This window comes from Micromonospora aridisoli (assembly GCF_056150025.1).
This window is the reverse complement of sequence record NZ_JAXCFK010000001.1, coordinates 403,701-461,371: the sequence shown is the minus strand read 5'-3', so window position 1 is coordinate 461,371 and position 57,671 is coordinate 403,701. Positions and strand designations below refer to the sequence as shown.

Annotated in this window: 48 protein-coding genes and 3 pseudogenes (2 of these 51 cut by a window edge); 17 read left to right on the top strand and 34 right to left on the bottom strand. The window is 72.1% G+C overall.

The genetic code is table 11. The annotated features are described in order from the left end of the window. The 3 genes from SM447_RS02080 to SM447_RS02070 form a co-directional block, all read left to right on the top strand. Positions 1 to 1,833: the 3' portion of an FtsX-like permease family protein gene (locus SM447_RS02080; protein WP_474570980.1), read on the top strand. Its footprint begins 894 nt before the window's first position; only the last 1,833 of its 2,727 coding nucleotides appear in the window; the start codon falls outside the window, past its left edge; it ends in the stop codon at positions 1,831 to 1,833. 28 nt (positions 1,834 to 1,861) lie between these two features. After that, positions 1,862 to 2,332: a nitroreductase/quinone reductase family protein gene (locus SM447_RS02075; protein ID WP_474570979.1), complete on the top strand. Its 471-nt coding sequence runs from the start codon at positions 1,862 to 1,864 to the stop codon at positions 2,330 to 2,332. Positions 2,333 to 2,456: 124 nt separating this feature from the next. Further along, positions 2,457 to 3,176 (top strand): nucleotidyltransferase domain-containing protein, encoded by a 720-nt coding sequence (locus tag SM447_RS02070; protein WP_474570978.1) that lies wholly within the window; start codon positions 2,457 to 2,459, stop codon positions 3,174 to 3,176. Between the two features lie 65 nt (positions 3,177 to 3,241). Here SM447_RS02070 and SM447_RS02065 read toward each other — a convergent pair whose 3' ends face one another. Further along, entirely contained in the window at positions 3,242 to 3,958 is a 717-nt protein-coding gene (locus SM447_RS02065; protein WP_474570977.1) for a VIT1/CCC1 transporter family protein, read from the bottom strand. Beyond that, positions 3,955 to 4,812, bottom strand: coding sequence for a type I methionyl aminopeptidase (gene map / locus SM447_RS02060; protein WP_474570976.1), 858 nt, complete (start codon positions 4,810 to 4,812; stop codon positions 3,955 to 3,957). The genes SM447_RS02065 and map overlap by 4 nt, the downstream gene beginning before the upstream one ends. 94 nt (positions 4,813 to 4,906) lie before the next feature. Here map and SM447_RS02055 point away from each other — a divergent pair, with 94 nt between their 5' ends. After that, complete coding sequence (locus SM447_RS02055) at positions 4,907 to 5,221, top strand: STAS domain-containing protein (protein ID WP_474570975.1); 315 nt, start codon at positions 4,907 to 4,909, stop codon at positions 5,219 to 5,221. On the opposite strand, the gene SM447_RS02050 is transcribed toward SM447_RS02055, so the two are convergent. The 4 genes from SM447_RS02050 to SM447_RS02035 form a co-directional block, all read right to left on the bottom strand. Then, entirely contained in the window at positions 5,197 to 8,967 is a 3,771-nt protein-coding gene (locus SM447_RS02050) for a SpoIIE family protein phosphatase (protein ID WP_474570974.1), read from the bottom strand. The genes SM447_RS02055 and SM447_RS02050 overlap by 25 nt on opposite strands. A 174-nt stretch (positions 8,968 to 9,141) precedes the next feature. Further along, a complete protein-coding gene (locus SM447_RS02045; RefSeq protein WP_474570973.1) occupies positions 9,142 to 9,909 on the bottom strand; it encodes a 3-oxoacyl-ACP reductase in 768 nt (255 codons plus the stop codon). Positions 9,910 to 9,911: 2 nt separating this feature from the next. Beyond that, positions 9,912 to 11,267 (bottom strand): aldehyde dehydrogenase family protein, encoded by a 1,356-nt coding sequence (locus SM447_RS02040; RefSeq protein WP_474570972.1) that lies wholly within the window; start codon positions 11,265 to 11,267, stop codon positions 9,912 to 9,914. A 117-nt stretch (positions 11,268 to 11,384) separates the two neighbouring features. Then, positions 11,385 to 12,749 carry a glutamine synthetase family protein gene (locus tag SM447_RS02035; RefSeq protein WP_474570971.1) on the bottom strand — a complete coding sequence of 455 codons (1,365 nt, stop codon included), beginning with the start codon at positions 12,747 to 12,749 and terminating at the stop codon, positions 11,385 to 11,387. Between the two features lie 407 nt (positions 12,750 to 13,156). Here SM447_RS02035 and rox point away from each other — a divergent pair, with 407 nt between their 5' ends. Beyond that, positions 13,157 to 14,584 (top strand): rifampin monooxygenase, encoded by a 1,428-nt coding sequence (gene rox, locus SM447_RS02030; RefSeq protein WP_474570970.1) that lies wholly within the window; start codon positions 13,157 to 13,159, stop codon positions 14,582 to 14,584. A gap of 239 nt (positions 14,585 to 14,823) precedes the next feature. On the opposite strand, the gene SM447_RS02025 is transcribed toward rox, so the two are convergent. The 4 genes from SM447_RS02025 to pcaF all read right to left on the bottom strand — a co-directional run bounded on the left by SM447_RS02025 (position 14,824) and on the right by pcaF (position 19,703). After that, a complete protein-coding gene (locus SM447_RS02025; protein WP_474570969.1) occupies positions 14,824 to 15,324 on the bottom strand; it encodes a DUF456 domain-containing protein in 501 nt (166 codons plus the stop codon). 72 nt (positions 15,325 to 15,396) lie between these two features. Beyond that, the gene (locus SM447_RS02020) at positions 15,397 to 17,559 is read right to left on the bottom strand and encodes a putative bifunctional diguanylate cyclase/phosphodiesterase (protein ID WP_474571238.1); all 2,163 of its coding nucleotides are present in this window, start codon (positions 17,557 to 17,559) and stop codon (positions 15,397 to 15,399) included. Positions 17,560 to 17,563: 4 nt separating this feature from the next. Beyond that, positions 17,564 to 18,382 carry an SAM-dependent methyltransferase gene (locus SM447_RS02015; protein ID WP_474570968.1) on the bottom strand — a complete coding sequence of 273 codons (819 nt, stop codon included), beginning with the start codon at positions 18,380 to 18,382 and terminating at the stop codon, positions 17,564 to 17,566. Positions 18,383 to 18,500: 118 nt separating this feature from the next. Next, a complete protein-coding gene (gene pcaF, locus SM447_RS02010) occupies positions 18,501 to 19,703 on the bottom strand; it encodes a 3-oxoadipyl-CoA thiolase (protein WP_474570967.1) in 1,203 nt (400 codons plus the stop codon). Positions 19,704 to 19,809: 106 nt separating this feature from the next. Here pcaF and SM447_RS02005 point away from each other — a divergent pair, with 106 nt between their 5' ends. Together SM447_RS02005 and SM447_RS02000 are read left to right on the top strand one after the other, a co-directional pair. Further along, positions 19,810 to 20,775 (top strand): glutathione S-transferase family protein, encoded by a 966-nt coding sequence (locus tag SM447_RS02005; protein ID WP_474570966.1) that lies wholly within the window; start codon positions 19,810 to 19,812, stop codon positions 20,773 to 20,775. Then, entirely contained in the window at positions 20,768 to 21,463 is a 696-nt protein-coding gene (locus SM447_RS02000) for a DUF998 domain-containing protein (RefSeq protein WP_474570965.1), read from the top strand. The genes SM447_RS02005 and SM447_RS02000 overlap by 8 nt, the downstream gene beginning before the upstream one ends. Positions 21,464 to 21,593: 130 nt before the next feature. On the opposite strand, the gene SM447_RS01995 is transcribed toward SM447_RS02000, so the two are convergent. The 7 genes from SM447_RS01995 to SM447_RS01965 all read right to left on the bottom strand — a co-directional run bounded on the left by SM447_RS01995 (position 21,594) and on the right by SM447_RS01965 (position 31,577). Then, positions 21,594 to 25,292, bottom strand: coding sequence for an ATP-binding cassette domain-containing protein (locus tag SM447_RS01995; RefSeq protein ID WP_474570964.1), 3,699 nt, complete (start codon positions 25,290 to 25,292; stop codon positions 21,594 to 21,596). A gap of 128 nt (positions 25,293 to 25,420) precedes the next feature. Then, entirely contained in the window at positions 25,421 to 26,260 is an 840-nt protein-coding gene (locus SM447_RS01990) for a GNAT family N-acetyltransferase (RefSeq protein ID WP_474570963.1), read from the bottom strand. A gap of 167 nt (positions 26,261 to 26,427) precedes the next feature. Continuing rightward, positions 26,428 to 27,600, bottom strand: coding sequence for a flavodoxin-dependent (E)-4-hydroxy-3-methylbut-2-enyl-diphosphate synthase (gene ispG, locus SM447_RS01985; protein ID WP_474570962.1), 1,173 nt, complete (start codon positions 27,598 to 27,600; stop codon positions 26,428 to 26,430). Positions 27,601 to 27,609: 9 nt separating this feature from the next. Further along, positions 27,610 to 28,860, bottom strand: coding sequence for a M50 family metallopeptidase (locus SM447_RS01980; RefSeq protein ID WP_474570961.1), 1,251 nt, complete (start codon positions 28,858 to 28,860; stop codon positions 27,610 to 27,612). Continuing rightward, a complete protein-coding gene (dxr, locus tag SM447_RS01975) occupies positions 28,860 to 30,071 on the bottom strand; it encodes a 1-deoxy-D-xylulose-5-phosphate reductoisomerase (protein WP_474570960.1) in 1,212 nt (403 codons plus the stop codon). The genes SM447_RS01980 and dxr overlap by 1 nt, the downstream gene beginning before the upstream one ends. A gap of 193 nt (positions 30,072 to 30,264) precedes the next feature. Next, positions 30,265 to 30,696: a hypothetical protein gene (locus tag SM447_RS01970; protein WP_474570959.1), complete on the bottom strand. Its 432-nt coding sequence runs from the start codon at positions 30,694 to 30,696 to the stop codon at positions 30,265 to 30,267. 152 nt (positions 30,697 to 30,848) lie between these two features. Continuing rightward, positions 30,849 to 31,577 (bottom strand): endonuclease V, encoded by a 729-nt coding sequence (locus tag SM447_RS01965; protein WP_474570958.1) that lies wholly within the window; start codon positions 31,575 to 31,577, stop codon positions 30,849 to 30,851. A 231-nt stretch (positions 31,578 to 31,808) separates the two neighbouring features. Between SM447_RS01965 and SM447_RS01960 the strand changes: the two genes are divergently transcribed. After that, positions 31,809 to 32,537 carry a tyrosine-protein phosphatase gene (locus tag SM447_RS01960; protein ID WP_474570957.1) on the top strand — a complete coding sequence of 243 codons (729 nt, stop codon included), beginning with the start codon at positions 31,809 to 31,811 and terminating at the stop codon, positions 32,535 to 32,537. Here the strand turns inward: SM447_RS01960 and SM447_RS01955 are convergent. Then, positions 32,459 to 33,015: pseudogene (locus tag SM447_RS01955) on the bottom strand (GNAT family N-acetyltransferase). The gene SM447_RS01960 and the pseudogene SM447_RS01955 overlap by 79 nt on opposite strands. Positions 33,016 to 33,125: 110 nt before the next feature. Between SM447_RS01955 and SM447_RS01950 the strand changes: the two are divergent. Then, positions 33,126 to 33,983 (top strand): YhjD/YihY/BrkB family envelope integrity protein, encoded by an 858-nt coding sequence (locus SM447_RS01950; RefSeq protein WP_474570956.1) that lies wholly within the window; start codon positions 33,126 to 33,128, stop codon positions 33,981 to 33,983. Here the strand turns inward: SM447_RS01950 and SM447_RS01945 are convergent. Further along, a complete protein-coding gene (locus tag SM447_RS01945; RefSeq protein ID WP_474570955.1) occupies positions 33,961 to 35,127 on the bottom strand; it encodes an alkaline phosphatase PhoX in 1,167 nt (388 codons plus the stop codon). The two genes, SM447_RS01950 and SM447_RS01945, sit on opposite strands and share 23 nt — an antisense overlap. A gap of 206 nt (positions 35,128 to 35,333) precedes the next feature. Between SM447_RS01945 and SM447_RS01940 the strand changes: the two genes are divergently transcribed. Next, positions 35,334 to 36,932 (top strand): phytoene desaturase family protein, encoded by a 1,599-nt coding sequence (locus tag SM447_RS01940; RefSeq protein ID WP_474570954.1) that lies wholly within the window; start codon positions 35,334 to 35,336, stop codon positions 36,930 to 36,932. 79 nt (positions 36,933 to 37,011) lie between these two features. Here the strand turns inward: SM447_RS01940 and SM447_RS01935 are convergent, their stop codons facing one another. Then, positions 37,012 to 38,589, bottom strand: a complete 1,578-nt coding sequence (locus SM447_RS01935) for a Rieske 2Fe-2S domain-containing protein (RefSeq protein ID WP_474570953.1) — start codon at positions 38,587 to 38,589, stop codon at positions 37,012 to 37,014. Positions 38,590 to 38,778: 189 nt separating this feature from the next. Here SM447_RS01935 and SM447_RS01930 point away from each other — a divergent pair, with 189 nt between their 5' ends. Continuing rightward, complete coding sequence (locus tag SM447_RS01930) at positions 38,779 to 39,000, top strand: DUF2631 domain-containing protein (RefSeq protein WP_474570952.1); 222 nt, start codon at positions 38,779 to 38,781, stop codon at positions 38,998 to 39,000. Positions 39,001 to 39,177: 177 nt separating this feature from the next. Here SM447_RS01930 and SM447_RS01925 read toward each other — a convergent pair whose 3' ends face one another. The 8 genes from SM447_RS01925 to SM447_RS01890 form a co-directional block, all read right to left on the bottom strand. Beyond that, a complete protein-coding gene (locus SM447_RS01925) occupies positions 39,178 to 40,284 on the bottom strand; it encodes a DivIVA domain-containing protein (protein ID WP_474570951.1) in 1,107 nt (368 codons plus the stop codon). Between the two features lie 31 nt (positions 40,285 to 40,315). Then, on the bottom strand, positions 40,316 to 41,467 hold the full coding sequence (rlmN, locus tag SM447_RS01920) for a dual-specificity RNA methyltransferase RlmN (protein ID WP_474570950.1): 1,152 nt from the start codon (positions 41,465 to 41,467) through the stop codon (positions 40,316 to 40,318). Positions 41,468 to 41,571: 104 nt separating this feature from the next. After that, entirely contained in the window at positions 41,572 to 42,849 is a 1,278-nt protein-coding gene (locus tag SM447_RS01915) for a phosphatidate cytidylyltransferase (protein WP_474571237.1), read from the bottom strand. A gap of 281 nt (positions 42,850 to 43,130) precedes the next feature. Beyond that, a complete protein-coding gene (gene frr / locus SM447_RS01910; protein WP_474570949.1) occupies positions 43,131 to 43,688 on the bottom strand; it encodes a ribosome recycling factor in 558 nt (185 codons plus the stop codon). A 79-nt stretch (positions 43,689 to 43,767) separates the two neighbouring features. After that, positions 43,768 to 44,535, bottom strand: coding sequence for a UMP kinase (pyrH, locus tag SM447_RS01905; protein WP_093401681.1), 768 nt, complete (start codon positions 44,533 to 44,535; stop codon positions 43,768 to 43,770). A 155-nt stretch (positions 44,536 to 44,690) separates the two neighbouring features. After that, positions 44,691 to 45,518, bottom strand: coding sequence for a translation elongation factor Ts (gene tsf / locus SM447_RS01900; protein ID WP_474570948.1), 828 nt, complete (start codon positions 45,516 to 45,518; stop codon positions 44,691 to 44,693). A gap of 135 nt (positions 45,519 to 45,653) precedes the next feature. Further along, positions 45,654 to 46,508, bottom strand: a complete 855-nt coding sequence (rpsB, locus tag SM447_RS01895; RefSeq protein ID WP_474570947.1) for a 30S ribosomal protein S2 — start codon at positions 46,506 to 46,508, stop codon at positions 45,654 to 45,656. 226 nt (positions 46,509 to 46,734) lie between these two features. Beyond that, a complete protein-coding gene (locus SM447_RS01890; RefSeq protein ID WP_474570946.1) occupies positions 46,735 to 47,676 on the bottom strand; it encodes a hypothetical protein in 942 nt (313 codons plus the stop codon). Between the two features lie 144 nt (positions 47,677 to 47,820). On the opposite strand from SM447_RS01890, the gene SM447_RS01885 reads away from it, so the two are divergent. The 5 genes from SM447_RS01885 to SM447_RS01865 all read left to right on the top strand — a co-directional run bounded on the left by SM447_RS01885 (position 47,821) and on the right by SM447_RS01865 (position 53,326). Beyond that, the gene (locus tag SM447_RS01885; protein WP_474570945.1) at positions 47,821 to 48,183 is read left to right on the top strand and encodes a YraN family protein; all 363 of its coding nucleotides are present in this window, start codon (positions 47,821 to 47,823) and stop codon (positions 48,181 to 48,183) included. Between the two features lie 76 nt (positions 48,184 to 48,259). Then, positions 48,260 to 49,777, top strand: coding sequence for a YifB family Mg chelatase-like AAA ATPase (locus SM447_RS01880; RefSeq protein WP_474570944.1), 1,518 nt, complete (start codon positions 48,260 to 48,262; stop codon positions 49,775 to 49,777). Continuing rightward, a complete protein-coding gene (locus SM447_RS01875) occupies positions 49,774 to 50,970 on the top strand; it encodes a DNA-processing protein DprA (RefSeq protein WP_474570943.1) in 1,197 nt (398 codons plus the stop codon). The genes SM447_RS01880 and SM447_RS01875 overlap by 4 nt, the downstream gene beginning before the upstream one ends. 97 nt (positions 50,971 to 51,067) lie before the next feature. Beyond that, positions 51,068 to 52,069, top strand: coding sequence for a tyrosine recombinase XerC (locus tag SM447_RS01870; protein WP_474571236.1), 1,002 nt, complete (start codon positions 51,068 to 51,070; stop codon positions 52,067 to 52,069). 78 nt (positions 52,070 to 52,147) lie between these two features. Further along, positions 52,148 to 53,326, top strand: a complete 1,179-nt coding sequence (locus SM447_RS01865) for an aminotransferase class V-fold PLP-dependent enzyme (RefSeq protein ID WP_474570942.1) — start codon at positions 52,148 to 52,150, stop codon at positions 53,324 to 53,326. A 143-nt stretch (positions 53,327 to 53,469) separates the two neighbouring features. Here the strand turns inward: SM447_RS01865 and SM447_RS01860 are convergent. Continuing rightward, positions 53,470 to 54,078, bottom strand: a pseudogene (locus SM447_RS01860) (murein hydrolase activator EnvC family protein); the annotation flags it as partial. A 147-nt stretch (positions 54,079 to 54,225) separates the two neighbouring features. Between SM447_RS01860 and SM447_RS01855 the strand changes: the two are divergent. Next, a complete protein-coding gene (locus SM447_RS01855) occupies positions 54,226 to 54,876 on the top strand; it encodes a class I SAM-dependent methyltransferase (protein ID WP_474570941.1) in 651 nt (216 codons plus the stop codon). 94 nt (positions 54,877 to 54,970) lie between these two features. Here SM447_RS01855 and SM447_RS01850 read toward each other — a convergent pair whose 3' ends face one another. The 5 genes and pseudogenes from SM447_RS01850 to lepB (SM447_RS01830) form a co-directional block, all read right to left on the bottom strand. Next, positions 54,971 to 55,294, bottom strand: coding sequence for a DUF2469 domain-containing protein (locus tag SM447_RS01850; protein ID WP_007075222.1), 324 nt, complete (start codon positions 55,292 to 55,294; stop codon positions 54,971 to 54,973). Continuing rightward, on the bottom strand, positions 55,291 to 56,103 hold the full coding sequence (locus SM447_RS01845; protein ID WP_474570940.1) for a ribonuclease HII: 813 nt from the start codon (positions 56,101 to 56,103) through the stop codon (positions 55,291 to 55,293). The genes SM447_RS01850 and SM447_RS01845 overlap by 4 nt, the downstream gene beginning before the upstream one ends. Continuing rightward, positions 56,097 to 56,585, bottom strand: a complete 489-nt coding sequence (locus SM447_RS01840) for an NUDIX hydrolase (protein ID WP_474570939.1) — start codon at positions 56,583 to 56,585, stop codon at positions 56,097 to 56,099. Before SM447_RS01840 ends, SM447_RS01845 begins: the two co-directional genes overlap by 7 nt. 103 nt (positions 56,586 to 56,688) lie before the next feature. Continuing rightward, positions 56,689 to 57,324, bottom strand: a complete 636-nt coding sequence (gene lepB, locus SM447_RS01835; RefSeq protein ID WP_474570938.1) for a signal peptidase I — start codon at positions 57,322 to 57,324, stop codon at positions 56,689 to 56,691. Between the two features lie 9 nt (positions 57,325 to 57,333). After that, positions 57,334 to 57,671 (bottom strand): annotated as a pseudogene (gene lepB / locus SM447_RS01830) (signal peptidase I) (it continues 534 nt past the right edge of the window).

Here is a 57,671-nt window from a genome sequence, read left to right as displayed (position 1 = left end):
CTGCTCGAGGTGGTGCTGCTGGTGGGGCCCGCGTTCGCCGTCGGGGTACGCCGCCGCCGTCGGGAACTCGCACTGGTCGCGGTGGCCGGCGGCGACGCGGCGCAACTGCGCCGGGTGGTACTCGCCGACGGGGTCGTGCTGGGCGTCGTCGGCGCCGCGACCGGTGTCGCCCTCGGGGTGGCCGCGGCGTTCGCCGGCCGGCCGCTGGTCGAGCAGTTCATTTTCCAGCACCGCTTCGGCGGTTACCGCGCCTGGCCCGAGGCGCTGGTCGTGATCGCGCTCGTCGCGGTGCTGGCCGGGGTGCTGGCCGCGCTGGCACCGGCGTGGACGGCCGCCCGACAGGACGTGGTGGCCGGACTGGCCGGACGCCGCACCCCGCCGGCAAACCGCCGCCGGTGGCTCACCATCGGCATCCTGCTGGCCGGCGGCGGCACCGTCGTGGCCGCGTTCGGTGCCGTCGTCACCTCCCAGGCGGTCATTCTCGCCGGGCTGGTCCTCGGCGAACTCGGCCTGGTCTTCGCCACCCCGACGCTGGTCGGGCTGCTGGCCCGACTCGGTCGGATCCTCCCGCTGGCCCCTCGGATCGCGGTCCGCGACGCCAGCCGCAACCGCGCGTCGGCGGCCCCGGCCATCTCCGCCGTGATGGCCGCGGTCGCCGGCAGCGTCGCCCTCGGTCTCTTCCTGGCCAGCGACGAGGCCCGCTCCGATCAGCGGAATCTCTCCATGCTTCCGGAACACACCGTCCTGGTCACCACCAACGGCGATCCCGCGTCGAGCGCCCCACCCAGCCTCGCCAAGATCGCCGGCCCCGCCCGGGAGCTGCTCGGCGCCGGCACGATCGCCCCGCTGGTGGAGGCGGGCTGCCCGCCGGACTTCTACACCTGCACCATCACCGCGACCATGCCCCGGGAGCGGGCCTGCCCCTGGCAGCCGTACGAACCGCTCAGTGCGGCCGACCAGCTCCGGGCCCGCGCCGACCACCGCTGTCAGGGCCCCGCCGACGACCACTACGGTCCGTACCTGCGCGTCGCCGTGGACGATGGGACGGCGTTGCCGCTGCTCACCGGGGTCGCCCCGCCCGACGCCGCAGCCGCCACCGCCACGCTGCGTTCCGGTGGCGCGGTGGTCACCGACGCCCGTTTCCTGCGCGAGAACCGACTGGATCTGCGGGTTGAGTACGGCGACGAGACGCGGACGGGACAGACCGCCACGGTGCCCGGGCACGTGCTGGACACCGCGCTCGGCGGGCACTGGCTGCTGCTCTCCCCCGCCGCCGCCGACAAGCTCGGGCTCGCCACCCGGCAGATCGGCTGGGCGTTGGACGCCCAGCAACCGCCGGAACAACAGCGGCAGGACGATTTCGCCGCCGCGCTCCGTCCACTCGGCTCGGCAGGAGTCGCCCTGGAGCAGGAGCGGGACCACGACGGCACCCGGCCGCTGCTGCTGTTGCTGGCGGCGGTCTCGGCGGCGGTCACCGTCGGCGCCGCCGGCATCGCCACCGGCCTGGCCGCCGCCGAGGGACGGACCGATCTGTCCACCCTCGCCGCGGTCGGCGCCGGCCCGGGCGTACGCCGTCTGCTGTCGCTCTGCCAGGCCGGCCTGATCGCGGTGCTCGGCTCCGCCCTGGGCATCGTCGCCGGCCTCGCCTCGGCCCTGATCGTGCTCGCCTTCACCAACCGACGCTACGCCGACGCCTGGCCGATCGAACCGCCGTACCCGCTGGTGATGCCGTGGCTGACCATTGCCGTGCTGGTCGCGGTACCGCTGGTGGCGATGGTCGGTGCGGCTCTGTTCACCCGCTCACGACTACCGGTGGAACGCCGCCTGGACTGACCGCCACCCCGCCCTCCAGACTGTGCCGGTGTCCGTGCTGAGAAACCTCACCCGCCGGCTCGGTCGCCACCGATGGTTCGGCGCCACCATCCGGCTGCTCGTGCCCGTCGACCGGGCCGTCGGGCGACTGACCCGGGGCCGGGTGGTCGCGCTGGGGCTCGTGCCGTCCCTGGTGATCACCACGACCGGTCGCAGGTCCGGTCGGCCCCGCAGCAACCCGTTGCTCTACGTGCCCGACGGTGACGCGTACGTCGTGGTCGGATCCAACTGGGGCCAGGCCCACCAGCCCGCGTGGTCGCTGAACCTGCTCGCCGAGCCACGCGCCGAGGTGGACGTCAAGGGCCGCCGGATCCCGGTCCGCGCCGAGGTCGCCGACGGTAGCGAACGCGAGCGACTGTGGCGGCTGCTGGTCGACGAGTGGCCGGCCTACGAGACGTACGTTCAGCGGGCCGGTGACCGGGAGATCCGGATCTTCCGCCTGGCGCCCGACGACCGGTAGCGCCCGGACCGACGCGACCGGCGCACGCCTGAGCATCGTGCGCCGACACACGCGCTACGGTGTGCGGTGACCGGGACGTCGCTGTCGGCGACGGTGTGGGTGGCGCGATCGCGGGGTGGTCGGCGTGGACGGTGTCCAAGAACACCGGGACGATCCGCGGTGGAACGTGGCCGAGCGGGTCGCCGCGGCCATCCGCCGACGGTTCCCGGCCGACGTGCTCGCGGTCGCGGTGCACGGCCCGTTGGCCCACGGCGACGACGACGGCGGCGGGGACAGCGAGGTCGGGCTGCTGGTGGTCACCTACCGGCCCGGCACCGGGCCGCCGGCGGCGACCCGCCGGGTGGACGGCGTGCTGGTCGACCTGACCGTCACCGCCGCCGAGGAACGCCTGCGTCAGGCCAGGCAGCTGACCTCCCGATGGCCGTTGACCGCGGACCGGTACGTGACCACGCGGGCCCTGCACGACCCGACCGGATGGCTGCCGACCCTCCGCGACGAGCACCTCGGCCGGCTGGCCCGGGCCCGCCCGGCCGAGTTCACCTCGGCCGCCCGCCGGGCCTGGTACCGGGGCAGCGCCGCGCACGCCCGCGCCGCCCGGTTGGCCGAGTGGTACGAGACGGACCAGGCCCTGCTGATGCTCGGCGAGGCCCGGCTCGCCGCGGCGACGGTCAGCGGGCTGCTCAGCCGCACCTACTTCCGGGATCCGGGCGACGCCGTGCGACGCACCGGGCTGGCCGGGGCGGACATGACCGAGGTCGGCGCCGTCCTGGCCGGCCAGTCGGCGGAACTCACCGCTCGGGGTCGCCCTGTCGACGGCACCATCGACGACCTGCTCGACGGCTGAGCCAGCGGCGGTCGGCGATCCGGGGCGAACGAGGCGGAGCCGACGGGGCGATCCGGCACCGCTTCTCAGCCGAGCCCGCCCTGCACCCCGATCAGCGTGCCGATCAGATAGGTCGCCGCCGCGGCGGCAGCACCGAGCAGCAGCTGGCGCAGGCCGCCGGACCACCACCGGCGGTTGGTGAACCGGGACACGACCGCGCCGGCGACGAAGAGCCCCAGCCCGCCGACCGCCAGGGCCAGCGCCAGGCTGGTCGCCCCGAACAGGTACGGCAGCAGCGGCACCAGCGCGCCGACGGAGAAGCAGAGGAACGACGAGAGCGCCGCCGCCCACGGGTCGGGCTGCTCGTCCGGGTTGACGCCCAGTTCCTCCTGCACGTGCATGCGCAACGCCTGCTCGGGGTTGTCGCGTACCGCCTCGGCGACCTGCACGGCGAGGTCCGCCGGGAGGCCCCGGGCGATCCAGATGTCGGCCAGCTCCCGGGCCTCGGCCTCCGGGTGGCGCTCCAGCTCCCGCCGCTCCTTCGCCACCTCCGCGGCGATCTGCTCGTTGGCCGACCGCACGCTGGTGTACTCGCCCAGCGCCATGGAGATGGCGCCGGCGACCAGGCCGGCGGTGCCGGTGAGCACGATGGTGTGCGGCGAGACCCCGCCGCCGCCGACACCGGCGATCAGAGCGATGTTGGTGACCAGGCCGTCCATCGCACCGAACACGGCAGGGCGCAGCCAGCCGCCGGACACGTCGGCGTGGTGGTGCTCGTGCAGCGCCGCCGGTGTCTCGGTCATGGCAGCGTCAGGATCTCGTGGCCGTCCTCGGTCACCAGCACGGTGTGCTCGAACTGGGCGGTCCACTTGCGGTCCTTGGTGACCACCGTCCAACCGTCGTCCCACAGGTCGTACTGGTAGGTGCCGAGTGTGATCATCGGCTCGATGGTGAAGGTCATCCCCGGCTCCATCACGTCGGTGGGGCGCGGGCTGTCGTAGTGCGGCACGTAGAGCCCGCTGTGGAAGGCCTCTCCGATGCCGTGGCCGGTGAAGTCACGGACCACGCCATAGCCGAAACGCTTCGCGTACGACTCGATGACCCGACCGATCACGTTGATCTGCCGGCCCGGGGCGACCGCCCGGATGCCCCGCATCATCGCCTCGTGGGTCCGCTCGACCAGCAGCCGGTTCTCCTCGCCGACCTCACCGACGCAGAACGTCGCGTCGGTGTCGCCGTGCACCCCGCCGATGTACGCGGTGACGTCGACGTTGATGATGTCGCCGTCCGCGAGCACCGTCGAGTCGGGGATGCCGTGGCAGATCACCTCGTTGAGGCTGGTGCAGCAGGACTTCGGGAAGCCCTTGTAACCCAGGGTCGACGGGTACGCCCCGTTGTCGATCAGGAAGTCGTGCACCACCCGGTCGATCTCGTCGGTGGTCACGCCGGGCTTGCAGTGCTCCCCCGCCAACTGCACCGCCTGCGCGGCGATCCGCCCCGCCACACGCATCTTCTCGATGGTCTCCGGGGTCTGCACGTGCGACCCCTGCCAGGGCCGGGGGGCCTTCTTACCGACGTACTCGGGCCGGGCGATGTGGGCGGGCACCGGCCGCCACGGGGAGAGCGTGCCGGGGGTCAGCGGCGCACGGACGGTCATGGGACAAGCGTATCGCCGCCCGGCCGGTGACCCCCACCACCATCCGTGCCGCGAGGTTGTTGCCCCACCACAGGCACTGTGTCAAGGTGTCTGCGTGGATCAAGGGGGCGCACCTCCCATCTTCTCCGCCAGCGCGGAGACCGATGGTGATCACCTGAACGTGGTGGTCACCGGCGAGGTCGACATGGCGACCGCCGACACCATGCTCCAGACCGTGCTACGCGAGCCGGCCACCCGGGTGACACTCGACCTGCGGGCGGTGACCTTCTTCGACTCGGCGGCCATCCACGCCGTGGTCCGACTCGCCAACCACTACCCGGACGCGTTGACGGTACTGCCGTCCCGGCAGGTCAGCCGAGTGCTGGAGATCGCCGGCCTGGGACGTCAGCCCTGGCTGCACCCGGCCTGACCCGCCGCATCGTCCAGCCGGCCCGACCCGCTCGACGACCCGCTCAGCTCCCGACGCAGGGTGACCCGCGTCCCTTCCGGGGTGCGCTCGACACTCAGCTCACCGAGCGCCCGGATCAGCGACAGCCCGCGACCCCGGAAACCCGATCCGGTCGATTCCCGCCACCGTCCGCTGTCACAGACGCTCGCCACCACCGTGCGGCCCTCGACCCGCACCTCGACCTCGATCACCGGCTCCACCGGGTCGACCGGGTGCTCGATGGCGTTCGCCGCCGCCTCGGAGACCGCCACCGTCAGGTCGAACAGGTCCGTCTCGCCCACCCGGTGCGCGACGAGGAAGTCCTCCAGCCGCTTGCGTAGCACGCTCAGGCGGGTGGGATCGGCGGGCAGCCGCAGCTCGAACCGGTTGAGTTCCACCGCCTCCAGGGCGAGTACCGCGACGTCGTCACGTCGGGGCCGACCGGCGACCCGCGCCACCACCGCGTCGATCAGGTCTGCCACGTGCTCCCCTGACCGGGCCGCGTCGGCGCGCAGCAGCCCCAGCGACTCGTCGATGCCGACCTGCCGGTCCTCGATCAGACCGTCGGTGTAGAGCAGCAGCCGGTCGCCCGCGCTCAGCTCACCGGAGACCGTCTCGTACTCGGTGCCGGCGATGGCCCCGACCGGCGGCCCGAGCGCCCGGTCGTGCAGGAACGCCACGTCGTCTCCCCGGATCACCAGGGGCGACGGGTGACCGGCGCTGGCATAGCGCAGCCGACCCGTCCGCGGGCTGAACCACAGGCAGAAGACCGTCGCGAACGAGCGCGACTCGGTGGAGCCCACCAACCGGTTGAGCCGGGTCAGCGACTCACCGGGGTCGAACCCCTCCAGGACGTACGCGCGCAGGGCGTTGCGGAGCTGACCCATGGCCGCCGCCGCCGGCACCCCCTTGCCCACCACGTCACCGATGACCAGCACGAGTTCGTCGTCGTCCCGGGCCACCACGTCGTACCAGTCGCCACCCACCTCGACGTCCGCGCTGCCGGGCAGGTACCGGCTGGCCACGACGGCTCCGGGCAGCTGGGGCAGGGTACGGGGCAACAGGCTGTGCTGAAGGGTGGTGGCGATCCGGTGCTCCGCCTCGTAGAGCTGGGCGTTCTCCATGCGTACGCCGACCAGTCGGGCGAGCTGGGTCAGCGCCGCCTCGTCGGCGTCGGCACTCTCGGCGGCCGGATGCCACACCCGCAGCTCGCCGAGCGGCTGGTCGGCCACCCCGGTCAACGGCAGCACGAAGGAGGGTTCGACGCTGCTGACCCCGCCCGCGTCCGCCTCGTAGCGCGCCCCACCGGCGGAGACCACCACCCGGACCGCCTCGGCGAGACTCAGGGCGTGTCGGGCGGCGACCTGGAGCACGTCCGCAGTGGAGCGGGCGGTGTTGACCGCGACCGCCGCGTCCGCGAGGGCACGCAACCGGCGGATGATCTGGTTCCGTAGCTGACCGAGGGCCATGTTGGCGCGGACCCGGGCGATCAACTCCTGCCCGGAGAAGGGCTTGGTCAGGTAGTCGTCGGCGCCCACCGACAGCCCGGCGACCTCCTCGGCCGACCCGGCACGGGCGGAGAGCAGCACGATCGGCACGTACCGGGTGCGGGGGTCCGCGCGCAGCGCGGCGACCAGTCCGAACCCGTCCAGGCGCGGCATCATCACGTCGGTCAGCACCAGGTCGAAGACCTCTTCGGTGGCGAGCCGGAGCGCCTCGACCCCGTCGGCCGCGGTGCTCACCTCCCAGGTGGGCACGAGCAGCCGGGTGACGTGTTCGCGCAGGTCGGGGTTGTCGTCGACGACCAGGACGCGACCAGCGGACGCGGCAACGAGGAGCCGGGGCGTCCGCTCCGTCAAGCCGGTGGCGTTCGGCGAGGTCGAGCCGGTGGCCGCCACCGGGCGGGACGGTGCCACGACGGTGCCGGCGGTCCACTGCGCGGTCTCGGCGACGAAGAGCGGGGCCTGCCGCGGTTCACGCTCGGCGCGGTCGGCGTCGGCCAGCCGTTCGGCCGGCAGGTGCCCGGCCCCGAACGGAATGGTGACCACGAAGGTGCTGCCGACATCCACCTGACTCGTGGCGCTGACCCGCCCGCTGTGCATCTCGACCAGTTCCCGTACCAGGGCCAGACCGATGCCGGTGCCCTCGTGGCTACGGGACCGCACCCCCGGCACCCGGTGGAACCGCTCGAACACGTGCGGCAGTTGCTGGGCGTCGATGCCCACGCCGGTGTCGGAGACCTCCATCCGGGCGGCGCCACCGACGGCACGCATCCGGATGGTGATCTCTCCGTCGAAGGTGAACTTCAAGGCGTTGGAGAGCAGATTGAGGACGATCTTCTCCCACATGTCCGGATCGACGAAGACCGGCTCCGGCAACGGCGGACAGTCCACCACCAGCCGCAGCCCGGCGCGCTCGCTGGCGGAGCGGAACGTGCTGGCCACCCGCGAGGTGTAGTCGGCCAGGTCAATCGGCTCGTAGTGGGCCACCAGCCGCCCGGACTCGAGCCGGGAGAAGTCGAGCACCGTGTTGACCAGCTTCAACAGCCGCAACGCGTTGCGATGCATCACGGTCAGCCGCTGCGTGTAGTCCTCGGGCAGCGCCGGGGCGGCGAGCAGGTCCTCCAACGGGCCCAGCACCAGGGTCAAGGGGGTGCGGAACTCGTGACTCACGTTGGCGAAGAAGTTGGTCTTGGCCAGGTCCAGGGCGGCCAGCTCCGCGGCGCGGGCCCGCTCCTGCTCGTACGCCCGCTGCTTGCCGACCGCCCGGGAGATCTGCGCGGCGACCAGCTCGAAGAACGTGCGGTAGTCGTCGGTGAGCGGCAGGCGCCGGGCCACACCCAGCACCAGCACTCCGGCCGGGTCGTTGGTGGCGCTGATCGGCAGCACCATCGCCTCATCCGCGGCGTCGGCCGGTACCTGCCCGAGCAGGTCGGCGGCGGCGATCACCCTGTCGACGCCGGTCTCAGCCACCTCGATGACCCGGGCGGACGGGTCGACGGTGGGAGTGTGCCCACCGCTGACCCCGGTCAGGCGCAGCTGCCCGTCGTCGTCGCGCAGGTAGAGCAGCGCGAATGGCACGTCGGCCCGATGCTGGTCGAGCACGGCCGCGGCGACCCGGCCGAGTTCCTCGCTGCTGGCCGAGTCGGCCAGCTCCGAACCGAGGCCGGCCAGGGCACGCAGTCGACGTTCGCCGAGCACCCGACCGGTGGTCTCGCTGCAGATACAGAGCACCCCGTTGATCGCCCCGCTCGCGTCGCGGATCGGGTCGTACGAGACGTCGAAGTAGACATCCTCCACGAAGCCGTGCCGGTTGAGCAGGAAGTGGTGGTCGCGGGCCTGGTACGCCTCACCATCACGCAGCACGCCGGCCAGCAGGGGCCCCAGCACGTCCCAGGTCTCCGCCCAGTGCTCCCGCGCGGGCTCGCCCAGCACGGCGGGATGCTTGTCGCCGATGGTCGGCCGGTAGGCGTCGTTGTAGAAGGCCCGCAGGTCCTCGCCCCAGAAGACGACGATCTGCGCCTTCGAGGCGAGCATCGTGCTGATGGCGTTGCCGAGGGAGGCGGACCAGCGCTCCGGAGGGCCCAGGGGGCTGGCCGACCAGTCCCGGTCGCGCAGCAACGCGCCCATCTCACCGCCACCCGCGAACGCCGCCGCGAGCAGCGGGGACGCCCCGACATCCGTCGCGGACGGTTGGCTCCCATCCACGCCCCCCTGGGCCGAGTTCATGCAGCCTCCCGGCCTTGTCCGCGCCGTACCCGATCATTCGTTGCCCTGTCCCGCCTTCTACCCAGGCGGATCAGCAACGTAACGCATACGAACGACCGGACGCTGTTCAGCGCAACCCGGGCACCGGTCGCCCCCTGACCGACCGCCCGCGACTCACGTTCCGTGTAACCGAGATCACAGCGGGGTGACGTACGCTCCGGTGATGCCGCCGTCGACCACGAACTGGGCGGCGGTCATGAAGGAAGCGTCGTCGCTGGCCAGGAAGGCCACCGCGGCGGCGATCTCGCTCGGCTCGCCGAACCGCCCCATCGGCACGTGCACCAGCCGGCGGGCGGCACGTTCCGGATCGGCCGCGAACAGCTCACGCAGCAGCGGCGTGGCCACCGGCCCCGGGCAGAGGGCGTTGATCCGGATGCCGTCCCGGGCGAACTGAACGCCCAGCTCCCGGGTGAGCGCCAGCACTCCGCCCTTGCTCGCCGTGTAGGCGATCTGGGAGGTCGCCGCGCCCATCAACGCCACGAAGGAGGCGGTGTTGATGATGGACCCCCGACCCTGGCGGCGCATGTGCGGGATGACGTGCTTGCAGCAGAGGTAGACGCTGGTGGTGTTGATCCGCAGCACCCGCTCCCAGACGTCCAGCCCGGTCTCCAGGATGGAGTCGTCGTCCGGCGGGGAGATGCCGGCGTTGTTGAACGCGACATCCACCCGTCCGTACCGCTCGACCACCCCGTCGAAGAGGTCGCGTACCGCCGCCTCGTCGGCCACGTCGGCCGCCACGAAGCTGCCGCCCACCTCGTCGGCGGCCCGCTGGCCGGCCTCGGAGTCGAGGTCGACGCAGACCACCCGGGCGCCCTCGGCGGCGAACCGCCGCACGGTGGCCAGCCCGATACCGCTGGCCGCCCCGGTCACCACGGCGACCCGGTCCCGCAACCGTCCCCGCATGCTCACTCCTCGGTGCTGACGAACACGTTCTTGACGTCGGTGAACGCGTGCAGGGCGTCCGGTCCCAGTTCACGACCCAGACCGGAGCGCTTCATCCCGCCGAACGGCGTCCAGTACCGCACCGAGGAGTGCGAGTTGACACTGAGGTTGCCGGACTCGACGGCCCGGGCCACCCGCAACGCCCGGCCGACGTCCCGGGTCCAGATCGAACCGGAGAGGCCGTACTCGGTGTCGTTGGCCAACCGCACCGCGTCGGCCTCGTCGTCGAACGGCAGCACCGAGACGACCGGACCGAAGATCTCCTCACGCCAGTGGCGGTCACCGGGCGAGTCGGCGAGCAGCACGGTCGGGGCGTACCAGTTGCCGGGGCCCTCGGGCCGCGAGCCGGTGAACGCCACCCGTGCGCCGGCCACGTACCCGGCGACCCGGTCGCGCTGCCCGGCCGAGATCAACGGCCCCATCTCGGTGCTCTCCTCGGCCGGGTCGCCCACCCGGAAGGCGCGTACCGCCGGTTCGAGCAGTTCGAGGAAGCGGTCGTAGACTCCGCGCTGCACCAGCAGCCGGGACCGGGCGCAGCAGTCCTGCCCGGCGTTGTCGAAGACACCGTACGGCGCACTGGCGGCGGCCCGCTCCAGGTCGGCGTCGGCGAAGACCAGGTTCGCCGACTTGCCACCCAGCTCCAGGGTCAGCCGTTTCACCTGGGCCGCGCAGCCGGCCATGATGCGGGTGCCGACCTCGGTGGAGCCGGTGAAGCAGATCTTGCGTACGGCCGGGTGGCTGACGAAGCGCTCGCCCACCACCGTGCCTCGCCCCGGCAGCACGGTGAACACCCCCTCGGGCAGGCCCGCCTGATCCGCCAGCTCGGCCAGCCGCAACGCGGTCAGCGGGGTCAACTCGGCGGGCTTGAGCACGACCGTGTTGCCGGCGGCGAGCGCGGGGGCGAAGCCCCAGGCCGCGATCGGCATGGGGAAGTTCCACGGCACGATCACCCCGACCACACCGAGCGGTTCGTGGAAGGTGACGTCCAGCCCACCCGGCACCGGAATCTGCCGCCCGGTCAGCCGCTCCGGGGCACCCGCGTAGTAGTCGAGCACGTCCCGGACGTTGCCGGCCTCCCACCGTGCGTTTCCGATGGTGTGCCCCGCGTTGCGGACCTCCAGCCGGGCCAACTCCTCCAGGTGCTCGTCCACCACCGTCGCGAACCGCCGCAGCAACCGCCCTCGCTCGGCCGGGCTCACCCACCGCCACCGCTCGTACGCGCGCCCCGCCCGCTCGATTGCCGCGTCCACGTCACCGACCGAGCTGTCCCGGACCTCCCGCAACACGTCGCCGCTGGCCGGATCCCGTACCTCACCCACCCACCATCACCCCACCCACTCCTCGCCGATCTTGCACCTTCTGCCGGGACGAAATACGCGTGTCACTCCATATCGGCGACCAGAAGTGCAAGATCGCGAAGAAGGGGTGGGTCGGGGTCAGAGGCGTTCGAAGCCACGCGTCAGTTCCCAGTCGGTGACGGCGGCGTCGAAGGCGGCCAGCTCGACGCGAGCCATGTTGGCGTAGTGGGCGACGACCTCGGCGCCGAAGGCGTCCCGGGCCACGTCCGACGCCTCCCAGAGGGTGAGGGCGTCGCGGAGGGTGCCGGGGACGCGTTCGGCCGTGGCGTCGTCGTACGCGTTGCCGCCGCACTCCTCGCCCAGTTCCAGCTCGTTCTCGATGCCGTGCACCGCACCCGCCACCAGGGCCGCGATCGCCAGGTACGGGTTGACGTCGGCGCCGGGCACCCGGTTCTCCACCCGCATCCCCTGGCCGTGTCCGACGACCCGCAGCGCGCAGGTGCGGTTGTCGGTGCCCCACCGCAGCGCGGTCGGGGCGAACGAGCCCGGCTGGTACCGCTTGTAGGAGTTGACGTTCGGCGCGAAGAGCAGGCTCAGCTCCCGCATCGTGGCGAGCAGCCCGGCGAGCACCCGTTGACCGGTCAGGCTGAGGTGCGCCGGGCCGTCACCCAGCATCGCCGAGCCGCCGGCGTCGTCACGCAGCGAGAAGTGGATGTGGCAGGAGTTGCCCTCCCGCTCGTTCGGTTTGGCCATGAAGGTGATCGACATGCCCTCCTGGGCGGCGATCTCCTTGGCCCCGTTCTTGTAGATGACGTGATGGTCGGCGCAGGCCACCGCCTCGTCGTACCGGAACGCGATCTCGTGCTGGCCGAGGTTGCACTCCCCCTTGGCGCTCTCCGGCACCAGTCCCGCGCCGGCCATCTCCGTACGGATCCGGCGCAGCAGCGGCTCCACCCGGGCGGTGCCGAGCAGCGAGTAGTCCACGTTGTACTGGTTGGCCGGGGTGAGGTCCCGGTAACCGCGTCGCCAGGCCTGCTCGTACGAGTCACGGAACAGCACGAACTCCAGCTCGGTGCCGGCGTACGCGGTGAGCCCGTGCCCGGCCAGGCGGTCCAGTTGGCGGCGCAGGATCTGCCGCGGCGAGGCGATCACCGGACCGGCGCCGTCCAGCCACTCCAGGTCGGCCAGGAGCATCGCGGTGCCGGGCTGCCACGGCACCCGGCGCAGGGTGTCGAAGTCCGGCTTCATCGCGAAGTCGCCGTAGCCGCGTTCCCAGCTGGACATCGCGTACCCGTCGACGGTGTTCATGTCCACGTCGACGGCGAGCAGGTAGTTGCATCCCTCGCTGCCGTGCGTCACGACGTGGTCGAGGAAGTACGGCGCGTGGAACCGCTTGCCCTGCAATCGACCCTGCATGTCCACCAGGGCCAGCACCACCGTGTCGATCTCGCCCTCGACGACGGCGACCCGCAGCTGCTCCAGCGTGAGCGGCGGTCTTCTCATCCGCGAGCCTCCATCACCAAGGTCTACCGGCCGAGCCGATCACCGTCAACAAGACGCTCCGCCCGTACCCTCTTCCACTCCCCCGGCAAACCGCCCGACCCGCAAGCGGTCGTACCGGTCCGGGACGTGCTCGGGGTTGGGTCGAGCGGCCGACAAAACGTAGAAATTGCGCCTTTGTGAGGGCGGCGGGAACTGAATCCGCCCACCGGATGACTGCGTCGCGCAAAACAATAGGCAAGGAGAAAGCTCTCCCTGCCACTCTCAACATATATCGCACCGGGGGCCTTGCGGCAAGACCCGGGTATTGCCGCAGAATCTGCGGCCGAGGCCAGGACCTGGGGAGATAGAGATCCGCAGTGCGGCTGCCAGAGCGTTTGGCAGCTGGCCGAACACCTATGGGGGTACGGATGCCCGACGTGATCATCGCCGGTGGTGGGCCGACCGGCCTGATGCTGGCCGGCGAGCTGCGGCTGCACGGCGTGAGCACGCTGGTGCTGGAGAAGGAGAACGAGCCGACCCCGTACGTCCGCGCACTCGGTCTGCACGTCCGCAGTATCGAGATCCTGGACCAGCGCGGCCTGTTGGATCGTTTCCTCGCGCTCGGCCAGCGGTACCCGGTCGGCGGTTTCTTCGCCGCCATGGACAAGCCCGCGCCCGACCGGTTGGACACCGCACACCCCTACGTCCTGGGCATTCCGCAGCCGGTCGCCGACCGGCTGCTGGCCGAGCGGGCCGCCGAGGTGGGCGCGGAGATCCGGCGCGGCTGCGAACTGGTCGGGCTCAGCCAGGACGAGCACGGGGTGACCGTCGAACTGGCCGACGGCAGCCGGTTGACCGGCCGGTACCTGGTCGGCTGCGACGGCGGGCGCAGCATCGTACGCAAGCTGCTCGGGGTCGGATTCCCCGGCGAGCCGAGCCGGGTCGACACGCTGCTCGGCGAGATGGAGGTGGGGGTACCGCCGGAGACGGTGGCCGCGGTGGTCACCGAGGTCCGCAAGACCCAGAAACGGTTCGGGCTCGGGCCGGTCCGCGACGGGGTGTACCGGGTCGTCGTGCCCGCCGAGGGGGTGGCCACCGACCGCTCGGTGCCGCCGACGCTGGAGGATTTCAAACAACAACTCCGGGCGTACGCGGACACGGACTTCGGCGTGCACTCACCGCGCTGGCTGTCCCGCTTCGGCGACGCCACCCGGCTGGCCGAGCGTTACCGCGTCGGGCGGGTGCTGCTGGCCGGCGACGCGGCACACATCCACCCGCCGACCGGCGGACAAGGCCTCAACCTCGGCCTCCAGGACGCGTTCAACCTCGGCTGGAAGCTGGCCGCCGAGGTGGCCGGCTGGGCGCCGGACGGGCTGCTGGACAGCTACCACACCGAACGGCACCCGGTCGCCGCCGACGTGCTGGACAACACCCGCGCACAGATGGAACTGCTCTCCACCGAGCCAGGCCCGCAGGCGCTGCGCCGGCTGGTGTCGGAGCTGATGGACTTCGAGGAGGTGAACCGGTACCTGATCGAGAAGATCACCGCGATCGGGGTCCGCTACGACTTCGGCGCGGGGCACGACCTGCTCGGCCGGCGGATGCGGGACGTCCGGTTGAAGCGGGGCCGCCTCTACGAGTTGACGCACGCCGGCCGCGGCCTGCTGCTCGACCAGACCGGCCGGCTCTCGGTCACCGGTTGGGCCGACCGGATCGACCACGTGGTCGACGTCAGCGAGGAACTGGACGTGCCGGCCGTGCTGCTGCGGCCGGACGGTCACGTGGCCTGGGTCGGCGACGACCGACAGGGCCTGCTCGACCAGTTGCTCCGATGGTTCGGCACCGCAGCCGACTGAGCGGCCGGACGAGCAGCGGGCAGCCCGTCGCGGCCGCACAATTGCCTTGCCGGACGGCTCGACGTGGCCCATCCTTGAGCCTGTGACCAGGCCCGATCGCGACGGGCCGACCCCGGGCCCTCGGAACGGCCCGGCAGCCGCGGCGGCGCGGGGAAGTGTCACCTCTCTCTCGGGTACGGCGTCGCGCCCTACCCGGACTCCGCTCCGCGCCGCCCGGTCAACACCAGCGCCGAGATCGGTCAGGCCAGCACCAGGCCGCCCACCCAGAGGGCACCGATCACCATCCCGGAGAGAAACTCGACGAGCATCGACAGCCCCGCGGCGGCGACCGCCCGTTTCGTCGCCGGCCAGGCCAGTCGGGTGTCGCCGAGCCGTAGCCGCTCCATGGCGAAGATGCCGCCGACGAAGCCGATGACCAGCCCGACCACCGGGATCACGAAGAAGCCGACCAGACCCAGCACCGCGCCCGCCAGCAACGAGGAGGTGGGCACCCCGGCCCGTTTCAGGTTCCGGCCGGGCCAGGCGTACTTCACGACCGTGCCGCCGACGGCGACCAGCGTCGCCGCCGCGAGCACCAGCCACCGTCCGGGCCCGGCGCCGCCGAACAGGGCCCACACCAGTACGCCGCCCCAGCACAACGGGAGCGCCGGCAGGCCGGGCACCACCACCCCGGCCAGCCCGGCCAGGATGGCCAGCGCGGCGACGACCGACACCACCGTCCCGGTCTCCGTCAGCCCCACGTCGACTCCCTGTCTGCTCGCCTCAGCACTGTTCCGCCCGGCACGTTCGTACCCAGGATCCGCACAGTCCGATCATGACGGTTCGTCGCCACGGAGCCGGGCGACCACCGCCTCCGCCGACCCCGGCGGGCCGAACAGCCGCCCCTGCGCGGTGTCGCAGCGCAGCGCCCGCAGCCGCTCCGCCTGCGTCTCGGTCTCCACCGCCTCGGCGGTGACCCAGAGTTCCAGGGCGTGGGCCAGGCGCACCAGGGCGTCGACGATGCGTTCGTCGCGGTGATCGGCGTCGGCCGGCTCGGTGCCCCGGATCCCCTCGACGAACGGCCCCGCCAGTTTCAGGCAGGTGATCGGCAGTCGGCGCAGGTACGCCAGGTTCGAGTACCCGGTGCCGAAGTCGTCCACGGCCAGCCGTACGCCCAGCGCGGCGAGCCGGTGCAGCGTCCGCAACGGCTCCCCCGCGGAGCCCATCACCGCGCTCTCGGTCAGCTCCAGTTGCAGCAGCTCCGCCGGAAGTCCGCTGCTGGCCAAGGCATCGGCCACGGTCTCCACGATCGCTGGCGTGTCGGCCTGGCGGGCGGCCAGGTTCACGCTCACCACCAGCCGGGCGTCGGGAAACTCGGTGTGCCACCGCTGGGCGTCGTGGCATGCCTGCCGCAGCACCCACTCACCGAGGCGGACGATCAGGCCGGTCTCCTCGGCCAACCCGATGAACCGGTCCGGGCCGATGAGCCCGAGCTGCGGGTGCTGCCAGCGGACGAGTGCCTCGACGGCCAGCATGCGCCCGTCGAGCAGGGAGACGATCGGCTGGTAGTGCAACACGAACTCGCCCCGGTCCAGGGCCACCGGCAGCCCGGCGGCCAGCGCCGACCGGGCGCTGTCCCGGGCGCTGCGCTCGGGGTCGTAGACCGCCCACCGGCCCCGACCCTCCGCCTTGGCCCAGTAGAGCGTGGCGTCGGCGGCCTTCATCAGATCGGCGACGCTGGTGCCGGCGAGTGCCGAGTCGACGATGCCGACGCTCGCCGAGACCGCGAGCTGCTGGTCGCCGACGCACACCGGCGCGGAGACGGCGGCCAGGGCGGACTCCGCCACGGCGACCACGTCCTCGATCGCGGCGACCCCGTCGACCAGGATCACGAACTCGTCGCCGCCCATCCGGGCGACCAGATAGCCCTGCTCGGCCACGCAGTCGGCAAGTCGCCGGGCGATCATCACGAGGAGCCGGTCGCCGAGAGCGTGCCCCAGGCTGTCGTTGATCGCCTTGAAGCCGTCCAGGTCCAGGAAACAGACACCGACCCGACCCGGCGCGCCGGGCTGCTCCACGAGGCTGGCCAACGCGTCGAAGAACAGCGTCCGGTTCGGTAGGCCGGTGAGCGGGTCGTGCAACGCCTGGAAACGCAACCGCTGCTGGAGTTCGTACCGTTCGGTGATGTCCTCGACCACGGCCACGGTGAACCGGGGCCGGCCGTCGTCGTGGCGGATCAGCGAGACGGCCAGGTCCGTCCAGACCGCGCTGCCGTCCTTGCGGTAGTAGCGCTTCTCCATTCGGACCGCGTCGTGCTTGCCCTCGATCAGTTCCTGGTACAGCTCCCACATGCCGGCCGCGTCGTCGGCGTGGAACAGCGACGCCACGTTGAGCTGCCGCAGCTCCTCCACCGAGTAGCCGAGCATGTCGGCGAAGGCATGGTTGACGTCGATGATCGTCCCGTCGACCCCGGCGATGCCGATGCCGATCGCCGCGCCGTCGAAGACCGCCCGGAACCGGGCCTCACTGTCGCGCAGCGCCTGCTCGGCGTCGTCGCGGGCCTGCCACATGGAGCGGGCGATGCGCTCCTGCTGGACGAAGGTCCGCTCGCGCAGCGCCCGGGCGAAGCCGGCCGCCAGCGCGCCCTGCACGGCCGCGATCCGCTCGTCGAGCGCGGGCCGTCCGGCAGCGCCGGCAAGCACGTCGGTGCGGAACCGCTCACCCAGGGTACGCACCGACCACTCGATGATCCCCGGTGCGGTGAGATGCGCGTCGACCAGGGACCGTCCGACATCCTCCGCCGCCGGTGCCGGCGGCTCGGCGGAGAGCAGCACCTCCGCCAACCGCACGGTGTGCGCGAGCAGCAGCTGTTCGGTCTCGGCCACGCTCAGCGGCACGAAACCGAGGCGGCGTACCGCCTGCGCCCATTCGGTGGCGTACCGCTGGGCGCCGGCCGGGTCGACGGTGTTCCCGCCGGAGGAACCGACGGCGGCCATCGGATCAGCCGGCGTGCCGGTCGTAGCGGGCGACACCACCGAAGGCACCGAAGCGCTGCGCGTCGGCGGCCACCTCGGACGGCGAATCGGGCCGCCACAGTTCCATGTGCACCACCCCCGGATCCAGGATGGTCCAGTCACCGAAGAAGCCGGTGATCTCGGCGCGTGAGCGGAGGGTGATCTCGGTGGCGGTACGCGCCGACAGCCGCTGTGCGTCCAGCATCTCCTGTGGCTGGTCCTCGAAGGTGGAGTGCGAGATGACCAGGTGGCTACCGGGCGCGGCGGCGGCGCGCAGGGTGGCCAGGATGTCACCGGGCCGGTCGGTGTCCGCGATGAAGTGCACCACCCCGGCGAGCAGGATTCCCAACGGCCGGTTGAAGTCGAGCAGGTCCAGCCCGCGGGCCTCGGACAGGATCCGCTCCGGGTCGCGCAGATCGGCGTGGATGACGCCGGTCAGTTCGTTGCCGGCGAGCAGTTCCCGGCTGTGTGCCACCGCGACCGGGTCGATGTCGACGTAGACCACCCGGGCCTTCGGGTTCGCGGCCTGGGCGACCTCGTGCACGTTGCCGACGGTCGGGATGCCGGAGCCGATGTCCAGGAACTGGTCGATGCCGGCGTCGAGCAACACCCGCACGGCCCGGCGAAGAAACTCCCGACCGGCCCGCATGGTGGCCGGCAGGTTCGGCGTCATGGCCGCGATCTGCTCGGCCAGTTTCCGGTCTATCTCGAAGTTGTGGGCGCCACCGAGGAAGTAGTCGTAGACCCGGGCCGCGCTCGGCCGGGACAGGTCGATCTCGGCGGGGAGTCCGTCCGGCTTCTGCACTGGTTGCACCTCACGTCGTCGCCGTGGATCGTGTGATGCTGCCCACTCTAGGCGCGTCGGTGGCACGGGGGGAGATCCACAACGCTCTTTTCCCGATCTCCCCGCCGGTGCCGGCGGCTCAGGCGGCCTCCAGCAGCATCGCGATGCCCTGCCCCACGCCGATGCACATGGTGGCCAACGCCCGTCGCGCGCCACGCCGCCGCAGCTCCAGCGCGGCGGTGAGCGCCAGCCGGGCACCACTGGCACCGAGGGGGTGCCCCAGGGCGATGGCGCCGCCGTTCGGGTTGACGTGCTCCGCGTCCTCGGGCAGGCCCAGTTCGCGCAGCACCGCGACGGACTGGGCGGCGAAGGCCTCGTTCAGCTCGATCACGTCGAGGTCGGCCAGCGCCAACCCCTGCCGGTCCAGCAGCCGTCGGGTCGCCGGAACCGGACCGATGCCCATGATCCGTGGTGGCACGCCCGCCGCCGCCGTGCCGGTGATCCGGGCCAGCGGCGTGAGACCGTACGCGCCGACCGCCGCCTCCGAGGCGACCAGCAGGGCCACCGCGCCGTCGTTGACGCCGGAGGAGTTGCCGGCGGTCACCGTGCCGCCGTCACGGAACGGGGTGGGCAGCGAAGCCAACTTCTCCAGGGAGGTCTGCCGGGGATGCTCGTCGACCTCGACCAGCCGGGTCTCGCGACGTCCCGCCGGCACGGTGACCGGCACGATCTCCTCGGCCAGCCGCCCGTCGGCCTGGGCCTTGGCGGCCCGCAGCTGGGAGCGGTACGCGAACTCGTCCTGCGCCGCCCGGTCGACGCCGTACTCGGCGGCCACGTTCTCCGCCGTCTCGGGCATCGAGTCGACGCCCCAGCCACGCTCCATCAGCGGGTTGACCAACCGCCAGCCGATGGTGGTGTCGAACACCTCGGCGGCTCGGGAGAACGCCGTGGTCGCCTTCGGCATGACGAACGGCGCCCGGCTCATGCTCTCCACCCCGCCCGCGACGACCAGGTCCGCCTCACCGGCGACGATCGCCCGGGCGGCGGAGGCCAGCGCGTCCAGGCCGGAGCCGCAGAGCCGGTTGACCGTGCTGCCGGGCACCCGCTCGGGCAGGCCACCGAGCAGCGCCGCCATCCGGGCCACGTTGCGGTTGTCCTCACCGGCCTGGTTGGCGCAGCCGAGCACCACGTCGTCGGTGCGCGCCCAGTCCACCGACGGATGCCGCGCGACCAGCTCGCGGATGGCGTGGGCGGCCAGGTCGTCGGGACGTACGCCGGCCAGCGCACCGCCGTAACGGCCGATCGGGGTACGGACACCGGCCACCAGGTATGCCACGGTCATCGCGAGTCCTTCGGGGGTGAGAAGGGATGAACGGGTGCGTCCACCGGGTCCGCGGGGACTCACCGACGGCCAGGATATCCCCGGCGGCTGCCGATAGGTTGTGGGCATGGCACGGGCCCAGTTCAGCGCGGAGACCAGTGGCGGCGGTGCGTTCGTCCGCCAGCCCAACCGGTTCACCGGGCGGGTGACCCCGCACTCGACCTCACCGCCGGGCGGCGGACCGGACGAGCAGGACCGCTGGCCGCTGGAGCCGGGGCGCTACCGGCTGATCTGGTGCCGGGCCTGCCCCTGGGCGCACCGCGCCCTGATCGTGCGTAACCTGCTCGGGCTGACCGAGGCCATCTCGCTGGGCACCGTCGACCCGATCCGGGACGACCAGGGCTGGCGGTTCACCCTCGACCAGGACGGCTTCGACCCGGTGCTCGGCATCGGTTTCCTCTCCGAGGCGTACCTGGCCACCGATCCGGACTACACCGGCCGGGTCACCGTGCCGGCGCTGGTGGACACCCGGACCGGCCGGGTCGTCACCAACGACTACCCGCAGCTCACGCTGGACCTGTCCACCGAGTGGCGACGGCTGCACGCCCCCGGCGCGCCGGACCTCTACCCGGTCGAGCTGCGGCCGGAGATGGACGCGCTGATGGCCGAGATCCACCGCGACGTCAACAACGGCGTCTACCGGTGCGGTTTCGCCACCTCGCAGCAGGCGTACGACGAGGCGTTCGAGGCACTGTTCGCGCGGCTGGACATGCTGTCGGAGCGGCTGGCCGGCCGGCGCTACCTGATGGGAGACTCGATCACCGAGGCGGACGTGCGACTGTTCACCACGCTGGTCCGGTTCGACGTGGCCTACCACGGGCACTTCAAGTGCAACCGGCAGAAGCTCACCGAGCTGCCGGTGCTGTGGGCGTACGCCCGCGATCTCTTCCAGACCCCCGGGTTCGGCGACACCGTCGACTTCGACCACATCAAGCGGCACTACTACGCCACCCACAACGAGATCAACCCGACTGGGATCGTCCCGCTCGGTCCGGACCTGCACGGCTGGACCACGCCGCACGGGCGTGACTGAACGACCCACGGTGCGCCGGGCCGCCGGTGCCGCGATGGTCTGCCTCGTGGTCGGCGTGGCGGCGGTGACGCTCGCCGTGGTCGCCGGTCCCGGCCCGGGCCTGACCGGGTACGTCAGCGAGGCCGGCGTCGCCGGCAGCGGCTACGCCTGGACGTACCGGATCGGAGTCTTCGCCCTGGCCACGGCGTTGCTGCTACTCGCCGGCGCGCTGCGGGCCAGCGGCGCGGCGCGAACCGGCACCCGGCGGGCCGCCGGAGCGACCGGCGAAGACAGGGCTTTGCGGCTCGCGGTGGTGCTGCTCGTCGCGGGCGGACTGGCCACGGTGCTGTCCGGAGCGGTGACGTGCAGTGCCGGCTGCCCGCTCCCGCCGTTCGAACGGGCCACCGTGGCGGACCTGGTGCACGGTGCGGCGAGCGTCGCCGCGACGGCGGCGGTGGTCTTCGCGATGATCGCGATCGCTCTCGCCCCGACGGCGGAACGCAGGCTGCGACAAATCGGCGCGCTCGCGACGACCGTGGCGTTGCCGCTGGCGGGCGCGGTCGGCCTGGCCATGCTGTTCGCCGGGCGGGGTTCGCTGGTCGGAGTGCTGGAGCGGCTGCTGTTGGCGGCGGCCGCACTCTGGGGCTTCGCCACCGCCCTCACCCTGGCCGACCCCACGCCCGGGAAGCGACGTCCCGTGAAGCGCTGACGTCAGGGAGAAGATGTCTCCCCGGCGTCAGCGTCCACCTCGACATCGCCCCGGCTCCCGTCGCGCCCGGGCGGCAAGCCGCCAGCGCCCAGCCGGGGTGCGAACCGCACGACGCGTGCGGCCGGCGGGCTCAGCCGGCCAGATGGCCCCAGCGTCGCTCCAGCTCGCGCCACGGACCCTGAGCAGCCACGGTGCCGGCGGTGAGCACCACCACGTGGTCGGCGCGGACCAGCGCGGCTCGCTTGGAGGTGGAGCCGACCACCGTCACGCCGCGCTCCCGCAACGCCTGCCAGAGGGCCAGCTCGGTGGTGACGTCCAACGCGGACGAGACGTCGTCGGCCACCAGCAGTTCGGTACGCGGTGCCAGTGCCCGGGCCAACGCGAGGCGCTGCAACTGCCCGCCGGAGAGCCGGGTGCCCTTGTGCCCGATGAGCAGCCCGAGCCCACTGCCGGTGGCGGCCAGGTCGTGCTCCAGCTGGGCGGTGCTCACCGCGTGCGCGGCGTCCACCTGGTGTCCGAGGGTGATGTTGTCGGCGACGGTGCCGGAGAGCACCCGGGGCAGTTGACCCACGTAACCGACCTGGTTGGGGCGCAGGAACAGCTCCGGTTCGGTCACCGGCTCCCCGTTCCAGCTCAGCAGCCCGGTGTGCGGGGCGATGCCCGCGAGGGCCCGCAGCAACGACGACTTGCCCGAGCCGACCGGTCCGACGACGAGCACCAGTTGTCCGCGCCTCACGGTCAGGTCCACGTCGCGTACGGCGATGGTGCCGTCGGTGTGCCGGACGCCGAAGCCGACCAGTTCCAACCGCCGCAGCGGGGTACGCGGCGGCGCGGTCGGCGCGGGGGCGGTACCGGCGGCCAGGTCGACCCCCGGCACCCGGGCCGAGTACGCCTCGATACCGGTCATCTCCGCCGTCCGCCGGGTCCACACCCGTGCCGACGGCACCTGGGAGATCAGCGACGCGGTGGTCCAGGCGAACCAGCGTGCCGCGCCCAGCGTGGCGACCGCGACCAGCGCCGCCCCGGCGGAGAGCCCGCCGGCCAGGAACAACGCCCACACGCCGATCGGGAACAGCCCGCTGGCCACCGCCGGGGTGGAGCGCGCCCAGACCTGCACGGCGATCTCCCGGCGCTGCCGTTCGCTGCGTACCGTGTCGAGCTTGGCCAGGTGGGTCAGCACCGGCCGGGTGGCCCCGGCCAGCTTCACCGTCCGGGCGGCCGACAACGTCGAAACCAGCGCGGTGGCGAAGGCCGCCCGCGCGGCCACGGTCTCCCGTGCCGCCCGCTCCAGCCGCGGGCCGAACGCCGTGGCGGCCAGCCCGGAGAGCACCATCGTGCCGAGGAAGAACAGGCCCGGCACCACACTGCCGGTGATCAGTGTCATGGCGACCAGCAGGATCAGACCGACGGTCTGATCGAGGATGTTGTCGGCGAGTTGGACGACCCGCTCGGTGTCGCCGCCCTGAGCCACCACCTCGGCCGGGGTGTGCCGGCCGACCCGACGCGGTCCGGTCTGGCCGTGCACCAGGCGCGCGCTGATCCGCAGCATCTGCCGGACCCACCAGGCCGGGAACCACAGATGGGTCCAGTAGTGCGCCGGGATCGCCAGGACCAGCCCGGCCGCGATGCCCAGGGCGGGCAGCCACGGGTCGCCGGTGCCGTCGACCACATCGGCCCAGAGCCAGGCCAGCACCGGCCCGTCCAGGCCGAGGATCGCCAGCACGGCGAAGATGCCCACCGCCGCCGCGCCGTACCGCGGGTCGTTCAGGCAGAGCCGGACGATCTCCCGCAGGGTGCGTGCCCGGGACGCCGGCCGCCGGTCGCCACCGTCAGCGGCCGGCGCCTCGGCCGCCGGCACGCCGCGTTCACGCCGACCGGTCTCCCGGCCCTCCGCCGGCTCGACCGGTTCGGGTCCGCTCACCGGTACGGAATCATCGGCGACGGGCGCGGCCCGGTCCGGCCGCTCGGCGCCGGTCAGCGGACCGCCGGACTCGATCGGGCCGGCCGGGCCGGTCGGTTCGCCCGCGGCGACTGTGCCGGTCGACTCCGCCGGTCGGGCGCCGACGAGCGCGGGTTCGGCGCGCACCCGGTCCGCGACCGCCCCGGCCAGCAGGTCGAGGGCGGCGTCGTCGGAGATCCCCGCCCCAGCGGCGGCACCCGCGCGGCTGGCGGCGAGGAGTTCCGCGAACCGGTGTGACTCGGCTCGCGGGGCCGCCTCGATCACCTCGCCGTCGGCCAGCACCACCACCTCGTCGCAGCGGCTCACCGATGAGAGCCGGTGCGCGATGACGATGCCGATCCGGTCGCGCAGCAGGCGCTCGGTGGCCTGCTGCACCCGGGCCTCGGTGACCGGGTCGAGCCGGGCGGTGGCCTCGTCGAGGATCACCACGTGCGGATCGCGGACCAGGATCCGGGCGAAGGCGACCAGCTGCTCCTGACCGGCCGAGAGCGCGTGCCCGCCCTCACCGAGGCGGGTGTCCAGGCCGGCGGGCAGTTCGGCGATCCAGCTGGCCAGACCCAGCTCGTGCAGGGCGCGGTCGGCCGCGTCCAGCAACTCGGGGTCGAACAGCGCCACGTTCTCCGCGAGCGTGCCGGCGAGGATCTCGGTGCGCTGCGGCACCACGGCGATCCACTGGCGCAGCTGCTCCACGTCGAGGTCGAGCACGTCGCGCCCGCCGAGCAGGACCGTCCCCGGTGGCACGTCGACCGCCCGGGTGAGCAACTTGGCCAGCGTGGACTTGCCCGACCCGGTCCGCCCGACCAGGGCGTACGAGCGGCCCCGGACGAAGGTCAGGTCGACGTCCCGTAGCGCCGGGCCACGATCGGCGTCCGGCCCGGTGCTCGGGTAGCGGTAGGTCAGGTCGCGGATGATCAGATCACCGTCGGTGGGGGCGGCGCCCCCGACGGGTTCCTGCGGGGCCGCCGACAGCAGTTGCACCCGTCCCCACGCGCCGAGGGCGTACTGCACCTCCGGCACCATCCGGCTGACGTGTTCGACGGTCATGCCCAGGGAGAGCGCGAGCAGCCAGATCGCGGTCATTCGGGCGGCGTCGACCCGGCCGGTGGTCAACGCCCACACCCCGCCGAGCACCACCAGCGCCACACCGAACCGGGTCACCCCGGCCGCGACGGTGTTGACCTGCGCCGACATCTGCCACACCCGGAGGCCACGACGCAGCACCTCGGCCGCCCGGCGGGCGTAGAGGCGCATCACGTACGGCCGGGCCAGGCTGGTGCGTACGTCGTCCTGGCCGTGGATCGACTCCTCCATCACCGCCGCCAGGTCCGACCAGGCCGCCTCCTCGTGCATCCGGGCGGGGGCGATCCGGGCGGCGGGACGGCGCAGCGTGATCGCGAGCAGTACGCAGAGCAGCAGCATGCCGATCCCGGCCGGCCACCAGACGGTGAGCGCGACGAGCGTGGAGAGCAGTCCGACGGCCAGCGCCTGCGCCAGTCGTACGCCGGGGCCGCGCACCCCCGAGGCGACGTCGTACACGTCACCGTCGATCCGGTCGAGCATCTCGCCGACCGGAGTCGTCTCCAGGGTGGGCACGGGCTGACCCATCGCCACCTGGCACAGCCGGCGACGCAGGTCCGCGGACCAGTCGGCGGTCACCCCGGCCATCACCAGGCTCACCACCAGGTCGCTGGCGACCGCGGCGACCAGCGCCGCCGACAGCAGCACGAAGAACCCGACGGAGCGGTGCAGCAGCACCGGTCCGGCGAGTGCGGCGGTGGCCGCCTGACCGATGCCGCCGAGCAGGATCAGAACGACCACCAGGGTCATCCGGCGCGACGAGGTGACCCACAGATCACGGAGCAGGCGCATGCGTCGGTTCCTCCGGTCTGGTGGCGGTGTTTCCAGCCTGCTTCGCCGGGCCGGATGGCTCAACAGAATTTCGCCCGGAACGGATCGGCCGGCGGAAACCGCCGGCCGGTCGTCGTCGACCTGCGGGATCAGAACAACACGGTCGCCAGGGTGCCGACCGGGCGGAAGCCGCAGCGCTCGTAGACGCGCCGGGCGGGCTGGTTGAAGTCGTTGACGTACAGGCTGACCGTCGGGGCAACCCGGGTCAGCGCGTCGCGGACCACCGCCGCCATCGCGGCGGTGGCGATTCCCCGCCCCCGCCACTCGGGTGCCACCCAGACCCCCTGGACCTGCGCGGTACGCCGGGTCACGACCGCCAGCTCGGCCTTGAAGACCACCCGACCGTCGACGAACCGGGCGTACGCCCGACCGGAGCGGATCATGTCGGTGACCCGGCGTCGGTACCCGCGTCCGCCGTCGTCGGCCAACGGCGAGACGCCGACCTCCTCGGTGTACATGGCCACCGCCGCCGGGAAGAGCCGGTCGAGTTCGCCGCTACGTACCCGGCGGACCTGCGGGTCGGCCGGGACCGGAGGCAGCGCGTCGGTGACCAGCAGGGGTTGGTTGGGCCGTACGTCCCGAGCCGGTCCCCAGGCGTCGGAGAGGCGGTCCCAGAGCTGCAGCACGGCGTCGGCCCGACCGACGATCGACGAGCAGAGCCGTTCCTCACCGGCGAGCAGGTCGGCGAAGGCGGCGATGGCCTGCGGGCCGGCCAGCACCGGGGTGAGGTTGCCACCGAGCCAGCAGACCGATTCGAGGTGACGGCGGGAGCCGTACCCGAGGACCCGGCCCTCGGCCCGCCACCACGCCAGCCCGCGCGCGGCGACCCGCTCCGCGACCTGCGCGCTCGCGAACGGGTCGAGGTCGAGCAACCGCTCGACCGCGCGCCGTTCCGATTCCCCGAGTTGCCGCACCGGCGCCGTCAGCACGGTTACCAGCCTGCCAGATCAGCTCACCGGGTGTTGGCGGACGGTGACGACCGTCCGACGACCGGACATCGCCCGGGTGAACAGAACCGGTGAACCCGGACAAAGAGCCACACGATTGTCCGTGAGCACCGTCCGGTACGGCTCCCGCCGTCGTGTCGCTCGCGCCGTCAGTGCACGGTGACGGTGGCCCCGGGCAGCAGGCCGCGCAGTTCCTCCGGCAGCTCCGCACCCATCTCGTCGGCGAGCCGCAGCGCCTCCTCGATCAGGGTCTCCACGATCTGCCCCTCGGGCACGGTCTTGATGACCTGACCCTTGACGAAGATCTGTCCCTTGCCGTTGCCGGAGGCCACTCCCAGGTCGGCCTCGCGGGCCTCGCCGGGACCGTTGACCACGCAGCCCATCACGGCGACCCGCAGCGGCACCGGCAGCCCTTCCAGGCCGGCGGTGACCTCCTCGGCCAGCTTGTAGACGTCCACCTGGGCCCGACCGCAGGACGGGCAGGAGACGATCTCCAGGCCGCGCTCGCGCAGCCCCAGCGACTCCAGGATCTGGGCACCGACCTTGATCTCCTCGACCGGTGGCGCGGACAACGACACCCTGATGGTGTCACCGATCCCCTCGGCCAGCAGCGCTCCGAAGGCCACGGCCGACTTGATGGTGCCCTGGAACGCCGGCCCGGCCTCGGTCACACCCAGGTGCAGCGGGTAGTCGCACTGCTCGGCGAGCTGACGGTACGCCCGGATCATCACCACCGGGTCGTTGTGCTTCACCGAGATCTTGATGTCCCGGAAGCCGTGCTCCTCGAACAGCGAGCACTCCCACAGCGCCGACTCGACCAGCGCCTCGGCCGTCGCCTTGCCGTACTTCGCCAGCAGCCGCTTGTCCAGCGAGCCGGCGTTGACGCCGATGCGGATCGGCGTACCGGCGGCGGAGGCCGCCGCCGCGATCTCCTTGACCTTGTCGTCGAACTGCCGGATGTTGCCCGGGTTGACCCGCACGGCCGCGCAGCCGGCGTCGATCGCCGCGAAGACGTACCTGGGCTGGAAGTGGATGTCGGCGATGACCGGGATCTGCGACTTGCGCGCGATCGCCGGCAACGCCTCAACGTCGTCCTGGCTGGGCACGGCCACCCGGACGATCTGGCACCCGGACGCCGTCAGCTCGGCGATCTGCTGCAACGTGGCGTTGACGTCCGCGGTCAACGTGGTGGTCATCGACTGCACCGACACCGGCGCGCCGCCACCGACCGGCACGGACCCGACCATGATCTGGCGGCTGGCCCGGCGGGGCGCGAGCGGCGGCGGCGGTACGGCGGGCATACCGAGGCTGACAGCGGTCACTTCAGGCACTCACTTCGGGAAGAGGACGATCGGATTGACCACGTCCGCGGTGATCGTCAGCAGAGTGAACACGCCACCGATCAGGATCACCACGTAGGTGAAGGGCATCAGCTTGAAGTAGTCGACCCGGCCCGGGTCGGGTCGGCGCAGCCGCGCGTACACCCAGGAGCGGGCCCGTTCGAACCAGGCGATGGCGATGTGTCCGCCGTCCAGCGGCAGCAACGGCAGCAGGTTGAACACGCCGATGAAGAAGTTCAGCGAGATGAAGAGCATGACGAACAGTTCCCAGGCGTCGTTGGCGACCGCCTCGCCGCCGAGGACGCTGGCGCCGACCACGCTGATCGGGGTGTCGATGTCCCGCTCGCCGCCGGTGATGGCGGTCCAGAGCGCCGGGATCTTCTCCGGCAGGCGCTGCAACGCCTGCGCGGTGGCCACCGCCATGTCGCCGATGAAGTCGCTGGTCGCGCCGACCGCCGCCACCGGGCCGTAGGAGACCAGGCCCGGGGTGGAGACGACCAGACCGACACCGAGCGCGGCGACGTCGGTGACCGGCCCGTTCGGGTTGTCGATCGGCGGACGCTTGGTGGTGGCCAGGGTGGTCTCGGCGGTGCCGGGCTGGCCGTCCCGCTCGTACCCGATGACGGCGGTGCTGCCGGGCGCGGCGGCCCGCAGGGCGGTGAGCAGCTCGCCGTAGTTGTTGATCGGGGTGCCGTTGAGCGAGGTGATCCGGTCGCCGTTCTGCAACCCGCCCGTCGCGGCGGGGCTGGGGGTGTCCCCCGCGGCGCACTCCCGCCAGGTGGTGTCCGGCAGCACGCACTCCTGGATGGCGATCACCGCCGGCTCGGAGCGGACCTGCTGCTCCGTACGCGGGAAGTCCGGGTTGGGCAGGCCGAAGGTCATCGCCGCCAGCCAGGCCGCGAAGATCGCCAGCCCGAAGTGGGTCACCGACCCGGCGGACATCACGATCGTGCGCTTCCACACCGGGTAGCGCCACATGGCCCGCTTCTCGTCACCGGGCTCGACGTCGTCGTCCTGCGGCGTCATGCCGACGATCTTGCAGAAGCCACCGAGCGGGATGCCCTTGAGGCCGTACTCGGTCTCGCCTCGCTTGAACGAGAAGATGGTCGGGCCGAAGCCGACGAAGTAGCGGGTGACCTTCATGCCGAAGGCCTTGGCGGTGAGCATGTGCCCGGCCTCGTGCAGGCTCACCGAGATGAGAATGCCGAGGGCGAACAGCACCACCCCGAACGCGAACGACATCAAGCTCCCTCCACCGCCGCAGCGATGATCTCCTGCGCGTGTGCGCGCGCCCACGACTCGGCTTCGAGTACGTCCCCGACGGTACCCGGTTCGCCGAAATCGGGAGCCTCCTCCAGCACGCGCTGCAACGTGTCGACGATGCCGAGGAACGGCAGCCGCCCGGCCACGAACGCCGCCACGCACTCCTCGTTGGCCGCGTTGTAGATCGCCGGACGGCACCGGCCGGCCTCGCCGGCCGCCTTGGCCAGCGCCACCGCCGGGAACGCCTCGTCGTCCAGCGGCGCGAACTCCCAGGTGTGGCTGGTCGTCCAGTCGACGGCGTCAGCGGCGTCGGCGACCCGCTCCGGCCAGCCGAGGCCCAGGGCGATCGGCAGCCGCATGTCCGGCGGGCTGGCCTGGGCCAGGGTCGAGCCGTCCACGAACTCGACCATCGAGTGGATCACCGACTGGGGGTGCACCATCACGGTGATGTCGGCGTACGGCACGTCGAACAGCTCGTGCGCCTCGATCACCTCCAACGCCTTGTTGACCATGGTCGCCGAGTTGATCGTGACCACCGGCCCCATGTTCCACGTCGGGTGGGCGAGGGCCTGCTCCGGCGTGACGGCCGTCAACTCGTCCCGGCGCCTGCCGCGGAACGGCCCACCACTGGCGGTGACGATCAGCCGGCGCACCTCACCCCGGGTGCCGCCGCGCAGGCACTGGGCGAGCGCCGAGTGCTCCGAGTCCACCGGCACGATCTGCTCCGGCCGGGTCACCGCGGCCCTGACCAGGGAGCCGCCGGCGACGAGGGACTCCTTGTTGGCCAGCGCGAGGGTACGCCCGGCGCGCAGCGCCGCCAGGGTCGGCGCCAGCCCGAGCGACCCCACCACCCCGTTGAGTACGACGTCACACGGCCACTGCGCCAGCTCGGTCATGGCCTCCGGCCCGGCCACGATCTTGGGAAGCTTGAACTCGCCGGTGGCCCAGCCCCGCCGGCTCGCCTCCGCGTAGAACGCGAGCTGAAGATCCTGCGCGGCGGACGCCTTCGCCACCCCGACCGCGTCGACGCCGAGTTCGAGGGCCTGGGCGGCGAGCAGGCCGATGTTGCCGCCGCCGGCACCGAGCGCCACCACCCGGAACCGGTCCGGGTTGCGCCGCACGATGTCGATGGCCTGGGTACCGATCGACCCGGTACAGCCCAGCAGCACAAGATCACGGGGGGAGCTCACGCGCCCATTGTTACGCACCGCCGCCGAGTGCAAGGAAGGGCACCTTGTTAACGCCTCCGGTGGAGGAAGGGCCCCTTATTAACGCGGAGGAGCCAGCCTCAGCTCTCCTCGAGGGGAAGGTCTTCCTCTTCCAGCGGAGCTTCCTCGCCGAGCAGGTCACCCGGATCGATCGAGAACTCGAACGGCTCCCGCATCACGAAGGTGCTTCCGGCCGCAGCGGCGGCCACCGGCCGATACTCGCCGTCGGCCAACTCGAACAGCGCGATGGTGGGGACTCGGTTTCGCAGGTCGACCCGGAGGAAGAAGGGTCGGGGATGAACAGATCCTGCCCGGAGACGACGTTCGCCCCCGCGTAGAGCCACAACTTGGCCTTGCGGGCCGCCTGCTTCAACAGGTACGCGAGGTCAAGCTCGGCATCCTGGTGGTCATAACCGGCGTGGGGTGTCACGATCACGCTTCCGCTCAGGACCTCAACCTTGGGGCCGTTGGTCTCCGGCAACAGGTCGAGGGCGAGCTGGGCGGTCCACGGCTCGTCATGCCACCGCAGCACGTCGAACGAAGGCCCGGTGGGCCGGACCTCGGCGTCGCCGGGCACCGGCTCGGGCGCGTACGCGGCCTGGGCCATCCGGGCTCACCCCCCCCTCAGCGGGACATTCTGCTCAACCCAGCCTAGCCAGGGCAGCCCGCACCGCACGACATCGCACAGCCTGTCCGACCCGCCGTTCTTGGACAGTTCCCGCTCACAGCGCATACACAGCTAACGGGACTGTCCAAGAATCACTCCACCCGTGGAGCCGGATCGGCCGTCGGTTGCGGTTGGCGGTGGCGCAGCGCTTCGCGGGAGAGGAAGTCGGCCCGACGGATCACCTCCGGCAGGCGGTAACGCGGGCTCAGGTCGAGCGTCAGCGTGGTCGCCTGGTCGAGGTTGGTGCGGTGGCCCACCGACACGAACACCGGCTTGACGTCGGTCTGGGTACGCAGCACGCGGCCCAGCACCTCGCCGCCGTCGCGCAGCGCCGACCAGTCGCCCCGCCGCGCGCCCGGCCCGTCGAAGGAACCGACGAAGGGGGTCTTCGCCACGCCGAAGGTCGGCAGGCCGGTGACCACGCCGAGGTGGCAGGCCAACCCGAAGCGCCGCGGGTGCGCGATGCCGTACCCGTCACAGACCACCAGGTCAGGTCGACGGCCGAGCCGGTCCAACGCCGCCAGCAGGATCGGCACCTCCCGGAAGGCCAGCAGTCCGGGCAGGTACGGGAAGCTCACCTCACCGGGCACCACCACCGACTCCACCTCCGCGCCGGTCGTCAGGTCGACGACGACGGCGGCGGCGACGATCCGTGGCGACACCTTGTCGTACGACACGTCCACGCCGGCCACCAGCGTCGGCGCGACGCTCAGGCGGTCGTCCAGGACGAGGCGTTGCCGCAGCTCCTGCTGGATCCGCTCCGCCTCCGCCACCGATCCCGCGCCCAGCACCGATTCGCCGTCCCAGGCCGGCGACGTCACGCCGTCGCCGTCAGCGCGTCGTCGGACAGCGGCCGGTCGGCAGGGGCGATCGTCATGAGGTGTGAGCTTACGACCGATGGTCCGCAGGGGATGGCGGCAGCGGTCGCGATCCGTGCACGCGCTCAGCTCGACAGCACCGACCGACGACAGCTACGGGCTCTCGTGTTGACCCGGCCGCCGGAGGAACGCTGGGATGGGAGTGGTTCAGCAACCGTGTCGAGGAGGCGGGGCGTGATCCTGGACTGGCCTGGCTGTCGCAACGGCCGTGACGTGGGCGGTCTACCGACCGTGGACGGTGGTCGCACCCGTCATGGGACGCTGCTGCGCTCGGGCAGCCACGACGGGCTCGACCCGTCGGTGCTCCGCCAGGCGGGGGTGGGCCGCGTCGTCGATCTGCGCTGGGCGCGGGAATGCGCCGCGCGGCCGAGCCCGTTCGCCGGCACGCCGGTCTACCGGCACGCGCCGCTGCTGAACGACGTCCTCGACTACGAACCGCCGGACGACAGCTACGGGCCGATGCTCGACCACAACCGGGAGCGGATCGCGTCCGCGTTCCGGGTGGTCGCGGAGGCACCGGCGGGAGCCGTCCTGGTGCACTGCCACGCCGGGCGGGACCGTACCGGCGTGCTGGTCGCGCTGCTGCTGCGGGTGGCCGGGGTGGGCACCGGAGACATCGCCGACGACTACGCCCGGACGGAGGGCTGCACCACGACGCCGATGCGCAACACGCTGACCCACCTGCAGCGTCGCTACGGCGGTGCCGTGCCGTATCTGGTCGACGCGGGTGTCGAACCGGCCCTGCTGTCGGCCGTCCGGTCGCGGCTGGTCGAGCCGGGCGGCGGAGGTCAGCGGGAGAGCGGAGGTCAGCGGGAGGGCGGGGGTCAGCGGGAGGGCGGGGCGGTCAGGACGAAGGTTTCCACCTCGGCGCCGCCGTACCAGTCGGTACGTCGGCCCAGGTGAGTCATGCCGAGCCGCCGGCACACCGCCATCGAGCGTTCGTTGCCGGGCGTCACCACGGCGTACACCTGGCGGGTGTCGGTGGCGAACTCACCGACCAGCACGGCGCGGGCCGCCTCGGTGGCGTAGCCGTGCCCCCAGGAGTCGGGGTGCAGGTGCCAGCCCACCTCGATGTCCTCGGTCGGGGTGTGACCGTCGGTACCCGGTAGCGGCTTGAGCAGGACGCTGCCCGCCACCACCCCGGTTTCGCGGACCTCGACCGCCCAGAGACCGTACCGGCCGGCGTAGGGGGCGTACCGGTCCCGCCAGGCGGTCAGCCGCTCGGCGGCCTGTCCGGGCTCGGTGAGCCGGCCCGCTCCCCCGCCCAGCCAGCGCATCACCTCCTCCCGTGAGTAGATGTCGTAGATGCGGGCCAGGCCAGGTCGGCCGGCGCATCGGTCCACTCCCGCAGTACCAGCCGTTCGGTCGTCGCGACGGTCATGGCCGGCGATGGTAGTCCCACCGACACCGACCCGGCGGTCCCGGGATCGGCGGGTACGGCGGGGGTAACAGGGACGGTTGCCGGGCGGAAGGACGGGGAAATGGAGCGCGGTGGGCGGTGCGTGGGAGCGGACGAGGCGAATCACCCGGGCGGCCTTCCGCCCGGTACGGGGCCGGGACCTGTCGCTGCACGCGGCCTCGATCACGTTCTACGGGGCGATCGCCGTGGTGCCGGTGGCCCTGCTGGCGATCTGGCTGACCACCCTGCTGGTGGGGGCCGCCCGGGTACGCCGGCTCACCGCGTACGCCGTGGAGACGCTGCCTGACGCGATCGGCGTGCCACACGCGGTGGCCGCGCTGGTCGAGGCCGGGGTGGGGTTGACGCCGTGGCTGGCGTTGGCCGCGCTGCTGCCGGCGTCGCTCTACGGCGAGGGGCTACGGCGGGCGTTCGTCTCGGTCGCCGCGCCCCGCTCCGACGAACACCTGGTCGGCTGGCGGGGCCGGCTGCTGCTGCTGCCGCTGCTGGCACCGGCCCCGGCGCTGCTGCTGTCGATCCTGCTGGCCCTGCCGACCACCACCGGGCTGGTCCAACGCGGCGGGTGGGCCGGTGCGCTCGGGGTGGTGCTGTCGTTCCTGGCGGTGTGGCTGGTCCTCACGCCGGTGCTGATGTGGGTGTTCCGGGTGGTCGGTCCGGCCTCGCCGGACTGGCTCGCCACGCTGGCGATGGGCTCGTTCACCGCGGCGAACCTGTCCGGCTTCCTGCACGGTTTCGTCCTCTTCGCCTCGCTCCCGCTCGACCTGGGTGTGCCCTTCGGCGGGCTGGACGAGGTGGGCGCCGCCGTGGCGATCCTGCTCTGGCTCTACGTCTTCCACGTGATCGTGCTGGCCGGCTACTCCGCCACCCTGGCCCTCTCCGCGTGGCGCGCCCGCCGCCAGCAGCGTCAGGTCAGCGGCGGAACGGGCCGGTGACCTCGTAGGTGATGCCGCCGGAGCCGGTGGAGTTGCCGCTGGTGCCCCGCTGGGAGGAGAAGTAGAGGCGGGAGCCGTCGGGGCTGAAGGCCGGGCCGGTGATCTCCGAGGAGGACTGGCCGTTGATCCGCAGGAACGGGGCCACCACCCCGGCCGGAGTGATCACGCAGATCTCCATGTTGCCGCCGTCCTCGGCCACGTAGAGGTCCCCGCCCGCGGTGCCGGTGATGTTGTCGACACCGGTGAGCGGCGCGGTGCCGGCCGGCACCAGGGAGTCGTCGTACGCCAGGTCGATGCGCTGGTTGACCGCGTCGTACGCCCACACCCGGTTGTCGCCCTTCGTGGTGAACCAGCAGGTGCCCCGGTCGTACCAGCAGCCCTCGCCACCGTCGAAGTGCTTGGCCGCGCCGACCTGGAGCCGGGTCGGGATCGGAAAGCCGTCCCGGTCCGGGACGTTCTGCCAGGTGACCGGGCCCGCGGTGGCGCTGGCCGGGGCACACAGCACCTGCAGTTGACCGGTGCGCAGGTCACCCCAGGTGTCGGGGATGAAGCGGTAGAAGCAGCCGTCGCCCTCGTCCTCGGTCAGGTAGATCACCCGCCGGTCGGGGTCGCAGGCCGCCGCCTCGTGGGTGAACCGGCCCATCCGGGTACGCTCCTCGGCGCTGCGGCTGCCGTCGGGCCAGGTCTCGAAGACCCGCCCCAGCGGCACCTCCTCGCAGGACAGCCAGGTGCCCCACGGGGTGGCGCCCCCGGCGCAGTTCACGTTGGTGCCGCCGAGGATGCGGTACGCGGTGCTGATCGACCCGTCGGCGCGGAACCGCACCGCGGAGGCCCCACCGATCAGCGGCACCTCGGAGTTCGAGACGTAGATCCAGCCGTCGCCGGCCCGGAAGCAGGCGCCGCCGTCCGGCGCCCAGTGCCAGACGTACGAGGTGCCGGCCACCCGCTGCCCGGAGCGGGCGATGACCCGGCTGGTGAAGCCGGCGGGCAGGTGGATGCCGTTGGCGTCGGCGGCCAGCAGGTCCCCGTAGGGGCTGGGGCCGGGTTGGGCGGGCGCGGCCAGGGCGGCACCGGCCCAGAGGCTGCCGGAGAAGGCGGCGGCACCGCCGACGACGGTGGCACGCAGCACGGTACGACGATCCACGGAAACCTCCGAGCGGTGACGGGGGGGCTGGCCTCCACGACGCTAAGCCGCACACCCCATCGACAAAACCCACTCCCCCATGAACACCAGCCAAACCCTCCCCCCTTGTTGATCATGAGGTTCACGGCACATTCGGAGATCAAGAGCGCCGCCAACCTCATGGTCAACAGGGTTGAGTTGGGGTGAACACGGGTTAGGGTGCGGGGATGACGGGTGGTGGGTTGCCGGGGCGGGTCGACGTCGTGGTGGTGGGGTCGGGACACAACGGGTTGGTGTCGGCGATCCTGCTGGCCCGGGCCGGGTTGGACGTGCTGGTGCTGGAGGCCGCCGACGTGATCGGCGGGGCCACGCGCACCGAGAATCCGTTCCCGAAGGTGCCCGAACTGCGGCACTCCACCGGGTCGTACCTGCTCGGGTTGATGCCGCCGGAACTGCTCGCCACGCTCGACGTCCGCATCCCGGTGCTGCGCCGCGACCCGCACTACTTCCTGCCCACCCCCGGCGGGGCAGGCTCGCCGTACCTGCTCTTCGGTACCGACGCCGCGGCCACCCGCGCTCAGCTCGCCGAGTTCTTCTCCCCCGCCGACGCCGCCGCCGACGCCGCGTTGCAGGCCGAACTGGCCGCGTTACGCGAGGACCTCGCCCCGGCCTGGCTGGCCGAGCCGCTGACGGTGGAGGAGACCGCCGAGCGACACGTCCGTCCCGAGTTGCGTACCGTCTTCGTGGACCTGGTCCGCGGCTCCGTCGCCGACTACCTGGCCCGCTTCGACTTCCGCTCCGAGCTGCTGGTCAGCATGTACGCGGTCACCGACGGCCTGTCCGGGCTCAACGCCGGCCCCGACGACCCCGGCACCGGGCACAACTTCCTGGTGCACAACATGTGCCGGCTGCCCGGCTCCGACGGCACCTGGATGATCGCCGAAGGTGGCATGGGCACCGTGTCGGGTACCTTCGCCGACGCGGCCCGCGCCTCCGGCGCCCGGATCGTCACCGGCGCGCCGGTCGCCGCGATCACCCTCGAGGGCGGCGCCGCCAGCGGCGTGGTGCTCGCCGACGGCCGTCAGGTCGGCGCCGAGGTGGTGCTCGGCGCCTGCGACCCGTACCGGCTGATGGAGCTGCTGCCCGACGGCGCGCTGCCGAACACGCTCGGCGAACGGATGGCGGCGGTCCGGCGCACCGGCAGCACCCTCAAACTGAACCTGGCGCTGCGTGGCCTGCCCCGCTTCTCCTGCCTGCCCGATGGTGCGCCGAGCCCGTTCGGCTCGACCATCCACCTGCTGCCCGGTTCGGCGTCGCTGACCGGCGGCGCGGGCGAATCACCGATGGCGGCACTGCGCGCCATGTGGGACGACGTGCGGGCCGGCCGGTTGCCCGAGGAACCGACCATCGAGTGGTACCTGCACACCACCGTCGACCCGTCGCTGGCCGACCCGGCCGGGCACCACTCGTCGGCGCTGTTCGTCCAGTCGGTGCCGTACGAACTGGCGGGCACCACCTGGGACGCGGAGCTGCCCGGTTACGTCGAGAAGCTGGTCGGCATCTGCGAGCGGTACGCCCCGGGCACCGGCGACCTGATCGCCGACGCGGTGCCGCTGCCGCCGCCGGGCATCGAGGCGCACTTCGGGATCACCGGCGGGCATATCCACCACGTCGACAACACGGTCTCGTTCGCCGACCGGATGCCGTACGCCACCGGCATCGACGGCGTGTACGCGGGCAGCGCCGGCTGCCACCCGGCCGGCAGTGTCATCGGTGCCGCCGGCCACAACGCCGCCCAGCGCATCCTCGCCGACCTCGGCCGCTGAGACTGTGCTGAAAGGAAGGGCCCCTTGTTAACGCCTGGTGTGGTAAAGGGGCCCCCTCCTAACACTTCAGGCGGGTGACTCAGCTCGCCGAAGGAGCGGCTTGCGGGGTGTCCTCACCGACGCGGTGGGCGCGGACCTTGTGGCCGACGCTGGTCAGGCAGCGTCCGCTGGGCAGGTCGAACCGCCAGCCGTGCAGCTGGCAGGTGAGCTGGTCGCCGTCGACGATGCCGAATCGACTCAGGTCCGCCTTCAGGTGCGGGCAGCGCCGCTGCACCACCCAGTCGCCGATGGTGATGTCCTCGGCGTCCACGGCCCGCTCGTGCTCGTCGTACCAGCCCTCGGCGTACTGGAGGCGCTCGGTGGACAGACACTTGAAGAAGGCGTACACGAACTCGTTGTACTGCCCGATGCGCGCGGCCGAGAAGCGGCAGGACAGGAAGAGCGAGTTGACCCAGTCCACCTCGCCGATGTGCAGCAGGTGCTCCACCAGCGCCCGCTCGGTACGGAAGCGGTAGCGGACCTTCTCGTCGGCGTACGGCCGCACCTGCTTGCCGGGGAAGTCCACCACGATCGACTCGACGCTCTCGCCGTCGTAGCCGACCAGGTCGAACCGGACCGGGCCGCCGACCCCCTTGGCCAGGTAGATCGACTCGTCGAGCAGCGGCTCGATCCGCCGCTTCAGCTCCTTGAGCACGTCCACCTCGGGGTGCCGCCAGGAGGCCTTCTCCGCCTCGATGATCGGCCGCTTGCGCTCGCGCATCTCTTCCAGGTGGGCCACCTTGTTGGCGAAGAACTCCTCCACCGGCACCGGGTGCGTGGTCGTGGCCCCGGTCGTGGTGACCTCGGTGACGCTGCCGGGCAGCAGCACGATGCCGTTGGTGCCACCGACCTTCGCGTACTCGGCCAGGAAGACCGACTGGTCGGGGAAGATGTTCCCCTCGTCGCCGAAGATGTCGTTGAACTGCCACAGCTCGTCGTCGAGGAAACACGGTGGCCCGGCGATCGGGAAGACGTGATCGGCCTTGAGGTCGTCGATGTAGCGCCAGGTGCGGTCGAACTGCCGTTCCCGCTTCTGCTTGCCGAATGCGGTCTTCGCCGCGTTCGGCAGCTCGTAGACCATCGGATACCAGATCGCGCCGGAGAACTGGAGCATGTGCGCGTGCACGTGGCCCAGCTCGGCGAAGGTGCTCAGGTCGGTCGGGCGGGCGTCGTTCTGGTTGAGCAGCCGGACGCCGTCGTACTCCACCCAGAGCGAGGAGTCGCCGATCGGACCGTCGGTGGGGCTGGTCAGCGCCTGGATCATGATCTTCAGGCCGCCGTCCAGCTCGACGACCTCCTCGTTACGGGTCTTCAGGAACTTCGTGAAGCCCAGCTCGCGGAACTCGTCCTCCATCTCCGAGGTGGGGAACTCGGGCAGCAGCACGGTGGCCTTCTTCGACACGTACCGCTTGAGATGGGCCGCGTCGAAGTGGTCCCGGTGCAGGTGGGAGACGTACAGGTAGTCGACGTCACCGAGGGCCTCCCAGTCGAGCTGGGAGTTGTCGGGGAACGGGAACCAGGAGGCGAAGTAGGCCGGATTGACCCACGGGTCGCACAGGATGCTGCCCGCGGCCGTGTCGATCCGCATGCTCGCGTGCCCCGTACCGGTCACTCGCACCGCAGTTCCCCCTCAAAAAGACAATCAAGGTGTACGCCCCAGAACGCTACCGGAGGCAGTCTGGTCCTCGCCCCGCGACGCCGGTAGTGCCCTTCCACCCACCTGGGCGGGCCCATCGGCCCTGGCCGGAAACCTTCCCAGGGGACGTGCCAGACTAGCCGGAGATCCGTTCGCGAGGAAGGACCGACAGTGGCAGGAAGCGAGCCGGTAACGTCTCCGGACCAGCACAAGCCCGGGCACCGTAAGGCCGGGCGGATCGGCGCGGTGCTCACCGCGTTCGCGCTGCTGGCCATGCTCTGCGGCAATCACGAGGGCAGGGTCGAGAACCTCTGGCTGATCGGGCTGGCCGCGGTCCTGCTGCTCATCGTGATCGGCGACGCGGTGCTGCGCCGCAACGGCCTGCGCTCCTGACCCGAACAGCACGCGACGGCGCGCGCTCGTGACGCGGTCGACACGCGACGGCCCGCGTTCCTGACCGACCGGGCTCCGCGCGACCACGCGTCGGCCGACCGCCGCATCCATCTGTGCCCTGACGCGCGAGGGCCCGCCCCGGTCACCGGAGGCGGGCCCGCTCGCGTTTGACGTCGGTCAGCGACCGAAGAGGATGTCCTGGACGTTCTTCAGCGCGGCGTCGACCTCGGCCTCGAAGTAGCCGCCCTGCACCAGGCCGAAGCGGAGCGTGTCGAGGTCCTTGGGGTTCACCGGCATCGGGTTACGTCCGGCCATCCCACCGAGCAGCGTCTCGAAGAACCGGTCCACCTGGTCCGGGTCGTACCCGCTGCCGAAGCGACGGACCTGGAAACTCCGCCGGATCTGGTCCACCCGGTAGAGGTCACTGCCGGGCGGACCGGCCATCGGCGGCCCGCCCATCGACGGGCCGGCCATCGCCGGCGGGCCGCCCATCGCCGGGGGACCGCCCATCGAGGGCCCGCCGAGCGCCTGCTGCGGCATCCCGGGCGGTCCGGCCGGGCCGCGCCGCGGGTCCCGGTCCGGCAACCGGATCTCGGCGGTCATGTCGGTACGGCCGTGCCGGCCCGCCTCGAACCCGTCGAAGCGCTGGTCGTCGGGCGGGCCGTAGCCACCGGGCCCGTCCGGTGGGCCGTAGCCACCCGGTCCGTCCGGCGGACCGTAGCCACCCGGGCCGGCGGGCAGACCACGCGGCGGAGGGCCGCCGTGACCCATGCCGCCGGGGGGACCCATCGGCGCGCCCGGGCCCATCGGGCCGGCGGCACCGCGCGGTGCGTCGTAACCACCGCGGGGAGCGTCGTACCCACCGGCGAAGGCGCCGGTCGGCTCGTCGTAGCGGCCGTAGGGCGGGCCGGCCTGTGCCGGCATCGCCCGCGGCGGCATCGGGGGCTGCGGCACCGGGGACATCCCCCGGTCATCGCGCATGCCGGGACCCATCCGTTCGGGCGGGCCCATCCGGCCATCGCCGCGGCCCGGCACGCCACCGCGCTCCTCCAGCTCCGCCAGCTGCCGTTCGACGCGGTCGAGGTGCAGGTCGACCTGCCACTCGTCGTAGCCGTTGAAGCGAACCCGGAAGACGACGTCATGGACCTCCTGCGAGGCCACCGGCGCTCCGACCGGCTGGCCGGCGAGTGTCGCCTCGACCCGGTCCAGGAAGGCGTCCACCTCGTCAACCTTGTATCCCCGGCGGAGCGCCTTACGCCGGAAACGCTGACCCTGACTCGCCACTATGTCTCCTGGTCTCGTTCGCCACGCCCGGTCACGCCGTCATCTCCCCGGCCGGGTCGGTGCCACTGTCCTCCGCGGCGGCCAACTGCCCACACGCTCCGTCGATCTCACGACCTCGGGTGTCCCGCACCGTGGTGGACACACCGGCGTCGCGCAACCGCCGGACGAACTCCCGCTCGACCGGCTTCGGGCTCGCGTCCCAGCGGCTGCCCGGAGTCGGGTTGAGCGGGATCAGGTTCACGTGGGCCAGCTTGCCGGCCAGCAGCCGGCCGAGCAGGTCAGCTCGCCACGGCTGGTCGTTCACGTCCTTGATCATCGCGTATTCGATCGACACACGACGGCCCGTGCGGGCCGCGTAGGCCCACGCTGCGTCCAGCACCTCGCACACCTTCCAGCGCTGGTTGACCGGCACGAGTTCGTCGCGCAGCTCATCATCGGGGGCGTGCAGCGACAACGCAAGAGTCACAGAGAGGTCTTCGCTGGCCAGTCGGTGGATGGCCGGCACCAGCCCAACCGTGGAAACGGTGATGTGACGCTGCGACAGGCCGAGACCCTCGGGTGCCGGCGCGACCAGGCGGCGGATCGCCGCGACCACCCGGTTGTAGTTCGCCAGCGGCTCGCCCATGCCCATGAAGACGACATGCGACAGCCGCGGCGGTGACCCCGCCACCTTGCCGGAGGCGGCCACGCCCGCCAGGTAGACGGCCTGGTCGACGATCTCGGCGGTGGAGAGGTTGCGGGTCAGGCCGGCCTGGCCGGTCGCACAGAACGGGCATGCCATCCCGCATCCGGCCTGGCTGGAGATGCAGACGGTGACCCGGTCCGGGTACCCCATCAGCACGCTCTCCACCAGCGACCCGTCGTGCAGCCGCCACAGTGCCTTGCGGGTCGCCCCGTCGTCGCAGGCCAGCTCGCGTACCGGAGTGAGCAGTCGGGGCAGCAGCTCGCCGGCCAGGCGCTCGCGGGACGACGCCGGCAGGTCGGTCATCTGCTCCGGGTCGCGTACCAGCCGGCCGAAGTAGTGGGTGGAGATCTGCCGGGCCCGGAACGCCGACTCGCCCAGCTTCGTGACCAGGTCCTTCCGGCCGGCCAGGTCGAGGTCGGCGAGGTGCTGCGGGGGCATTGCCGCCCGGCGCGCGCCGGGCGCGTCCGGGTCGACGGGGATCAGGGGAAGACTCGTCATGGCACGTCCAGTCTGGCACGCCCGGCCCGGAACGCACCTCCGCGGAAGTGCCGGATCCGCTCCCACCCTCTCCGCGCCCCGGTCACACCGGCGTGGGCCATGCCTCAGCTCACCGCCGGAACGAAGACGACGAGGAGCAGGTAGGCCGTCGGCACCGCGAACAGGACGGAGTCGAGCCGGTCCATCAGGCCGCCGTGGCCGGGGAGCAGGTTGCTCATGTCCTTCACGCCGAGGTCCCGCTTGACCATCGACTCGGCGAGATCGCCGAGGACCGCGGCACCCGAGACCGCGACCCCGAACACGGCACCCCACCAGGGAGCCACGTCGAACAGCAGCCAGAGCAGCAGGGCGCTGCCCAGCGCCGCGGCGCCGACCGAGCCGGCGAAGCCCTCCCAGGACTTCTTCGGACTGATCGTCGGGGCCATCGGATGCTTGCCGAAGTTGGCGCCGGCCGCATATCCGCCGGTGTCGGAGAGCACCACGGCGACCAGCGTCACCAGCACCCGTAACGCCCCGTCGTCCGGGGAGGACGCGAGCAGGGCGGCGAAGCCGCCGAGGAACGGCACGTACACCGCGATCAGGGTCGCCGCGGTCATGTCCCGCCGGAGGTCGGCCGTACCGTCGCCGAGCCGCCAGAGCAGCGTGCCCGCCACGGTGACCACCAGGCCGAGCAGGAGCGCGTCCAACCCGGCGAACCAGGCCAGGGTGACGGTGAGCACCCCACCGGCGAGCAGCGGCACCAGCGGCACCTCGGCGCCACCGCGACGCACCGCGCGCGACATCTCCCAGATGCCCACGCCGAACGCGGCGACCAGCACCAGCAGGAACGCGGGGGTGTACAGGAACAGCGGCAGCAGGACCGCCGCGCCCAGGCACACCCCGACCGAGATGGCCGCCGGCAGGTTCCGCCCGGCCCGGCTCGGGGTCTGCTGGGTGGCCGGCCGGCCGGCCCCCGCCCGACGCCGGCCGCGATGGCGCCGACCCGGACCGTCCTGCGCGTCCGGTTCCGGCGCGTCCTCGGCTGGCACGGCCGCGAGCTGGGTGGTGGCGTCGTCGGAATCCCGAAGGTCACCGGCGCGCACGGGTGACATCTGGGTGGTCGGCGCGTCGTCGTGGTCCCGCCCGTCACCGACCCGCACCGGGGCGATCTGGGCGGTGGGAGCGTCACCGTGGTCGAGGTCGCGGCGCCCGTTCGGGGGCTGATCCCAGCCACCAGGGCCGCGCCCGCTACGCGGGTTGGCGTACAGCTCGGCGCCGGGCTGTGGGCCGCGGCCCCACGGACCGGGCTCGACGTCCGGATCCGGCCAGGGCAGCGAGCTGGGCGGGCCCGGACGATCCCAGTCACGGGCACCGGCGCCGCCGTAGGGGTCGAGGTGGGACATCACGCACCAGACGGGAGCGGTACGAGATCCACCACTTGACGCACAGCCACTACCATCCCCAACCCGCGCGAGGCGCTCCGTCTGACGTGCCGGCCTGTCGGCTGGCCGATCCCCACCGTTCACCGCCGGGTCACCGGGAATCGAGCCGAGCCTACTGCACCCGCCCGCCCGGTAGGACGTACCGGTACTCGCTCCCACCGCATCGATCATGAAGTTGTCACCCCGCCACGCCGGTGGCGAGGGTGACAACTTCATGATCGAGGTTGACGGTGTGACCGGGGTCAGACCTCCAGGAGCTCGGTCTCCTTGTGCTTGACCAGCTCGTCGACGTGCGCCACGTACCGCTGGGTCAGGTCGTCGAGTTCCTTCTCCGCGCGACGGCCCTCGTCCTCGCCGACCTCGCCGTCCTTGACGAGCCGGTCCAGCTCCTCCTTGCCCTTGCGGCGGATGTTACGGATGGCGACCTTCGCCTCCTCACCCTTGTGCCGAGCCACCTTGATCATGTCGCGGCGGCGTTCCTCGGTCATCTGCGGGAGCAGGATGCGCAGCTGGTTGCCCTCGTTGTTCGGGTTGACCCCGAGGTCCGAATCGCGGATCGCCTTCTCCATGGCGTTGATCTGCGAGTTGTCGTACGGCTTGATGATGGCCATCCGCGGCTCGGGAATGGCCACCGACGCCATCTGCGTCAGCGGGGTCGGACTGCCGTAGTAGTCGATGATGATCTTGGAGAACATGGCCGGAGTCGCGCGACCGGTGCGGATGGCGCCGAACTCCTCCTTGGCGTGCTCGACCGCACGCTCCATCTTCTCCTCGGCCTCGAGGAGGGTGTCGTCGATCACCGGTCTCCTCGCCTCCTTCTTGTGCTCGTCGTGGCTTGTCGGGTCACCGGGACCGCCGAGATCGCCGTCGGCGGTCGGCTCAGGTGGTGATCAGCGTGCCGATCTTGTCGCCGCCCACGGCCCGGACGATGGTGTCGTCGCCCTGCGCGCCGAAGACCAGCATCGGCAGGCCGTTCTCCATGCAGAGACTGAAGGCGGCAGCGTCGGCGACCCGGAGGTTGCGGCGCAGCACCTCGGAGAAGGTGATCGAGTCGAACTTGCTGGCGGTCGGGTCGATCCGGGGGTCGGCCGTGTAGACGCCGTCCACCCCGTTCTTGCTCATCAGCACCACGTCCGCGTGGATCTCCAGCGCGCGCTGGGCGGCGACCGTGTCGGTGGAGAAGTACGGCATGCCGGCGCCCGCGCCGAAGATGACCACGCGGCCCTTCTCCAGGTGCCGGATCGCGCGCAACGGAATGTACGGCTCAGCCACCTGAGCCATCGTGATGGCGCTCTGTACCCGGGTCTCGATGCCCTCCTTCTCCAGGAAGTCCTGGAGGGCCAGGCAGTTCATCACCGTGCCGAGCATGCCCATGTAGTCCGCGCGGGCCCGGTCCATGCCCCGCTTCTGCAACTCCGCGCCGCGGAAGAAGTTGCCGCCACCGACCACCACCGAGACCTGCACACCCCGGCGCACCACGGTGGCGATCTGACGGGCGATGGCCTGGACGACGTCCGGGTCGACGCCGATCGCGCCGCCGCCGAACACCTCGCCGGAAAGCTTCAACACCACCCGCCGGGCCCGACCGGGCGGCGGTGCCGTCGGATCGTCCGCCGCCAACGTCCGGTCACTCACAACCTGCGTCATTCGCCCGTCCTTCCCCCACTGGCGCGCCCAGGTGCGCGTACCTGCCGTTGCCGACCTTATGGGACGAGGAGGCCGCGGTGTGTATCGCGTACACCGGCGGCCTCCTCGTCCTCGTCGTTGCGCTCAGCCCACGGGCGCGACGCGCCCGACCCGGCTCAGGCCTGGCCGACCTCGAACCGCACGAAGCCGGTGACCTCGATGCCGGCCTCGGCCAGCACCTGCTTCACCGTCTTCTTGTTGTCGGTGACCGACGACTGCTCCAGCAGGACGAAGTCCTTGAAGAAGGAGTTGACCCGGCCCTCGACGATCTTCGGCAGCGCGGCCTCGGGCTTGTTCTCCTCGCGGGCGGTCTGCTCGGCGATGCGCCGCTCGGACTCGACGACCTCGGCCGGCACCTCGTCACGCGTGAGGTACTGCGGGCGCATCGCGGCGATCTGCATGGCCGCGCCGCGCGCGTCGGCGTCGCCCGCCTCGTCGGTCTTGCCGGCGTACTGCACCAGCACGCCGACGGCCGGCGGCAGGTCCTGCGCCTTGCGGTGCAGGTAGACCGCGACGTTGCCGTCGAGCTTGGCGAACCGGTTGAGCACCAGCTTCTCGCCGATCTTGGCGGACTGCTCCTGGACCAGGTCGGCGACGGTACGACCATCGATCTCGGTGGCCAGCAGCTCCGCGGCGTTGCTGACGCCGGCGCGCTCACCGTGCTCGACCAGCTGCTGCGCCAGCGCGATGAAGCTCTCGTTCTTGGCGACGAAGTCGGTCTCGCAGTTGAGTTCGAGCAGTGCCTTGCCGGAGTGCGCGACCAGACCGTTCGCGGCGGTCCGGCCGGCCCGCTTGCCGACGTCCTTGGCGCCCTTGACGCGCAGGATCTCGACGGCCTTGTCGAAGTCGCCCTCGGCCTCGGTCAGGGCCTTCTTGCTGTCCATCATGCCGGCGCCGGTCAGGTCGCGGAGCTTCTTGACGTCCGCGGCGGTGATCTGGGACATGGCTCTCTCTTCGGTGTTGAGACTGCGGTGGAATGGTCTGAGGGTGACGGTTACCCGGTCCCGAGAGGTTCGTGCCCGGTCTACCCGCCGCCGGTCACCGTCAGCGGAACGGACGGTGACCGGGCGGCGGCACGGTCACTGACCGGAGACGGCGGCTGGCTGCTCGGCTGCCGGCTGCTCGGCCGCGGGCTGCTCGTCAGCCTTCTTCGGCTCCTCGAGCAGCTCGCGCTCCCACTCGGCCAGCGGCTCGTCGGTGGCGACACCCGCCTCCGGCTTCTCGTCGCCACCCCGGCGACGGCCGGAGCGGGCGATCAGACCGTCGGCCACCGCGGCGGCGACGACCTTGGTCAGCAGCTCGGCCGAGCGGATCGCGTCGTCGTTGCCCGGGATCGGAAAGTCGACCTCGTCCGGGTCGCAGTTGGTGTCGAGCACGGCGATCACCGGGATGCCCAGCTTGCGGGCCTCGTCGACGGCGATGTGCTCCTTCTTGGTGTCGACCACCCAGACCGCGGCCGGCAGCTTCTGCATGTCCCGCAGGCCACCCAGCGTGCGGGTCAGCTTGATCTTCTCGCGGGAGAGCTGCAGGGTCTCCTTCTTGGTGTAGCCGGCGGCGGTGCCGCTGAGGTCACCGAGGGCCTCCAGCTCCTTCATCCGCTGCAGCCGCTTGTACACCGTCTGGAAGTTGGTCAGCATGCCGCCGAGCCAGCGGTGGTTGACGTACGGCTGGCCGACCCGGGTCGCCTGCTCGGCGATCGCCTCCTGGGCCTGCTTCTTCGTGCCGACGAAGAGGATGCTGCCGCCCTCGGCCACCGTGTTGCGCACGAAGTCGTACGCCTTCTCGATGTAGTCGAGGGTCTGACGCAGGTCGATGATGTAGATGCCGTTGCGTTCGGTGAAGATGAAACGCTTCATCTTCGGGTTCCAGCGCCGGGTCTGGTGCCCGAAGTGAACACCACTCTCCAGCAGCTGACGCATGGTCACGACGGCCATGGTTCGTACTCCTTGCGGTCCCTGGTTGTCGCGCCCGGCCGGCGGCCGGGCGTCCTGGTGCCCGGTCGTCGGCCATGATGGGCCCGAACGGGTCGGGACCAGGGAGGCCGCCGCCACACGACGACTCGTGAGGAAGGCACGCGAGGTCGACCGCACGAGGCGGTCGCCAGTCGACCAGTGTACGCGCCTTCCCGGCCACCTCACGCCCGGGTGCGGCGGGCTGCGCTCAGCCGGCGGCGAGCGCGGCGACGAGGAAGAGCGCCAGCCCGACCGTCAGGTAGGCCGTCGGCGGACGCAGCCAGCCCCGCGCGCCGTCGGTCAGCGAGAACCCGGTGGTCCGCAGGCCGTACAGGCCGGCCGCGAAGATCGGCAACCCGCAGACCAGGAACGTGCCCGCCAGCACGTCACCGGCGGAGACCGGATCCGCCGTCGCGCCGTGCAGCAGCACCCGCAGCGCGGGCAGCTCGAAGATCACGACCAGTGCGGCGAAGAGCACCGCGAACACCGGTCGCCGCGTCCGGTACACGCCGTCGCCGGCCGGTGCCCCGGCCGCGACGCCGCTCGCCTGGTAGCCGGCCGTCGGATGCTCGGCGGTCGGGTGGCCGGTCCCGGTACCGATGGCTGGCGTGGTGGCCTCGCCCACCGGCGCGTCGCCCCGGGGTACCACCGGCGGCACCGGCCCGGTCGGCTGCTCCAGTGGGTTGGGCACCTCAGGGCCACGCCTGGCCTCGACGACCGGGTACCCGGCCAGCGCGGCGCGGGTCGGATCCGTCGCCAGCGGCGCCCCGCCGCTGGTCGGGCTCGCCTCGGGCGCGGCACGGCGGCCGGGGCGATCGACGGGCAGCTCACCGGAGCTGTCGGGTTCCGCCGGCTCCGCCCGGCGAGAGCGCGACGCCCGGTAGCGCTCGGTCTCCGTCGCGACGTCCCCGAGCGGATCCGTCAGAGCGAAGCGGCGCGGCGCGCCGTACCGGTCGTCGTCGTCACCGCGCTGCTCGGGCGCCACCCGTGGCTCGTCACCGGGGTACCGCCCCTCCCCCGCGCCGCGCCACTCCGGGTCGGCGTAACCACGATCATGATCACTCGGGTACCAGCGCGACTCCTGGTCGTCGGCGAAACTGCGTCGTCCGTCCACGCCGGCACCGTATTCGACCAGCGGTTCGTGCGCCATTCGGCCTGCCCGCTGACCAGCCATGATGCGCCGCTAATAGCACATCCTGTACATGATCGTCCGGTTGTCCACAACGCCCTCGGCTGTCCACAGGCGGCCGGACGGGGGTCGCTGCGGAAGCACGTACGGGCGCAGGGTGCCGTCATGACCAAGCGCAACCAGGCGGTCGGCGGGTACGGGGAACGCTGCGCCGTACGGCACCTGATCGAGGCGGGCCTGCGCCCGGTGGTTCGCAACTGGCGCTGCCCCGCCGGAGAGATCGACATCATCGCCTGGGACGGGCGGGTGCTCGCTTTCTGCGAGGTGAAGACGCGGCGGACCACGACCTTCGGCAGCCCTGCGGAGGCGGTGGTGCCGCGCAAGGCACGCCGGCTGCGCGGGCTCGCCGCCGCCTGGCTGGCCGCCACCGGCACCACCGCCGACGAGGTCCGCTTCGACGTCATCTCGGTGCTGCTGCCCCGCAGCGGTCGGGCACGCATCGAGCACGTCAAGGACGCGTTCCGATGAGCGAGCGCCGCGAGCGAATCATTCGGCTCAGTGCGGTGGTGCCTCATCGCGGCGCCGAGCGCAGCGAGGTGGCGCGATGAGCTACGCCCGGGTGCTCTGCGTCGGCCTGGTCGGAGTGACCGGGCACCTCGTGGAGGTGGAGGTGGACCTCGCCCCCGGACTGCCCGGGGTGGTGATCTCCGGGCTGCCCGACACCGCCCTGCACGAGGCCCGCGACCGGGTCCGGGCCGCGGTGGTCAACTCCGGCCAACGGTGGCCGAACCGCCGGATCACCCTCAACCTGTTGCCGGCCACCCTGCCCAAGTTCGGGTCCGCGTTCGACCTGGCGATCGCGGTGGCGCTGCTCGGCGGTTCCGGCGAGCTTCCGCTGCTGCCGTTGGAGGGTGTGGCGGTCCTCGGCGAGCTGGGACTGGACGGCACCGTGCGACCGGTCCGGGGGGTACTGCCGATGGTCGCCGCCGCAGCCAGGGCCGGCGTCCAGCGGGTGATCGTCCCGGCCGGCAACACCGCCGAGGCGGCGGTCGTGCCCGGGCTGCTGGTACGCGGCGTGGACACCCTGCACCGGTTGGTCACCTTCGTCCGCGACGGCAGCCCGTTGATCGAACCACCCACCGACGCCTCGCCCGCTGCCCCGCCCGGCCCCGACCTGGCCGAGGTGGCCGGGCAGGGCCTCGGGCGACGTGCCCTGGAGGTCGCCGCTGCCGGCGGGCATCACCTGGCCCTGATCGGGCCCCCGGGGGCGGGCAAGACGATGCTCGCCGAACGCCTGCCGTCGATCCTGCCGGAGTTGGACGACGAGGCCGCGCTGGAGGTGACCGCGCTGCACTCGATCGCCGGGCTGTTGCCGCCGGGTGGTCGGCTGATCCGTCGCCCGCCGTTCCAGGCCCCCCATCACACCGCGACCGTTCCCTCCATCGTCGGCGGCGGGTCAGGGCTTGCCCGCCCGGGTGCGATCTCGCTCGCCCACCGCGGGGTACTGCTCATGGATGAGGCACCCGAGTTCAGCAAGGCGGCGCTGGAGGCGCTGCGCCAACCGTTGGAGCACGGCCGGGTGCTGTTGACCCGTAGCCGGGGCGGAGCCGAATATCCCGCCCGCGCACAGCTGGTGCTCGCCGCCAACCCCTGCCCGTGCGCGAACCCGGCAGGTGACGACCGCTGTGAGTGTCCCCCGTTGACCCGCCGCCGCTACCTCGGCCGGCTCTCCGGTCCCCTGCTCGACCGGATCGATCTCCAGGTGCGGCTGCCGCCGATGCGGGCGGCCGAACTGATGGAGACGGCCGATCACGAGTCCTCCGCGGTGGTCGCCCGGCGGGTGGCCGCGGCCCGGCAGGCGGCGATCCGACGCTGGGGGCCGCTGGGTCGGCGGCTCAACGCCGAGATACCCGGTCCGGTTCTGCGTCAGGCGCCGTGGCGGTTACCCGGCCGGGACACCGTCGAGCTGCGGTCCCGGCTCGACTCCGGGTCGCTCTCCGCTCGCGGATTCGACCGGGTCATCCGACTCGCCTGGACGATCGCCGATCTCGACGGCCGGGCACGCCCGAACGCGGGGGACGTCAGCGAGGCCATCACGTTGAGGACGGGAGAGGGCGCGTGAGCACCCACGAGGAGTCGACCCTGGCGCGGGTGGCGCTGACCTGGCTGGCGGAGCCGGGCACCCGGTCGGTGCACGGGCTGGTCGACGAGTTCGGCCCGGTGGGCGCGCTGGATCTGCTGCTCGACGGTGGCGCGCCGCAGCAGTCGCTACGCGAATCCGTGGCGGCACGCAACCGGGCCGGTGACGCCCGGGCGGTCGCCGCCGAGGCGTTGCGCCGAGCCGATCGGCTCGGTGTCCGGGTGGTCATCCCCGGCGACGACGAGTGGCCCGGCACGGTCGAGCACCTGCGCAACCTCCACCTCTCCGACGCGCGCCGCCGGGTTGACGTCGAAACCGCCCCGCCGCTCTGCTTCTGGGTACGGGGGTCGTGGCCACTGGCCGAGGCGCTGGACCGCTCCGTCGCGGTGGTGGGGGCGCGCGCCGCCACGGCGTACGGCACCCATGTCGCCACGGATCTGGGTTACGGCCTGGCGGACCGGGACTGGACGGTGGTCTCCGGCGGCGCGTTCGGCATCGACGCCGCCGCGCATCGTGGGGCGCTCAACGCCGGCGGGCTCACCGTCGCGGTGCTCGCCTGCGGCGTGGACCGCGCCTACCCGATGGGAAACGCGGCTCTGTTCGACCGGATCGCCGACACCGGTCTGCTGGTCAGCGAGTGGCCACCCGGCGCGGAGCCGCTGCGTCCCCGCTTCCTCATCCGCAACCGGGTGATCGCGGCGGGCACCCGCGGCACCGTGCTGGTGGAGGCGGCGGCCCGCAGCGGCGCTACGCAGACCACCCGGCGGGCCATCGCCCTGGGTCGACCCGCGATGGTGGTACCCGGCCCGGTCACCTCGGCGATGTCGGTCGGCGCCCACGAGGTGCTGCGGGAGCACTCGACGGCGCGGCTGGTCACCGGCCTGGCGCAGGTACTGGAGGAGGTGGGCCGGATTGGCGAGCTGGCTCCGGTGCCGCGTGGGCCCGAGCGCCCCGTCGACCTGCTCGACGACGACGCCCGGGCGATCGTGGAGGTGATGCCGCGACGTGGTCGGGTCGGCGTGGACGCTCTCGCCGCGCGGGCGGGACTGGCCGTTCGCACGGTGTTGCGCAAGCTGTCCATGTTGGAGGAGATGGCGCTGGTGGTACGCCGGGACGACGGCTACGCCCTGGTCGTTCCGAACGGCCGGTCCACCAGGCCCCGTCCGCCCGGTTGACCGTGGCGTCCGCTCGCCGTCGACGCGTGCCGCTCGTAGGCTTGATCTCGTGGCAGGAACGGGCGCGCAGGGACCGGTCGCCAACGGCACCCGGGCGATGCACGCGGCGCTGCCGCAGTCCTTGCGGGAGGCGGTGGACGAGTTCGCGCGACACCTGGCCTCGGTCCGCAACCGGTCGGCGCACACGGTACGGGCGTACGCCGCCGATCTGGTGTCCCTGCTGGACCACGCCCATCGGACGGGCTGCACCGAGGTGGCCGAGCTGAGTCTGGACACGGTGCGCAGCTGGTTGGCCCGGCAACGCACGACCGGTGCCGCCCGCACCTCGCTGGCCCGCCGGGCGGCCACGGCCCGGACCTTCAGCACCTGGGCGCACCGGACGGGCCTGCTGCCCACCGATGTCGCCGCCACGCTGGCCAGCCCCCGACCACGCCGGGTGCTGCCCACGGTGCTGCGTCCGGAGCAGGCGACGCTGCTCGTCGAGACACCCACCGGGCATCGGTCCGCGCCGCCGTCCGTCGCCCCGGCCGCCGCCACCGTTCCGCCGGTCCCCGACGGTACGCCCGTCCCGGAAGCGGCAGAGCGCGCCGGGGAGGCGGTGCGGCTGCGCGACCGGATGCTGCTCGAACTGCTCTACGGCACCGGGGTACGGGTCAGCGAGGCGTGCGGAATCGACACGGCCGACGTCGACCAGGGTCGGCGGGTCGTCCGGGTACGCGGCAAGGGTGGCCGGGAGCGGACGGTGCCGTACGGGCTGCCGGCGCAGCGCGCCCTGGACGACTGGCTGCGGCACGGACGGCCGGTGCTGGCGGTTCCCGACTCCCGCGACGCGCTGCTGCTCGGTGCCCGGGGCGGTCGGCTGCACCCGACGACCGCCCGCCGGATCGTCAGCGGTTACGCCGAGGCGGCGGGACTGCCCAGGATCAGCCCGCACGGGCTGCGTCACTCGGCCGCCACCCACCTGCTGGAAGGCGGGGCGGACCTGCGGGCGGTGCAGGAGCTGCTGGGGCACTCCTCGCTGGCCAGCACCCAGATCTACACGCACGTCTCGGTAGAACGGCTCCGGGCGGCCTACCGGCAGGCCCACCCGCGCGCCTGACGAGCGCGGCGGCGGTCAGGCGACACCCGGCTCACGTTCCTCGCCGGTCGGATCCCGGTCGACGGTTACGATCATCGAGTGAGCGTCCCGCCGCCCGAGCCGATCATGGGTGCCCGTCTGCTCTTCTCCCTCGACCCGGCGGTCAGTCACCTCAACCACGGTTCGTTCGGGGCGGTACCGATCGTGGCGCAACGGGCCCAGCAACGGTTGCGTGACGAGATGGAGGCCGACCCGCTGCGGTTCTTCACGCGAGGGCTGGCCGACCGGATCGCGCACACCCGCCGGCATCTGGCCAGCTTCCTCGGGGCCGACCCCGACGGCACCGCGCTGACCACGAACGCCACCTCCGGTGTCGCGGTGGTGCTCCAGTCCCTCGGACTGCGTGCCGGTGACGAGGTGCTGACCACCGACCACGGTTACGGTGCGGTCGACTTCTCCATCCGCCGGGAGTGCCGCCGCACCGGGGCCACGCACCGGGTCCTGCGGGTGCCGCTGACCGCCACCGACGAAGAGGTGGTGCAGATCGTGCGGGCCGGGCTACGTCCGGGCCGTACCCGCCTGCTGGTGGTCGACCAGCTGACCTCGGCCACGGCCCGGCTGTTCCCGGTCGCCGCGATCGTCGGGGTGGCCGGGGAGCACGGCGTACCGGTGCTGGTCGACGCCGCGCACGCTCCGGGCATGCTGCCGGCGTCGGTACGCAGCATCAGCGCCGACTTCTGGGTGGGCAACCTGCACAAGTGGGGGTACGCCCCGCGCGGCACCGCCGTACTCGTGGTGGCACCGCCGTGGCGGGAACGGATCGAGCCACTGGTGGTCTCCTGGGAACAGGACTCGGGCTTCCCGACTCGCCTGGAGTGGCAGGCCACGTCGGACTACACCGCCTGGCTGAGTGCTCCGGCGGGTCTCTACACGCTGCGCAGCCTCGGCGTCGACCGGGTACGCGCGCACAACGCCGGGCTGGCGGCGTACGGGCAACGGGTGGTGGGGGACGCGCTCGGCGTGCCGCCGGCCGACCTGATCGACCCCGGCGGACCGACGGTCGCCATGCGACTGCTCCCGCTGCCGGCGGGCCTCGCCACGACCCTGGACGGTGCCCGGGCGTTGCAGATCCGGATCGCTGAACGGCTCGCCACCCAGGTCGCCGTCATGACCTGGGACGGGCGCGGATGGCTGCGGCTGTGCGGCCAGGTCTACAACGCGCCCGAGGAGTACCAGCGACTCGCCGTCGGACTGCCCGGTCTGCTCGCCCAGCGCTGAGCGGCCGCCCGCCGCCGGCCGCTCGCCACCGCCCCCGCCGGCCGCTCGCCGCCCGCCCGCCGGTCGCCCGCCGGTCGCCGCCCGCCCGCCGCCGGTCGCCGGTCGCCGGTCAGCGGTCGGCGGTCGGCGGTCGGGATCTCACCGAGGGGCAGCAGCCGGGCCCGCCCGAGGCCGAGCAGGGCCAGCGGATCGAGATAGTCCGGCCCCTGGCGCAGCCCCCAGTGCAGGCACGCGGCGGCGGGACAGCCGACGTGTCCGGCCAGCAGCGTGCCCAGGGCGGCACCGGCGGGCACCGCGGTGCCCGCCGTGACAGCTGGTTGGACCGGTTCGTAGGTGGTGCGCAAGCCGTCGGCGTGCCCGACGGTGACCACCGGTCGACCGGCCACCATGCCGGCGAACAGGACCGTGCCGGCACCGGCTGCCCGGATCGTGGCGCCAGCAGGCGCGCGCAGGTCGACCCCCCGATGGCCGGACAGCCACGGCCGGGGCGGTGGATCGAATCTGCGTGCCGGCCGTGGCACGCCGTCGACCGGCCACCGGAAGGATCCGACGCTGCCCGCCCCCGGGGCGACGGGCACCAGCGCGGCGGACAGCACCGGCTGACCGCCGACCGGCCCGGACCGAGCCGGCCGGGGCGGCGCCGACCCGGACGGTGCCATCCCGGGCGGTGCCAACCCGGGCAGGACCGGGCCGGGCGGTGCGAGCAGCAGTAGCGTCGTGAATCCACCGAGTATCGACATCCGTGGTCGCATGCCGTCGAGCCTGGCCGGGACGACTGTCCCCCGCCGCCCCGAACGATCTGCCTGTGGACGGCCGGGCGTGCTGTGGACAGTCCACCCACGACCTGGACGATCTGTTATGGGGCGACCGTCGCCCGGGCCCTGTCCTAGGCTTGGGACGTGACGCGCGACTGGTACGACTGGCACGAGCGCTACGGGGATCCGGATTCGTCGCTGTCGCGGCGGCTGGCCGAGATACGTCGGCGGATCGGTGCCGTGTTGGACGAGGCACCGCCGGGGCCACTGCGGGCGGTCAGTCTCTGCGCCGGGCAGGGTCGTGACCTGATTCCCGTGCTGGCGGCCCATCCGCGCGGGGGTGACGTCACCGCCCGGCTGGTCGAACTGGAACCGCGCAACGTGGACCTGGCCCGGGCCGCCGTCCGGCAGGCAGGGCTGTCCGGGGTCGAGGTGGTGTGCGGCGACGCCTCCCGCACCGACGCCTACGCCGGGCTGACGCCGGCCGACCTGGTGCTGGCCTGTGGCATCTTCGGCAACATCTCGGACGCGGACGTACGGGCCACGGTCCGGCACTGTGTCTCGCTCTGCGCCACTGGCGGGGTCGCCATCTGGACCCGGCACCGGCGGTCGCCGGATCTGTTCCCGACGATCTGCGAGTGGTTCACGGAGGAGGGGTTCGAGCCGGTCTGGGTGAGTTCCCCCGCGGACGGGATCGGGGTGGGTGTGCACCGTTTTGTCGGCACGCCCCGGCCGCTGCCGGTCGATACGACGATGTTCGAGTTCGTCGGGCCCCCGGCGGCCGCCGATCATTGACCGTCGGCTCGAATGCACAGTGGACGCGCGGTGGCGTGGACGACTGCGGCGGGTGGGGGTCCGCCATCGCGCCGCCCCTCGGGGCAGTGGGCGCTCAGCCGCCGAAGCCGGAGTCCGCGGGCAGGGAGATGTCCGGCTTCTCCAACTCCTCGACGTTCACGTCCTTGAAGGTCATTACCCGGACATTCTTCACGAAGCGGGCAGGGCGGTACATGTCCCAGACCCAGGCGTCGTGCATCTCGACCTCGAAGTAGACCTCGCCGTCGGAGTTGCGGACGTGCAGGTCGACCTGGTTGGCCAGGTAGAACCGGCGCTCGGTCTCCACCACGTACGAGAACTGACGGACGATGTCGCGGTACTCCCGGTAGAGCTGGAGCTCCATCTCGGTCTCGTACTTCTCGAGATCTTCCGCGCTCATCGCACTCCGCCTTCCATGACCACATCTTCCCCCACCGGCGCCGGAGGCCGAGGCTGCTCGCCCAACGCCACGCCGACGGTACCCCCTGCGGCGCCCGAGCGCTCCATCGGCTCGTCCGGGCTTGCGCCCAGCGGTCGTCGGGAGCGCGGTGGCCGGTCGTCGAGACCGGAGACGGCGGCCACGTTGACGTACGAGTAACGGTGCTCCCGGCACGGCCCACGCTCCCGCAGCGCGGCGGTGTGCTCCGGGGTGATGTAACCCTTGTGCTCGGCGAAGCCGTAGCCGGGATGCTCGGCGTCCAGATCAACCATGATCCGGTCCCGGGTCACCTTGGCCAGTACGCTCGCCGCCGCCACACAGGCGGCCACCCGGTCGCCCTTCCACACCGCGAGCCCGGGAACGTCGAGGCCGTCGACGCCGAACCCGTCGGTCAACACGTACTCCGGCCGGACCGTCAGCGAGGCCAGCGCCCGCCGCATCGCGGCCAGATTGCACACGTGCAACCCACGGGCGTCGACCTCGTCGGCCGGGATGACCACCACCGCGTACGCCAGGGCGCGCTCGACAACCTCGTCGTGGACCCGTTCCCGGCTGGCCGGGGTGAGCAGCTTGGAGTCGGCCAGGCCGTCGATCTCGCCCCGCCGTCCCTCCGGCAGCACCGCGGCGGCGGCCACCAGTGGCCCCGCGCAGGCACCGCGACCGGCCTCGTCGGCGCCGGCGACGTAGCGGAAACCGCGCCGTTGCAGGGCCCGCTCCAACGCGTAGAGCCCGGCTTCGCGGCGTACCACGGTGCGGGGCGGGGTCAGCATGCGCTGCCCCCGGTGCCAGCCGTCGTACCCGCCAGCGCACGGGTCAGCACCGCGGCGAGGTCAACCGGGTAACAACGCTCCTGGGTGCCGCTCAATTCGCGTGCCGACCACCAGCGGTGACCGTCGACGCTGCCGCGCTCCACCTCGCTGAAACCCGCCGTGTCGACCTCGTGTGCCGCCACCCGCACCAGGAAGAACTGCTGTTCCTGCCGATAGAACACGCCGTCGAAGGAGAACTCGGTGACGTCGGCGTGCACCGGCCGGCCGACGTCGGCCACGGTCAGTCGCAGCCCGGTCTCCTCGGCCAGCTCGCGGACGGCGCCCTCGGCATACGTCTCCCCCGGGTCCAGTCCTCCACCCGGCGTGAACCACCACCGTCCGCGCTCCGGGCAGGCGGGATCGAAGCCACGGAACAGCAACAGCCGGCCGGCCGCGTCGACCAGGAGGACGCGAGCGGCGCGCCTCGGGGTGTAGACGGTCACCGCACCAGACTGCCAGACGCGGGCGACGTCGCCTACGCCCGGCACCACCGGCTCGGTCCACCACCCACACGGCCGTCGCTACGGCGCGGAGGACCGGGACCGGTCAGGGCTTCGGAATCGCGTCGAACTCATCCGGCACGGTCAGCAGGGTGGCCCGGTCGAACGGCCAGAAGATCGTGAAGGCCCGGCCCACCACGTCCTTCTCGGGGATGGTGGCGGACTGGATGTTCTGCCCGGACTGCTGGTAGTGCTCCAGCGAGTCGCCGGAGGCGGACCGGTGGTCACCCATGACCCAGAGCCGCCCCTCCGGCACCTGCACGTCGAACTCCTGGTCCGCCGGCCGGTCCCGGTGACCGTCCACCGAGAAGATGTACGGCTCGTCCAGCGGCGTGCCGTTGATCAGCAGGCGGTCCTGGTCGTCGCAGCAGACAATCCGGTCACCCCCGACGCCGATCACCCGCTTGATGAAGTCCTCCCCGGCGGGGTTGCCACTCCACTCCAGCGGCGCCTTGAAGACGATCACCTCACCGCGATGCGGCGACCGTGCGTGGTAGACGAGTTTGTTGACCAGCACCCGATCGTCGATCTTGAGTGTGTTCTCCATGGACGGCGAGGGGATGAAGAAGGTCTGCAGCACGAAGGCGCGCACCAGCACCGCGACCACGATCGCCACCCCGAGGAGGATGGGCAGTTCCTTCCAGAAGGAGTGGCGCGGCTTGTCGGTCTGCTCGTCAATCACGGGAGGAGCCTACGTTGCCCGACCGAGTGCCACCGTCCGGAACGCGCGAGAACGGATAGCGTGGCCGCAATCGGGAGAAGCAGGACCACACCCCCCTCCGTGGTGGGGCGCACCGGGGCGGCCCCGCCGGTCGCCGCCGGAGGCGGTGCCACGGTGGCGAACGTCTCGGGCACCGGCAGCGAGTGCCACCGATCGGACGGCCAGACCACCGCGAAGGCCCGCCCCACGACGTTGTCGATCGGTACCGTGCCCTGACAGCGCGCGTCCTGCGAGACCAACCGGTGGTCACCGAGCACGAAGATCTGACCGGGAGGAACGACGATCTCCTCGAATCGTCGGGAGCGGCA

Coding starts and splice junctions, on each gene's coding strand:
- SM447_RS02045 (WP_474570973.1), bottom strand. CDS start 9,909: ATGCGGGGACGGTTGCGGGACCGGGTCGCCGTGGTGACCGGGGCGGCC.
- SM447_RS01850 (WP_007075222.1), bottom strand. CDS start 55,294: ATGAGCGCGGAAGATCTCGAGAAGTACGAGACCGAGATGGAGCTCCAG.
- SM447_RS01915 (WP_474571237.1), bottom strand. CDS start 42,849: ATGTCCCACCTCGACCCCTACGGCGGCGCCGGTGCCCGTGACTGGGAT.
- SM447_RS01880 (WP_474570944.1), top strand. CDS start 48,260: ATGAGCTACGCCCGGGTGCTCTGCGTCGGCCTGGTCGGAGTGACCGGG.
- SM447_RS02020 (WP_474571238.1), bottom strand. CDS start 17,559: ATGGCCGCCGTCGGTTCCTCCGGCGGGAACACCGTCGACCCGGCCGGC.
- tsf (WP_474570948.1), bottom strand. CDS start 45,518: ATGTCCCAGATCACCGCCGCGGACGTCAAGAAGCTCCGCGACCTGACC.
- rlmN (WP_474570950.1), bottom strand. CDS start 41,467: ATGACGAGTCTTCCCCTGATCCCCGTCGACCCGGACGCGCCCGGCGCG.
- SM447_RS01940 (WP_474570954.1), top strand. CDS start 35,334: ATGACGGGTGGTGGGTTGCCGGGGCGGGTCGACGTCGTGGTGGTGGGG.
- SM447_RS02065 (WP_474570977.1), bottom strand. CDS start 3,958: ATGACCGAGACACCGGCGGCGCTGCACGAGCACCACCACGCCGACGTG.
- rpsB (WP_474570947.1), bottom strand. CDS start 46,508: ATGGCCGTCGTGACCATGCGTCAGCTGCTGGAGAGTGGTGTTCACTTC.
- SM447_RS01995 (WP_474570964.1), bottom strand. CDS start 25,292: ATGCGCCTGCTCCGTGATCTGTGGGTCACCTCGTCGCGCCGGATGACC.
- SM447_RS01970 (WP_474570959.1), bottom strand. CDS start 30,696: ATGGCCCAGGCCGCGTACGCGCCCGAGCCGGTGCCCGGCGACGCCGAG.
- SM447_RS01890 (WP_474570946.1), bottom strand. CDS start 47,676: ATGGCGCACGAACCGCTGGTCGAATACGGTGCCGGCGTGGACGGACGA.
- map (WP_474570976.1), bottom strand. CDS start 4,812: ATGACCGTCCGTGCGCCGCTGACCCCCGGCACGCTCTCCCCGTGGCGG.
- pcaF (WP_474570967.1), bottom strand. CDS start 19,703: ATGACCGTGGCATACCTGGTGGCCGGTGTCCGTACCCCGATCGGCCGT.
- SM447_RS01980 (WP_474570961.1), bottom strand. CDS start 28,860: ATGTCGTTCGCGTTCGGGGTGGTGCTGTTCGCCCTCGGCATTCTCATC.
- SM447_RS02035 (WP_474570971.1), bottom strand. CDS start 12,749: ATGAGAAGACCGCCGCTCACGCTGGAGCAGCTGCGGGTCGCCGTCGTC.
- SM447_RS01885 (WP_474570945.1), top strand. CDS start 47,821: ATGACCAAGCGCAACCAGGCGGTCGGCGGGTACGGGGAACGCTGCGCC.
- SM447_RS02005 (WP_474570966.1), top strand. CDS start 19,810: ATGGCACGGGCCCAGTTCAGCGCGGAGACCAGTGGCGGCGGTGCGTTC.
- SM447_RS02050 (WP_474570974.1), bottom strand. CDS start 8,967: ATGAACTCGGCCCAGGGGGGCGTGGATGGGAGCCAACCGTCCGCGACG.
- pyrH (WP_093401681.1), bottom strand. CDS start 44,535: ATGACGCAGGTTGTGAGTGACCGGACGTTGGCGGCGGACGATCCGACG.
- SM447_RS01845 (WP_474570940.1), bottom strand. CDS start 56,103: ATGCTGACCCCGCCCCGCACCGTGGTACGCCGCGAAGCCGGGCTCTAC.
- SM447_RS01870 (WP_474571236.1), top strand. CDS start 51,068: ATGCACGCGGCGCTGCCGCAGTCCTTGCGGGAGGCGGTGGACGAGTTC.
- rox (WP_474570970.1), top strand. CDS start 13,157: ATGCCCGACGTGATCATCGCCGGTGGTGGGCCGACCGGCCTGATGCTG.